The organism is Sphingobium xanthum, from assembly GCF_019737615.1.
In the GTDB taxonomy this organism is placed as follows: domain Bacteria; phylum Pseudomonadota; class Alphaproteobacteria; order Sphingomonadales; family Sphingomonadaceae; genus Sphingobium; species Sphingobium xanthum.
Window position 1 is genome coordinate 112,086 of record NZ_JAHKKS010000008.1, and the last position, 55,598, is coordinate 167,683.

The following is a 55,598-nucleotide window of genomic DNA, read 5'->3' on the forward strand; positions in this document are numbered from 1 at the left end:
CGCTTCGCAGAGCTGGTCGAGGCCAGCGCCCTCAGCGTGCTGCGCGAGCTCAAGCCGCATCGCCCCCTCCAGACCAATGTCGAGTTCTACACGTCTTTGCTGTTGGAAGCGGTCGGCTTTCCGCCCGACGCCTTCACCGGCGTGTTCGCCGCCGGGCGCATGACCGGATGGCTGGCCCATGCCCGCGAGCAGGCGCTGACCGGGCGGCTGATCCGTCCCAAATCGCGCTATGTCGGCCCGGATGTGGACATGGCGGCCTGAGACCCGTTGAAGCCCCGCGCAGCGGCGCCTACATGCCGAGGATCATGTTGCGCCGTCTCGCTGCCTTTCTCGCCCTGTTCGCCCTCGCACCGGCCACGACCGAGGCGCAGACGCGCGCGACCTATCCCTCGCTCACCAAGCGCCCCGCCGAATCGCGCGACCGTGAGGCGCCTGCGCCCAAGCCGGTCGAGGCCGCGCCCGCCGATCCGGCCCTGACGGCCGAAGTCGCCAAGCTCGGCCAGCAGGCCGACAGCGGCGAAGCGGCTTTCCGTCAGCAGATCGCACAGGGGCGCTCGACCGTCTCCGCCGCCTCCAGCGCCGCACCGAACAGCGAGGCCTGGGTCTCGGCGCAGATGGCGATCAGCATGCTGGACAGCGCGCGCTACGACAGCGTGGCGGCGATGGCGGGGCTGGATACGCTCTACATCAGCCGCCAGGACAGCACGGACGTCGCGCGCGTGACGGCCGACCTCGCGACGATCGAGCCGGTGCGCTCGCGCGCCCTCGCGGCGGTCGATGCCCAGAACGATGCACTGGACGCGCTGCGAAAGTCGCTGCGCCAGCCCTGAGGGATTGTTACGCCGAGCGCGCCGCGTGGAGCGCTTCGGTATGCTCGGCGCCTTCGCGCACATAGCCCTTCACGCCGCGCTGCATGCCGAAGATGTCGGCCTCGCTCAGCTCGCGCATGAACTTCGCCGGGCGGCCGCTCCAGAGCTGGCCGGAGGGCATCTTCTTGTTCGGCGTCAGCATCGCGCCCGCCGCCAGCATCGCATCGCCCTCGATCTCGCAGCCGTCCATGACGATGGCGCCCATGCCGACGAACGCACGGTCATGAAGGATGCAGCCGTGGACGAGCGCCATATGGCCGATCAGCACATCGTCACCGATGATCGCGGGATGGCCGCCGTCGCCATAGTCGGACTCGACATGGACGACGCTCAGGTCCTGGATGTTCGAGCGCGCGCCGACGCGGATGTGATTAATGTCCGCGCGCAGCACGCAATTATACCAGATGCTCGCCTGCGGGCCGATCTCGACATCGCCGATGATGCGGCATCCCGGGGCGATGAAGGCGCTCTCGTGGATCTTCGGCGTCTTGCCGCCGAGCGCAAGGATGGTGACGTCCGGCCAGCGGGCCGCAGCGTCGATGGGCGAGGTGATGACGGTCATGCGCGGGATATGAGGCCAAGCCCGGCGGCGATCAACGGAATATCTTCAGGATCCCGAGGATGGAGGCATGGTCGTCGCTCCAGCCGACAAAGCCCGGCTCGGCGGGCAACGGCTCCCAGGCGCGTGGATTTGCGGCCTCGAGCCGGGCGATGACGGCGGGGTCGCGCGCGAGGGCGATCCAGTCCGAGGACATTGCGCCCTGCTTCACGGCTTCCGGACCGGGCAAGTAAATCCGCCGGGCCACATGCCATCCGCCCTGCTTCCCTGCCGCCGCGAGCAGCGGCTGGAGATCGAGGAAGCGGTTGGAGATGTGGACGAGCAGCAGTCCCGAGGGCGCGAGGCGCTTGCCGTAAAGCGCGAAGGCCTCGCGCGTGAGCAGGTGCATCGGCACCGAATCGGACGAGAAGGCGTCGATGACGAGCACATCGAGCGGCGGCATGCGCCCGGCTTCCTGCGCCAGCACGAGCCGCGCGTCGCCGATGGCGATCGGCGCGTCCGGCGCGCAATCGGCGAGGAAGGTGAAAGCGTGCCTGTCCTTCGCGATCTGGGCGATGGCCGGGTCGATCTCGTAGAAGCGCCAGTCCTGCCCCGGCTTGCGGTAGCAAGCGAGCGTGCCCGCGCCGAGGCCGACAATGCCGATGCGGGCATGCGGGCCATAGAGATGCGGCGCGGCTTTCAGGCCCAGGCCGGCACCGCCGAGCGGGGCATAGTAGCTTGTCGCCTCATGCGACCGCCCCGGCTCCAGCCGCAGGATGCCATGGACCGTCGTGCCATGCACAAGCAGGCGCTGATTGTTCTGTGTGTGCACGGCATAGACGCCGAAATAGCTGCGCATCATCGCGCCCGGCGTGAGGGAGAGCCGCAGCTTCTCCCAGCCGCCCATGGAAAGGCCGAGGCAGGCGACAAGCGCTGCGAACAGCACCGGCCGTCCGATCGCGAACAAGGCCACGAAGTCGATGGCGAGCGCACCGGCAAGGCGCAGCATTTGACCTTGCGCCACCAACGAGATGACGAGGCAGGCCGAAACAGCGATCGCCATTGTCACCGGCGTCCAGAAGCGCGCGCCGACCGGGAAGAGCGGCTCGCGGCGCAGCAGGAGGGCGGCGGCAAGGATCAGCAGCGGATGCTCATAGGTCCAGTTGAACACCAGCGGCGCGATCAGCGCGCAGACGATACCGCCGATGACGCCGCCGACCGACATGCAGAGATAGAAGCGCGTGAGATGCGCGGGCACCGGGCGCAGATCGAACAAGCGGGCATGCAGCGCGCTCGCGACGACGAACAATGTGAGCAGCACGAGGCCCGCGATCAGCAGCGGCACCGGCGTCGAATCGGCAAACACGCCCATCGCCGAAACCAGCAGGAAGAAGGGCGCGAAGTCGCGCATCGCGTGCGCAAAACCGCGTTTCTGCGCGAAGGCGACGGTGAAGCTCAGCAGATAGAGGCCGAGTGGCAGCACCCAGAGCAGGGGCATGGCCACGATGTCGGTGGTGAGGTGCAGGCTGGTCGAGAGCATCAGGCCCGAGGGCACCGCGGCGAGCAGCGTCCACTGGCCCATAAGCCGCCAGCTTGGCGCCGGCTCGCTGCTTTCCGCGCGCTCGACGGTTGCAGCAGCCGATCGGCGCGGCAGGGCCAGCGCACACAGCCCGACGAGCACCAGCAGCAGCGCATAGCCGATGCTCCACAGCGCGCTCTGCTGCGCTACCGGCAGCAGCGGCTCGACCAGCAGCGGATAGGCGATCAGCCCGGCGAAGCTGCCGAGATTGGACGCGGCATAGAGCGGATAGGGATCGCCGCCGGTGCTCGCGACATACCAGCGCTGCATCAGCGGCGCCTGCGCGGAGGCGGCGAGGAATAGCGGACCGATCGAGCAGGCGAACAGCCAGGGCACCCAGAAAACGGGGCTGGCATCGCCCGGCGGATCGCCCGCGATCAGGCCGATCGGCAGGCTGAGCGCGGCGAGCAGCAGCAGCGCGACATGCACGCCGGCTTGGCGACGCGTCGGCAGGCGGCCAAGCAGATGCGCATAGGCATAGCCGCCCAGCAGCAGCGCCTGATAGACCAGCATCGCGCTGTTCCAGACGGCCGGCGCGCCGCCGAGCCGGGGCAGGGCCATGCGCGCGACCAAAGGCTGGACGAGGAAGAGCAGGAAGGACCCGGCACAGATCGTCACGATGAACAGCGCGCGGCGCATCGGCGCGGACGGCTGCGATAGTGGCGGTTCTGCGATGCTGGCCATGGCGTCCCGCGCCCCTTTCGCGCGTCGGTCTAGAGCAAGGGAGTTTAGAACAGGGTTAACGGGACGTGAGGGCTAACTTACCCTCTCGCGCATGCGGGAGAGGGTTAGCTTTGGTCCCAACTCTCCCGGCTGAGCTCATACACCATCGTCGGATTATCCTCCGGCGGATAGTCCGGATCGGGATAATCGAGGTCGGCGCGCCGCGTCATGCCGAGCCGCTCCATCAGCCCCCAGGAGCCGCGATTGCTTTCCGAGGTCTGCGCATAGACCATCTCCATGCCCAGCTCGCCGAATGCCAGCGCCAGCACGCCCTGTGCGGCCTCGCGGGCATAGCCCTGGCCCCAGGCGTCGGCGCGCAGCAGCCAGCCGATCTGCACTTGCCGCGCGAGGACCGGCGGCGCGCAGGCGGTCAGGATGCGCGAGAGGCCGCAATGGCCGATCAGCATGCCGTCGCTTGCCCGCTCCACCAGCATGAAGGAGAAGCCGTCCTCCGCCCAGCCGCCGGCCATGCGGGCGAACTTGGCGGCGACCTGCTCGGCCGATTGCGGCCCACCCAGATTGGCCATGACGTCGGGCACGTTCATATGCGCCAGCCAGACGGCCTGATCGCCCTCCGCCTCCGTGCGCAGCCGCAGGCGTGCGGTCTCGGCGATGATCCGGCTCATGACGGCCGCGCGATGCTGTAGGTGACGTGGCGTAGCAGCGGACTGTCGGCCGGCAGCGCGGGATGATCGAAATCGAGCTCTTCGTGCCGCGCCATGCCGAGCCGCAGCATCAGGCCCCAACTGCGCACATTGCCGGGCGTCGTGATCGCCCAGACCGAAGCGCTGGTCCTCTGCGCCCAGACATGATCGAGGGTCGCCTGCGCCGCCTCGCGCGCATAGCCTTTGCCCCAGGCGTCGGCGGCGAGACGCCAGCCGATTTCGAGCCGATCCTCGATCGGCGTCCCCGCCGGGCCGGGCTTCACGCCGCAAAAGCCCAGCATCGCGCCATCCTCCCGCCGCTCCACCGCCCAGAAGCAGCAGTCGAAATTGCGCTGGAAGGCGCGCTGACGGGCAATCGCCGCGTCGATCTCGGCCGCGCTCTGCAACGGCCCGAGATGTTCCATGACGCGCGGGTCGTTACATATCGCATGAAACGGCGAGGCATCCTCGTCGCGCCATGCGCGCAGGATCAGCCGCTCCGTCTCGATGCGGAACTCATCCATTCAGCAGCCGCGCGGCATGCAGGGCATGATAGGTCAGCACGCCCGAGCAGCCCGCGCGCTTGAAGGCCATCAGCGTTTCCAGAACCAGCGCGTCCCGGTCGCCCGCGCCCACGGCCGCCGCCGCCTCGATCATCGCATATTCGCCGCTCACCTGATAAGCGAAGACCGGCACGTCGAAGGCGTCCTTCACCCGCGCGACGATGTCGAGATAGGGCAGGCCCGGCTTCACCATCACGCTGTCGGCGCCCTCGGCTATGTCGAGCGCCACTTCGCGCAGCGCCTCGGCACCATTGGCCGGGTCCATCTGGTAGTTCTTCTTGTCGCCCTTGAGCAGCCCGCGCGAGCTGACCGCATCGCGGAACGGGCCATAGAAGGCCGAGGCATATTTGGCGGCATAGGCCATGATCTGGACATTGGCGTGGCCCTCGGCTTCCAGCGCCTCGCGGATCGCGCCGACGCGCCCGTCCATCATGTCGCTGGGCGCAATGATGTCCGCGCCCGCCGCTGCCTGATTGAGCGACTGGCCGATCAGCAGATCGACCGTGGCATCGTTGACCACATAGCCCATCTCGTCGAGCAGCCCGTCCTGCCCGTGGGCGGTATAAGGGTCGAGCGCGACGTCGGTCAGCAGGCCGATCTCCGGCACCGCGTCCTTGATGGCGCGGATCGCCTGACACATGAGGTTATCGGGATTCAGCGCTTCGATGCCATCGTCGCTGCGCTTGTCGGCCTCGGTATTGGGGAAGAGCGCGAGGCAGGGAATGCCCTGCGCCACCGCGTCCTTCGCGCGCGCCGCGGCCAGATCGACCGACCAGCGCGAGACCCCCGGAAGGCTGGCGATCGGCTCCTCGACGTTCTTGCCCGCAGTCACGAACAGCGGCCAGATGAAGTCCGAGGGCGCGAGTCGATGCTCGGCATGCAACGCACGGCTCCATGCCGAGGCGCGCAGACGGCGCATGCGGATGGCGGGATAGCTGGGGTTCGGGAAGGTGGGCATGGAGGCGCAATAAGGCGCCAACGCGCGGCATTCAACAGCGAGCGCAGCTTGCCAACGCATGTTGGCTAGCGAAGCTTGGAGAGGGGGAATGGCGCGAGGCCGCAGCCCCTCTCCAACGGCGCCTAACCGCTGAAGCGGCAAGGCTTCGTATCCTCTCCCGCAAGGGGAGAGGAGTAACGCGAGTTAAAGCGTGAAACTCACATTGCTGAACTGTGCCGCATCCGCCGGATTATAAGCCGCCCAGACCGGCAGCAGTCCCGCGCCCGCCGCTGTCAGGCCGATCAGCACATAGCCGACATAAAGCAGCACCCGAGGATGGGCCTGTCCCGCGCGATGATTGCGCGATGCGGACGACAGAACGAAACTCATGAGCGCACTGTAGGTCAGCGCCGCGATTGCCAGCATGTCTCACCCTCTTGTCTCGAAGCGACCAATGCCGTGCGCCCATATCTGCCCGGTGCGCGGCTCGATCCGATCGATACCCTCATATGGTTAATGGTCGGTGATTTGCTGCACTGCAACATCGATGCGACGGACGGATGATCGTCATCTTCGCTGTCCTACAGGGCGAAGATCATGGCACTCTTCTCTTGCGCTGGAGCCTTGCCTCCACGACCCGCGCTCTGTCTCATCGTTGAAAATCTGCCGAATTTTCGGGCCGTTCTGCGGCCGCGACCGAACTTTTGCGAAATCACCATGGCGCATATGCGCGAACATGGAGAAGTTATCTCGGCAAGTCGTTGAATCTAGGCCCTCGACGCCAACGCCCGTCGCAAGCGACTCCGCGCAAACCACGCAAGGAAGCGTCAATATCCCAGTGGGCAGGCCGCTTGCCGCTTGCTAGGGGAGTTTATGACCGACCTTCCCGATGTGCCCGAGGGCATCAAGGACCATCCTTTCGACAGTGCCCTGTCCGAGCGCTACCTCGTCTATGCGCTCTCGACGATCACGGCGCGCTCGCTGCCGGATCTGCGCGACGGCTTGAAGCCGGTCCATCGCCGCCTGCTCTGGGCGATGCGCCTGCTGCGACTGGAGCCGAGCGGCCCGGCGCCGGATGTGCTGGTCGCCAATCCCGAGCGCAACAACACTGCCTACAAGAAGTGCGCCCGCGTCGTCGGCGATGTCATCGGCAAGTACCACCCGCATGGCGACCAGTCGGTTTATGATGCGCTCGTCCGCCTCGCGCAGGATTTCTCGCTGCGCACCCCGCTGATCGACGGGCAGGGCAATTTCGGCAATATCGACGGCGATAACGCCGCGGCCATGCGCTACACCGAGGCGCGGCTGACCCAGGCTGCGGCCGATCTCATGGCCGGGCTCGATCAGGGCACGGTCGATTTCCGCCCCACCTACAATGGCGAAGAGGAAGAGCCGGACATCTTCCCCGGCCTCTTCCCCAATCTGCTCGCCAATGGCGCGAGCGGCATCGCGGTCGGCATGGCGACCAGCATCCCGCCGCACAATGTCGCCGAGATCATCGACGCGGCCAGCCTGCTCATCGACGAGCCGAAGGCCGAGCATGCCCAGCTCATGGAGCTGATGCGCGGGCCGGACTTCCCGACCGGCGGCCTGCTGGTCGATCCGCCACAGATCATTTCGGACGCTTATGCGACCGGTCGCGGCAGCCTGCGCACGCGGGCACGCTGGCACAAGGAGGACGAGGGGCGCGGCACCTGGATCGCGGTGGTCGATCAGATTCCCTATGGCGTCGCCAAGGGCAAGCTGATCGAGCAGATCGCCCAGCTCATCGCCGACAAGAAGCTGCCGATCCTCGCCGACGTCCGCGACGAATCGGACGAGACCTTGCGCATCGTGCTGGAACCGCGCGCCCGCACGGTCGATCCCGATGTGCTGATGGACAGCCTGTTCCGGCTGACCGATCTCGAAAACCGCTTCCCGCTCAACATGAACGTGCTGGGTGCGGACCGCACGCCGCGCGTCATGGGTCTCAAGGATCTGCTGCTCGCCTGGCTGGTCCACCAGATCGAGGTGCTGGTCCGCCGCGCAAACCACCGCATTGCCCAGATCGACAGCCGGCTGGAGCTGCTCGACGGCTATATCATCGCCTATCTGAACCTCGATCGGGTGATCCAGATCATCCGCACCGAGGACGAGCCCAAGCCGATCATGATGGCCGAGTTCCAGCTGACCGACCGACAGGCCGAGGCGATCCTCAACATGCGCCTGCGGTCGCTCCGCCGGCTGGAGGAAATGGAGCTGCGCCGCGAGCATACGGAGCTGACCAAGGAGCGCGAGGAGCTGCACAAGCTGGTCGCGGAGCCGGGCCGTCAGCGCCGCAAGCTCAAGAAGGACCTCGCCGAACTGCGCAAGCGCTACACGCCCGATCAAGGCATCGGCGCGCGGCGCACGGGGCTGGAGCAGGCCGGCCCGGCGCGCGAGATTCCGCTGGAAGCGATGATCGAGCGCGAGCCGATCACCGTCATCATGTCGCAGCGCGGCTGGATCCGCGCGATGAAGGGCCATGTCGATCTCAGCTCGACCGAGACGCTGAAGTTCAAGGAAGGCGATGGCCCGGCCTATGCCTTCCATGCGCAGACCACCGACAAGATCCTGCTGGCAGGATCGGACGGACGCTTTTTCACCCTCGGCGCGGACAAGCTGCCCGGCGGGCGCGGCTTCGGCGAGCCGGTGCGCCTGATGATCGACCTGCCCAACGAGACCAGCATCATCGCGCTGCTCCCGGCCAGGCTCGACGGACGGCTGCTGCTTGCCGCCAGCGACGGGCGCGGCTTCATCGCCCCGATCGGCGAGATCATCGCCGAGACGCGCAAGGGCAGGCAGGTGGTCAATCTCAAGGACAAGGCGAGCCTCAAGATCGTTCGGCCGATCATGCCGGGCGCCGATTCGGTCGCAACGATCGGCGACAACCGCAAGCTCGTCATCTTCTCGATCGCGGAATTGCCCGAAATGACGCGCGGACAGGGCGTCACGCTCCAGCGCTACAAGGATGGCGGCCTTGCCGATGCGACCACTCTCGTGCTGGCGCAGGGGCTGAGCTGGACGATGGGCGGGGAGACCGGTCGCACGCGCACCGAGACCGATCTGCTGCCCTGGCGCGCGGCCCGCGGCGCCGCCGGACGGATGCCGCCGACCGGCTTCCCGAGGGACAATCGTTTCGACTGACGAGGCACCGATGCCTGCCCGTTGGCATTGTCAACCAACGAGTCTCGAATCGTCATATGCTTTAGCCTTAATTTACCACGGGCGCCTATGCCGTGGGTCATGACTATCCGCGCAAAACACGATGCGGAAAATTCGGCGGCTGCGATGGCGACGCAGCCCGCCTCTCGTCGTGTCCAGCGGATCGGCGAGGAGCCGGGCGCGCCGGCCGGCGGCTATTCGGCGCTTTTGCGTGCTTTGCCCTATCCTGCGGCCATGCTCCGTCCCTCCGGCGAAACGGTCGAGGTCTTCGGAATCAACGAGGAGTTCACCCGGTTCGACAGCGAGATCGAATCGAGCAGTGCCATGGCCGAGCGGCGCACGGGCCGCGATTTCGACTGGCGCGAACGCGCGCTGGCCATGTTCACGTCGCGCCGCGCCTCCGACCGATTCGAGCTCGAGTTCCAGGGCCGGCTCGGCATCCGCGTGTTCAGCTGCTCGCTGACCTGGGTCGATGGCGACGAGGGCGACGAATCGGCGCTGCTCTTCACCGCGACCGACCGGACCAGCGAGCGCAAGGCGGAAAGCACCCTGCGCAAGGAGCTGCTGACCGATAGCCTGACGTCGCTGCCCAATCGCATCGGCTTCGTCGAGGAGATCGAGCTTCTTGTCGGCGACACGGGCGCCGAGACCGAGATGCCCGGGCGCCCGAACTACGCGATCATTGCGCTCGATCTCATTCGCTTCAGCCGCATCAACGAATCGCTGGGCGCGATGGCGGGCGACGAGCTGATCATCACGGTGGCCCGCCGCGTCAAATCGGTGCTGCGCGCGGGCGACGTGCTGGCGCGCATCGGCGGCAACGAGTTCGCGATCTTCGCGCATGTCACCCACGGCCTCTCCGAAGTGCTGCAGATCGCCGATCGCGTGCGCAAGGCCTTCGAGCAGCCGATCCGTCTCTCCTCCTATCTCATCAATGTCGAGGTCGCTCTGGGCTGCGCACTGGCGCAGGACGATGATGACGACGATGTCGAAAATCTGCTTCGCCAGGCCCAGGCCGCGGTCAAGCGCGCCAAGCAGTCGGGCACGCTCGAAGTCTATCGCGCGCATGTGTTGCGCGAGGCGCTGAAGCGCTTCACGCTGGAGAACCGCTTGCGCGAGGCGATCGAGCATGGTGCGCTCACCATGGTCTTCCAGCCGCTCATCAATCTGCAGACCGGCGAGGTCAAAGGCTTCGAGGCGCTGGCACGCTGGGAAGATTCGGTGCTCGGCCCGGTATCGCCAACCGAGTTCATCCCGGTAGCGGAGGAGTCCGGCCTGATCGTGCCGCTCGGCCGCTGGGCCATGTGCGAATGCGTGCAGACGCTGGCCGACTGGGACCGCCGCTATGGCGAGCTGCTGCCGATCACGATGAACGTCAATCTCTCGCCGGTGCAGATGGTGCGCGACAATGTGCCGCGCGCAGTCGAGGAAGCGCTGCGCTATGCCGGCGTCGATGGCAGCCGGCTCGTCATCGAGCTCACCGAGAGCGCGCTCATCACCGATCCCGACAAGACGCGCCAGCTGCTCGCCGCGCTGCGGGCAATGGACGTGACGGTCGCCATGGACGATTTCGGCACCGGCTTCTCGAACATCTCCGGGCTGCAATCGTTGCCCATCGATCTCCTCAAGATCGACCGCAGCTTCGTGACGGACATGATCGGCGATCCCAACAAGGTCGCGCTCGTCCGCGCCATCATCAGCCTCGCCGGCGCGCTTGGCATGAAGACCACGGCGGAAGGCATCGAGACCCGCGCCATGGCGGACGAGTTACGCAAGCTCGGCTGCGATTTCGGCCAGGGCTATTATTTTGCCAAGCCCCTGCCGCCGCTCGATGCCTATCGCTACTGGTCGGACCGCAGCGACGCGACGATCATTTGAGCCATCCCTTGATCATCTGAGCCGCCATTGCGCGCGCTTGCCCTTCCGGCGGGAAGCCGGCTTCCACCCATGATTGTTCCAGCGCCTGCAGCGTCTTGGCGACCTCCGGCCCCGCAACCAGCCCCATGGCAATCAGGTCGCCGCCGCTCAGCGGAAACTTGGGGACGGGCCAGGTCGCGATCTTCGGCGCGAGCATGGGCGAGAAGGCGCGACCGAGCAGAAGCTGGTCGACAGCGCTTTCCGGGCCGATGCGATAGGTGAGCGCCTCGGGCGACGTCGCATCGACGAGCGTTATTGCTTTCCGGAGCCGCTGCCGGGCCTTGTTCGAGAGGCGCAGCCGCGCGCCGATCTGTTCCGCGAGACCGCTGTCGAGGGGCAGCAGGGCGGCAAGGCGGCGTAGCGCGTCGGGGGCGATCCCTTGCTGATGCTCGGCCCGGATGAGCGTGGCCAGGACAGCGACGCCGAGGTCGTTCACTTCCGGCAGAACCGGTTTCAGCACATCGTCCTCGACCATCGCCGCGATCACTTCGCACGGGTCGGGCAAGCCGAGCAGCCGCAGCAATTCGTCGGCGATGCGCTCGCGCGAGAGGGCCATGAGACTCGTCGCGCTCTGGACGCAGGCGGCATAGTCGGGCGACGATCGGTCAAGCGCGCCGAAGCGCGCCGTGAAGCGGAAGTAGCGCAGGATGCGCAGATGATCCTCGGCGATGCGCGCCAGCGGATCGCCGATGAAGCGCACGCGCCGCGCGGCGAGATCGGCCCGGCCATCGAAATAGTCGAAGAGCGTTCCCGTCTGCGGATCGGCGAAGAGCGCATTCATCGTGAAGTCGCGTCGCGCCGCATCCTCGACCCAGTCCGTGCCGAAGGCGACGGTTGCGCGCCGCCCGTCGGTCGAGACGTCGCGGCGCAGGGTCGTGATCTCGACCGGCCAGCCATTGAGTACGGCGGTCACGGTGCCATGCGCAATGCCGGTCGGGACTGCCTTGAAACCGGCAGCCTTGATCCGCTCCACGACGTTCTCGGGCCGGTGCAGCGTCGCGATGTCGACATCCTTGACCGGCAGGCCAAGCAGCCCGTCACGCACTGCGCCGCCGACAAAACGGGCTTCGCCTTCCTGCGCGCCAAGCACCTCGCAAAGCCGGTCCAGATCCTTGCGACCGCGCCAGTCGGCATCCGGCAGGACGTCCGGCAAGGCGTCGATCACAGGCCCTCCCGCAGGGCGCCGGCATCCGCCGCCTCGATTCGCCGTGCGAGATTGACCAGCATGGCCGCCGTCACGCCCCAGATGCGCCTGTCTTCCCAGACGAACTCATAATAGCTGCGCAGCCCCCCTTGCCACTCGACGGTCTTGTAGTCGCGATTGGCGGGATCGAGCAGGAAGTCGAGCGGCACTTCGAAGATGGCGTCCACTTCCGCCTCGGCCGGATGCAGCGGCAGATCGGGCGGCACGATGCCGACGATCGGCTCGATCGAAAAGCCGGTGCCGGTGCGGAACAGGTCCGAGCGGCCCAGCACCTCGACGACGTCGCGGGGAAGGGCGATTTCCTCCTCCGCTTCGCGCAGGGCGGCGGCGATGGCGTCCGCATCCTCCGGGTCGAGCCTGCCGCCGGGAAAGGCGACCTGCCCGGCATGGGCGCGCAGGCCGGCATGGCGCTGCGTCAGGATCATGCCGGGCTGTGCGCGGTCGGTGATGGCGATCAGCACGGCAGCCGGCGTGAAAGAGCCGTCCGGCATCGGCCGGTTTTGGTAAAGGAAGACATCCTGCGCCTGGGGCTGGTCGAGCCCGCGGTCGAGCGCGGAGGACAGGCGCTTGCGCAAGGTCATGCCGCGCTCTCCAGCGGATGAAAGGCGCCGCTGCTCCAGAGACCCGGTGGATCGTGGCCTTCCTCGATGGCGAGATCGGCCAGAGCATAATAGACCGGCCGCGCAATGCGAGCGCGCAGTCCGGCGTCGAGCCCGAGATAGGGGCGCGGCCCGGCATCCGTCTGCTCGACATGGATCGGATGTCGCGCGTCGGCGTCGCTCCACAGCCCCGTGGCGCCGATGCGGAACCGCAGCGTCCGTGCTTCGCCTTCGCCCTCGCTGGCCATATCGACCGCGACGAGCGGCGCATCATCCACATCGATGTCGAGCATCTCGACCGGCGTCACCAGCACATGCCGCCCGTCCGGCTCGCGGCGCAGCAGCCGCGCGAACAGGCTCACCAGTTCCGGCCGGCGAATCTCGCGGCCCTCGTGAAACCAGCGGCCTTCGCCGTCGATGCGCATCGCGCTGTGGCCGCAGCGGGTCGGATGCCATTGCTCGACCGGATAGCGCGTGCCGCGATCGTCGGGCACGCCGGCGATCGGCAGCTCAAGTCGGGGATCGGTCGGCGCGCTCATGGCTGAGCAGATAAGCGCGCGGACCGGGCTTGGCAAAGGGATGTCGGACCGGGCGTGCAGATCCGTGTCTCCGCCGTCTTGCGGACAAGGGGAAGAAGAGGCACGCTTGGTCATCGGACTTAGGGGAGAGCAGCCATGATCACGCGCAACACGATTCTCACGATCCTGTGCGGCGCGGCTTTGCTGGGCATCGGCTATGCGGCGGGTGCGGCCGATGCGCCGACGCCCAAAGGCTATGTCATCGCCCAGATCACCGTGACCGATCCCGCGACCTACAAGACCTATGCCGACCAGACGGCGCCGATCGTCGCCAAATATGGCGGGCGCTATCTCGTGCGCGGCGGCAATCCGGTTGCGGCGGAAGGGGCAGCGCCGGTGCCGCGAGTCGCCATTGTCGAGTATCCGAGCCTGGCTGCGGCAAAGGCCCAATATTATTCGCCGGAATATCAGGCGCTCATTCCGATCCGCCAGCGCGCTTCGACGGCGCAGCTCTTCTTCGCGGAAGGCATGCCGCCCGCGCCCTGAGCGATCGTCACGCGCCTTGTCGGGTCTGCTGCGCCTCGGTGGCAAGCGGGAAAGGGGCGCCGCGCGGACCGAGCATACCAGTCGCTGGCAAGGCCGTCTGCGCGGCGGCGCGGGTCAGCAGCCGGTGCCGCTCGACCGGGCCGGGTGCGGTCCATCCGCCGGTAGCTTCCGCGGTGAAGCCCCAGAAGCGACCATAATATTCCGGATCGCCGATCATCACGAGCGGGTCGCCGGGATGCGCATCGACTGTCTCGATCAGCCGGTCCATGAGCGCGCGGCCGATGCCGTGGCGCTGTGCGTCCGGCCGAACCGCGACCGGGCCGACCATGACGAGCGGCGCCTGCGTGCCGTCCGGCTCGTGCAGCGCGACCGGCCAGCTCTGCAGCGATCCGATCAGTCGGCCATCGGCATCGAAGGCGCCGAAGGAGAGATCGGTGAACCAGGCCATGCCGAGTCGAATCCGGTAGGCCGTGCGGCCGTGACGATTCGGGCCGAAGGCTGCATCGAGCAGCCCGGCGACCGCCGCGTCTCCCGCGCCTACCAGTTCCCTGATTCCCGTCACCGCTTGCGTTCGTCCTTCAGGCGGGCAATAGGCGCCCGAGGCGGCGCCTTTAGCGGCTCGCGCCCAAATGAAAAGGACTATCTGAGGCAGGTCATGGGACAATGGGGGCCGCAGGGCGCGCCAGGCGCGATGGACGACATGCTGGTGCTGGAGATCGACGATCTCGAGGTCGATGTGCTGACCGGCATCTATTCCGAAGAGACGCATCTTCCCCAGCCGCTGCGTATCGGCGTGCGCGCGCTGCTCAAGCATGCTGACCATTACGAGCCGAACGGATCGCTGAGTCTCTCGAAGAACTACATGGACCTCAAGCATGCGGCGACCACGGCGCTGACCCGTGGCCAGCATTTCACCCTGATCGAGGCCGTGGCCGACCATATCATCGACACTGTCTTCCTTCAGGACAAGAAGGCGCTCCACGTCACGGTCAAGATCGTCAAGCTGGCGCTCTCGGAGCGGAGCGAGAAGATCGGCATCACGCTGGCGCGCTGGCGGAAATGATCCGCAACTAGCCCTTCTTGAGGCCGATCTCCCGAAGCCGCTCGTGCAGATAATCGTGCGCGCTGATCGGCGGTTCGCGCAGCGGATTGTCGCTCGTCACGCATTGCGGCAACGCCTCGATCATCACGTCCGGCCGCAGATGCAGGAAGAAGGGCATGGAATAGCGCGGGATGTGGCGGCGCTCGGCCGGCGGATTGACCACGCGGTGGCTGGTCGAAGGCAGCACATGATTGGTGAGGCGCTGGAGCATGTCGCCGACATTGATGGCGAGGCCGCCCGGCGGCGGCGTGACGGGGATCCACTCGCCCGCGCGCGTCTTGAGCTGCAGTCCGCCTTCTTCGGCGCCGGCGAGCAGCGTAATAAGATTGATGTCCTCATGCGCGCCGGCGCGCACGCCCGGCGCCTCCGCCGAGACCGGCGGATAATGTAGCAGGCGCAGGATCGAGTTGCCGCGCTCGATGCGCGCATCGAACCAGTCGGCGGGGAGGCCGAGATAGAGCGCGACGCCGGAGAGAATCCGCGATCCGGCGACGTCGAACGCCTTGTAGAGTGCGGCGAAGGTCTCGTGGAAGCCGTCGATCTCGCTCGGCCAGACATTGGGCGCCATGTCGGCGGCGAGCGCATCGCCTTCGGGCAAATCGCGGCCGACATGCCAGAATTCCTTGAGGTCATTCTCGCTCGCGCCCTTGGCGATCTCGGTGCCGAACGCGGTGTAGCCGCGCTGGCCGCCGCCGCCGGGCACGAGATAGGCGCGCTTGGCTTCCTCGGGCAGGGCGAAGAACGCCTTGGCGAGCGCCCAGCCGCGCGCGATCAGATCCTGATCGATGCCGTGATCGACCACGATGGCAAAGCCGAATTCGCGGAAGCTGCCGCCGATCGCATCGGCAAAGGCCGGCGCGTCGAGCTTGGAGAGGGAGAGAACAGGGACCTGTTCGAGAACATTGGAGGAGGTCATGGCCGGACTCGCGGACAGAAGGGAATGATTGCCGCCAAACTAGGGCGTCGCAGTCCGCCTGTCACCTGCGCCTGTCAACTGTGGGCGTCGCCGCAACAGGGCTTGCGTCGGCGCGTGGCGCATGGAATTGCCGGTCCGCCGCACGGAGGAACCGAACGAACATGCGCTACTGGCTGATGAAATCAGAGCCCGATGCCTTCTCCTGGGACGATCTGGTGAAGAAGGGTCGCGCCGAATGGGACGGGGTGCGCAATCACACGGCGCAGCTCAACATGAAGGCGATGGAACTGGGCGACCGCGCCTTCTTCTATCACAGCAATATCGGCCTCGAATGCGTGGGCATCATGGAGATCGTGCGCAAGGCGGAGCAGGACAGCACGGACCCGACCGGCAAGTGGATGGCGGTCGAGGTGTCTCCCGTGAAGAAGCTCGCCAACCCGGTGACGCTCAAGGCAATCAAGGCCGAGCCCGCACTTGCGAAGATGGAACTCATCCGCCAGTCCCGCCTTTCCGTGGCCCCGGTGCGCGACGATGAATGGACCAAAATCCTCGAAATGGCTGGCGAAAAGGCATGATTGCCCGTTCCGTCTGAAAACCGGACAGATGCATTTTTTGCAATCTACTAGATAGCTTTGCAATTGAATTTGTTGCGACGCAACATATATGCGCCATCGGAAGCAAGGGGAGGCCATGTCTGGCCTACCGATGGAGAACATCATGCGTTTCTGGAAGAAGATCTGGGCCGCTTACATCGCGACTGCCGCGGTGACCGGTCCGTTCGTGATCGGCCACTTCTGATGTGACCGGTCGGGGTCAGCCGCTCGGCAGCGACCCGGACGAGAAAAAGATCAAAAGGACGGCATCGTCATGGTGCCGTCTTTTTTCTTGGGCAAAGCGCCCGCAAGTCGCGGAATATCGCCCGTTCGTGCCCGGTCCGCACAAATCACCCCCAAACTTATCCACATTCGTCCACAGATTTGCGTGGCGGAGCGCATTTGCAGCAACAGATTCCGCTTTGTGCGACTCGAAACTCGTGACACCATCCTAGTCACAGAGCGAAGGAAAGTCCGAGAGAAATCAAAGACTTGAGAGCAATCTGGACAAGCTGAAAGGCGAGCGCGGCAACGCGAATGTTCTCAAGCTTGGCCCAAAGCCGGACGCACGGGTCTCGCTTCCTCGTGAAGCGGACCTCGCGAGGCAGAGGGACGGAGTTTTCGAGACCGCCGTCTAGGCGGAGGAGATACTCCGGCAAAGGCCAGGCTTCGTCGTCTTCGGACGATGAAACTCGGCCGATCCGGAAGCGGCCTTCAGGCCAGGGACGGATCAAAGGCTTTCAATCAGCCGCGAGGCGATGGAAAGTCGGCGCACATGGGACCTCCAGGTTTGATTGCGCGCCATGCCGCCGGTGGATGTTCGGCAACGGACTGGAAAGCGGTGGTACAGTGGGGGTCGGCAGCAATGCCGACCCCCATTTAGCATGTGCGGGAACCGTGCTCCTCCAAGTTGATCCGTTCGCTCTCAGCCTGTCGAAGCCTGTCCTGAGCGCCTGCCTTGGCAGGCAGTCGAAGGGGGCTGCACTTCATGTCGGCCGCGCGTGATGCCGAGAGAAGGACAGCCCTTCGACAAGCTCAGGGCGAACGGCGATTTGGCCATATTGGCGCGGACGCGCCGTCGTCAGTGAGGCATCCTGGACACACAAAAAGGCCGGCGACTCGCGTCGCCGGCCTTTCTTGTCTGTGACGGGATGCCGGCCGGAGCCGGCATCGCCCGAGCGCGGACTTAGAAGTCCATGCCGCCCATGCCGCCCATGCCGCCGGGCATGCCGGCCGGAGCAGCCTTGTCTTCCGGCAGCTCGGCAATGGTCGCCTCGGTGGTGATCAGCAGGCCGGCGACCGAAGCCGCGTCCTGCAGGGCAGCGCGGACGACCTTGGTCGGGTCGACGACGCCAGCCGCCTTGAGGTTCTCATAGGTGTCGGTCGCGGCGTTGAAGCCCTGATCGACATTGCCTTCGCGCAGCAGGTTGCCAGCGACGACGGCGCCATCGACGCCCGCATTCTGGGCGATCTGACGAAGCGGAGCCTCGATCGCCTTGCGGATGATGTCGACGCCGCGCGTCTGGTCGTCATTGGCGCCCTTCAGGCCGTCAAGCGCCTTGGTCGCGTAGAGGAGAGCCGTGCCGCCGCCAGGGACGATGCCCTCTTCGACAGCAGCGCGAGTCGCATGGAGAGCGTCATCGACGCGGTCCTTGCGCTCCTTGACTTCCACTTCCGACGCGCCGCCGACCTTGATGACGGCCACGCCGCCAGCGAGCTTGGCAAGACGCTCCTGCAGCTTCTCGCGGTCATAGTCCGACGTGGTCGACTCGATCTGCGAGCGGATCTGCTCGACACGGCCCTTGATGGCATCAGCTTCGCCCGAACCGTCGACGATGGTCGTGTTGTCCTTGTCGATGGTGACGCGCTTGGCCTGGCCGAGCATGCCGAGGGTGACGGTCTCGAGCTTGATGCCGAGATCTTCCGAGATCATCTGACCGTTGGTCAGGATCGCGATGTCCTCGAGCATCGCCTTGCGACGATCGCCGAAGCCCGGCGCCTTGACGGCAGCGATCTTCAGGCCGCCACGCAGCTTGTTGACGACGAGCGTGGCCAGAGCCTCGCCCTCGATGTCCTCGGCGATGATGAGGAGCGGACGGCCCGACTGCACCACGGCCTCGAGGATCGGCAGCATCGACTGGAGCGACGACAGCTTCTTCTCGTGGATGAGGATGTAGGGGTCGTTCAACTCGACCTGCATCTTCTCGGGGTTGGTGATGAAGTAGGGCGAGAGATAGCCACGATCGAACTGCATACCCTCGACGACGTCGAGCTCGAAGTCGAGACCCTTGGCCTCTTCGACGGTGATCACGCCTTCCTTGCCGACCTTCTCCATGGCTTCAGCGATCTTTTCGCCGACTTCCACGTCGCCATTGGCCGAGATGATACCGACCTGGGCGATTTCCTGCGTACCGGAGACCGGGGTCGAACGGGCCTTGAGGTCCTCGACGACCTTGATCACGGCGAGATCGATGCCGCGCTTGAGGTCCATCGGGTTCATGCCGGCGGCAACCGACTTCATGCCCTCGCGCACGATCGCCTGGGCGAGAACGGTCGCGGTGGTGGTGCCGTCGCCGGCGATGTCGTTGGTCTTCGAGGCCACTTCGCGCACCATCTGCGCGCCCATATTCTCGAACTTGTCCTTGAGTTCGATTTCCTTGGCGACGCTGACGCCGTCCTTGGTGATGCGCGGAGCGCCGAAGCTCTTGTCGATGACGACGTTACGGCCCTTCGGGCCCAGCGTGACCTTCACCGCGTCGGCGAGGATATCGACGCCGCGCAGGATGCGCTCACGAGCGTCGCGCGAAAATTTGACGTCCTTGGCTGCCATAATGCTAACCTCTTCTTTCTGAGAAACTTTTGAGTGAAATTGTCAGCGACGGGTTCGGCTCAGCCGATGATGCCCAGAATGTCGCTTTCCTTCATGATGAGCAGGTCTTCACCGTCGACCTTGACTTCGGTGCCAGACCACTTGCCGAACAGGACGCGGTCACCGGCCTTGACGTCCAGCGGCGTCACCTTGCCGTCGTCGGACTTGGCGCCCGAACCCACGGAGACGATCTCGCCTTCCTGCGGCTTCTCCTTGGCGGTGTCGGGGATGATGATGCCGCCGGCAGTCTTCTCATCAGCTTCGATGCGGCGAACGAGCACGCGATCGTGCAGCGGACGAAATCCCATATGATATCCTTTCCTTTAGGGCGTGGGCCGCCCCGGCTCCCCGGAAGGATGAAACTGGCATCGGCATCTTGCCGATCGGACCAGCGATCCCCAGATACCGGCTTGTCCCCCGCTCGTGAATCAGCCTGTTAGCACTGTCACTCGATGAGTGCTAACGAGCGCCATATGGGCGCTGTCCCGGGCTGGTCAAGGCGCAGTGCAGCAAAAATTCGGCCATTGATATGAATCGTTTGGCGACAGCGTCGGATCGTGACCTCTGTCTGATGACGAGTCCCGTGCATCGCCGGGCCAGATGCGCTAGCGATGCCGCACGAAGGAGACCTGCCCCGTGCTGAGTTTTGTCAAAGGTGCCTGGAAACTGCTCGTCGCGCTCAAGGACGGGATGGTGCTTCTGTTTCTGCTGCTGTTCTTCGGCTTGCTGTATATGGGCCTCAAGGCCGCGCGCACCGAAGACGGCACGCCGGGCAGCGGCGCGCTCTATCTCGCGCTGAACGGCCCGATTGTCGAGCAACCGCGCGAGATCGATCAGGTCTCGACGCTCGTCGGCAATGACGGTCCGGCCGAATATCGCCTGCGCGATGTGGTGCGGGCGATCGAGCTGGCCGCTGACGACTCCAACATCAAGGCCGTCGTACTCGATCTCGATGGATTCGGTGGCGGCGGTCAGGTGGCCATGGAGCGGGTCGGGGCGGCGCTGGACAAGGTGCGCGCCGCGGGCAAGCCGGTTTTGGCGCATGCGAGCTTCTACGACGACGATGCCTATCTGCTGGCCGCGCATGCGAGCGAAGTCTGGCTGGCGCCGCTCGGCATGGTCGGGGTGACAGGCCCGGGCGGAAGCAATCTCTATTACAAGGGCCTGATCGACAAGCTCGGCGCCAGGACCCATGTCTATCGCGTCGGCACCTACAAGAGCGCAGTCGAGCCCTACATCCGCACGGATCAATCGGACGAGGCGCGGGCCGCCAATCAGGCGCTGGTGACGGCGGTGTGGAACGGCTGGCTCGCCAATGTCGCCAAGTCACGGCCCAAGGCGAAGATCACTGATTATCTGGCCGATCCCGTCGCGTTGCTCCGCGCTCAGTCCGGCGACACGGCCAAGGCGGCACAAGCGGCCGGCCTCGTCGACAAGCTCGGTGACGAGATCGCCTTCGGCACGCGGGTCGCCGATCTTGCGGGTGAAGGGCGCGATGGCGGTCCCGGCGATTTCGCGGCGATTCCGGTCACGAGCTATGTGCGAAAGCATCCCGCGCGGAAGGTCGGGCAGGTCGGCGTCATCACCGTCGCTGGCGAAATCGTCGATGGCGAGGCCCCGGCCGGGATGGCGGGCGGCTCCACCATTTCCAATCTGATCCGCGACGCGCTGAGCGACGACAGCGTGAAGGCGCTGGTTCTGCGCGTGGATTCACCGGGCGGTTCGGCAGCGGCATCGGAGGACATACGCTCGGCGCTGACCGAAGCGCGCAAGCGCGGCCTGCCGATCGTCGTCTCCATGGGCAATGTGGCGGCGAGCGGCGGCTATTGGGTCAGCACGGCGGGCGATGTCGTGTTCGCCGAGCCGTCGACCATCACCGGCTCGATCGGCGTGTTCGGCATCCTGCCGAGCTTCGAGGACACGCTCGCACGGATCGGCGTCACCAGCGACGGCGTGAAGGCGACGGCGCTTTCCGGCGAGCCGGATGTGATCGGCGGCGTCAGCCCGGAATTCGATGCCCTCGCCCAGGCCAGCGTGGAGGACATCTACGGCAAGTTCATCGGCCTCGTCGCCACCGCCCGCAAGCTGACGCCGCAGCGCGTCGATGAGATCGGCCAGGGCCGCGTCTGGGATGGCGGGACGGCGCATCAACTGAAACTGATCGACCGGTTCGGCGGCCTCGACGACGCCATCGCCGAGGCGGCCCGACGCGCGAATCTCTCCGGCGAGGCGGCGGGCGCGCGCTATTTCGATCCGGAGCCGGATGACATCTCCAAGTTCCTCGCCTTGTTCGGCGGGGAGCAGACGAGCGTGCGGGCTGGACCACGCGACTGGCTGAGCCACGCCGCGCGCCGGCAGGAGCAGCTTGCGGCGCGGGTGTTCACCGATCTGCGCGGCCTCATCGAGGGCCCCGCGATCCGCGCCGATTGCCTGGAGTGCCGCATTTACACGCCCGCCCCGCCGATGCGGCAGGCGGAGAAGGCGAGCTGGTTCGCCTTGCTCGCCAAGTGGGCGACGGGCGCCTGATGGTGGCCGAAGCCATTGCCGGCGGCTGCCTGTGTGGCGCTTGCCGTTACGAGGCGCATGGTGAGCCGGTCGATGTGCGCATCTGCCATTGCCGCAAGTGCCAGAAGGCGACCGGGGCGCCGCTTTATGCCCGCGTGCGGATGCCCGGCGACGCCGTGACGATCTCCGGCCCTGTAGGCTGGTATCCGAGTTCGGAGCACGTCCTGCGCGGCTTCTGCCCGAACTGCGGCACCAGCCTCTTCGCCAGGCGCGCCGATGGCGTGACCATCAGCCTGATGATGGGGAGCCTCGACGACCCGGATCGTTTCACCCCCACCGGACAAATCTGGATGTCGAGCAAGCAGGCCTGGGTCGATCTGGGCGGCGATCTGCCGGGCTATGAAGAGGGGCCGCCCGCCTGATCCTGTCCGTGACCATAATGCGGCAGGGCTAATCCCCGGGCGATCGCGATAGCGCGCAAGGCAAAGCCCGCCAGCGCGGCGAACATGCCGGCAGGCGTAGCCGGCGCGCCGAGGCTCAGCAGCAGCGCATACAGACCCGCCGAGAGCGCCGCGGCGGTCACGTAGATTTCCGGTCGCAGCAGGATCGAGGGTTCGCCGGCCAGCAGATCGCGGATGATGCCGCCGACGCAGGCCGTCGAAATCCCCATCATCGCGGCGATCAGCGGATGCACGCCGAAGCTCATCGCCTTGGCAGTGCCGAACACTGCGAAGGCGGCAAGGCCCACCGCGTCCAGCCAGTCAAGCGCCCGCTCGCTCCACCAGTGGCGCGGCGTCGCGAAGATGATGATCGCGGCGGCGAGGCAGATCAACGTGTGGCTGACGTCATGCACCCAGAAGACCGGCGCACCGATCAGCAGATCGCGCACCGTGCCGCCGCCAACGCCGGTCACCAGCGCGAAGAAGGCGAACGTCACCAGCGTCTGCCTGAGCCGTGCGGCTGCCAGGGCACCGGAGGCGGCGAAGACGAACGTGCCGACGAAGCTCAGTGCCGAGAGGATCGGTTCGATGGGTACGTTGATCGCGGGCGGCGTCATCGCGCGGACTTACTGCCGGGCTGGGGGACTGTCGAGGCCGCTTCCTTGCCGGGCGGCGGCAAGGGCGGATATGGTCCGACGCCCGACCCCACTCAATCAACGGAGCCAAGCCCATGTCTCTCTCGATCCTCGTCTTCTACGGCTCCTATCGCGAAGCCCGCGCCGGCATCCGCCTCGCCGACTATACGGTCTCCCAGCTCGCGGGGCGCGGCCACGCCGTCGAACTGATCGATGCCAAAGAGGTCGGCCTGCCGATGCTCGACAAGCGCTACATGGATTATGCCCCGGGCACGGCCCCGGCCAACATGGTCGCGCTCGCCGAAAGGCTGGTCGCGGCCGATGCTTTCGTCTTCGTCGCCGGCGAGTATAATTGGGGCATCCAGCCCGGCCTCAAGAATCTGGTCGATCATTATGGCAATGCCGAGTGGGCGCGGCGGCCGGCAGGGATCGTCAGTTACTCGGCCGGGCGCATGGCGGGCGCGCGGTCCAATTCCGCCTGGCACCCGACGCTTACCAGCCTCGGCATCACGATCGTCCACAGCACGGTAGCGGTCGGCGGCATCACCAGCAGCCTGGACGAGAGCGCCACGCCGATCGGCGAAGGCGGCGCCGCACTCGACCGCGCATTCCCGGCCTTCATGGAGGAGCTGGAATGGTGGGGTGCGGCAGTGAAAGCGGCGAAGGGGCAATAAGAATCACCCCTCCCTTTCAAGGGAGGGGAAGGGGGTGGGTGTCGCGCAGCGATCTGCGACGCTGCAAGCACCACCCCAACCCCTCCTCTGAAAAGGAGGGGCCATCAAGCGGATCAGATATGGATCGGCTTGCCCTGCACTGCCATCGCCGCTTCCTTCACCGCCTCGTTGTGCGTCGGATGCGCGTGGCAGGTATAGGCGATGTCCTCGGAGGTCGCGCCGAATTCCATGGCCTGCGCGGCCTGCGCGATCATCGTGCCGGCCGGTGCCGCGATGATCCAGACGCCGAGCACCTTGTCGCTGGCCGCATCGGCGATGATCTTCACGAAGCCTTCGGTCTCGGCGATCGCCTTGGCGCGGCTGTTCGCGAGCATCGGGAACTTGCCGATCTTGACCTCGCCGCGCTCCTTCGCCTGCTCCTCGGTGAGGCCGACGCCGGCAATCTCCGGATGCGTATAGACGACGCTCGGGATCACATCGTGATTCACGAGGCCGGTGAGGCCGGCGATATTCTCGGCGACGGCAATGCCCTCGTCCTCTGACTTGTGCGCCAGCATCGGGCCGGGGATGACGTCGCCGACCGCCCAGATACCGGGCACCTTGGTGGCGAATTCGTGGTCGGTCTCGATCTGACCGCGCTTGTTGAGCTCCAGGCCGATCTTGTCGAGGCCGAGGCCTTCCGTGTTCGGCCGGCGGCCAATGGCGACCAGCACGGCATCGGCCTCGATCGTCTCGACCGCGCCGCCCGCGGCCGGCTCGACGGTGACGGTGGCCTTCTTGCCCTTGACGGAGACGCCGGTGACCTTGGTCGAGGTCTTGATCTCGAAGCCCTGCTTCGCGAAGAGCTTGGCCGCTTCCTTGCGGACTTCGCCGTCCATTCCCGGCAGAATCTGGTCGAGAAACTCGACGACGGTCACTTTCGCGCCGAGGCGCTGCCAGACCGATCCGAGCTCCAGCCCGATGACGCCGCCGCCAATGACGACGAGATGGCCGGGCACCTTCTTGAACGAGAGTGCGCCGGTCGAATCGACCACGATGCCCTTGTCGTTATCGACCGCGACGCCCGGCAGCGGCGTGACGCTCGATCCGGTCGCGATGATGATATTCTTCGCGGTGACGCTCTTGCCGGCGACCTCCACCGTGTGCGCGTCCTTGAAGGTCGCGTGCGCCTTCAGCCAGTCGATCTTGTTCTTCTTGAACAGATACTCGATGCCGCCGGTGAGACCGGTGACGGCCTTGTCCTTGTCCGCCAGCATCGTCGGCAGGTCCAGTTCGACATTGCCGAGCTTCACGCCATGCTTGGCGAGCGCACCGCTCTTGGCCTCGTGAAACAGCTCGGAGGCGTTCAGCAGCGCCTTGGACGGGATGCAGCCGACATTGAGGCAGGTGCCGCCCAGCGTCTCGCGACTCTCGGCGCAGGCCGTCTTGAGACCGAGCTGCGCCGCCCGGATCGCCGCGACATAACCGCCCGGCCCGGAACCGATCACGAGGACGTCATAGTCGTAGTCAGCCATTGCGTACTCCATCGAACGTTCCGGTGTTCCTGCGAAGGCAGGAACCCATCGCTACGCTGCAATATCGGGCCACAGATCGATCCATTCGCGATTGCACTCGTGGATCAATCTTATTTTCCAGGCCCGCTTCCATTTCTTGATCTGCAATTCGCGCAATCGCGCTTCCTGCAGGTCATCATGCGCTTCGTACCAGACCAGCATCCGACAGCCATATTGCTTGCTGAAACCGTCGATCAGACCTTCGCGATGCTGATAGCAGCGCTGCAGCAGCTCACTTGTCACGCCCAGATAGAGTGTGCCGTTGCGCTTGCTAGCCATCATGTAAACGAAGCCGCGTTTCGTTACCGCCCCCGTCGCTTGGGCTCCTGCCTTCGCAGGAGTACTGTTACATCAAAGATCGATCAGCAGTCGCGTCGGGTCCTCGATCGCATTCTTGATCGCGACGAGGAAGGTGACGGCCTCGCGCCCATCAACCAGGCGATGATCGTAGCTCAGCGCCAGATACATCATCGGGCGGACCACGACCTGGCCGTTCACGACGACGGCGCGGTCCTCGATGCGGTGGAGGCCCAGCACGCCGGACTGCGGCGGATTGATGATCGGCGTCGACATCAGGCTGCCGAACACGCCGCCGTTGGAGATGGTGAAGGTGCCACCGGCCATGTCGGCCATGGTGAGCGTGCCATCCTTCGCCTTCTTGCCGAATTCGCCGATGGTCTTCTCGATCTCGGCGATGCTCAGGCTCTCGGCGTTGCGGATCACGGGCACGACCAGGCCGTTGGGCGCGGAGACGGCGACCGAGATGTCGCAGAAATCATTGTAGATGATCTCGTCGCCCTCGATCTGGCCGTTGACGCCCGGAATGTCCTTGAGCGCCATGCAGGCGGCCTTCACGAAGAAGCCCATGAAGCCCAGGCGCACGCCGTGCTTCTTCTCGAACAGGTCCTTGTACTTGGTGCGCGCCGCGATGACGGCGGTCATGTCGACATCGTTGAAGGTGGTCAGGATCGCGGCATTGTTCTGCGCTTCCTTGAGCCGCTTGGCGACGGTCTGGCGCAGGCGCGTCATCTTGACGCGCTCCTGATGGCGCGACGGGTCACCGGCGGCGGCAGGCGCAGCGGCGGCAGGTGCCGCGCTGGGCACAGCAGCGGCAACCGCCGTGCCGGCCGATATGGCGGCCATCACATCGTCCTTGGTCAGGCGGCCGTCCTTGCCGGTGCCCGGGATGCGGCTCGGATCGAGGCCATGCTCCAGCACCAGACGGCGCACGGCCGGAGACAAGGTGATCGACCCGCCATCGGCCTCGACCGCCGGAGCGGCAGCGGGTGCAGCCACGGGAGCCGGCGCAGGTGCCGGAGCGGGCGCAGGCGCCGCCTCGGTCTTGACCGGCGCAGGTGCAGCGCTTTCCGCCTTGGCAGCAGGTGCGCCACCGGCTTCGACGGTCGCGATCACCGCGCCGACATTCACCGTGTCGCCTTCCTTGACGAGTTGTTCGCCCATCACGCCGGCAACCGGCGAGGGCACTTCCACGGCGACCTTGTCGGTCTCCAGGCTGGCGATCGGCTCGTCGATCTTCACGGCATCGCCGGGCTTCTTCAGCCACTGGCCGACGGTCGCTTCGGTGACGGATTCGCCCAGCGTTGGCACTTTGACTTCGGTGGCCATGTCTTTCCTCCTGAACCCGACTGAGGGCCCTTAAGCTTTCTTCTGACGCCGGATCTCGGTGCGCACGCTGTGGCCGAGAGCATCGGCCACGAGCGCGCCCTGCTCGGCGAGGTGGCGCTTGGCGAGACCGGTCGCGGGCGAGGCGGCGGCCTTGCGTCCGGCATAGCGGGCGCGCATCGGCGCCTTGCCGGCGGCTTTCAGCGCTTCCTCGATGAATGGCTCGGCGAAGAACCATGCGCCGTTGTTGCGTGGCTCTTCCTGGCACCAGACGACATCTTCGAGGCTGGTCATCCGTTCGATGCGCTTGGCGAGCGCCTCGGTCGGGAAGGGATAGAGTTGCTCGATGCGGACGATCTGGGTGCCCTTGTCCTGCGCCGCGTCGCGCGCCTCGATCAGGTCATAAGCCACCTTGCCCGAGCAGAGCACCAGCCGCTTCGTCTCCGCGTCCGCTGCCCCATTGGTGTCGGAGAGGATGCGCATGAAGTGCTTGTCGCCCATGAAGTCCTCGGCCTTCGAGACCGCGAGCTTGTGGCGCAGCAGCGACTTGGGCGTGAAGACGATCAGCGGCTTGCGGAAGCTGCGCAGCATCTGGCGGCGCAGCAGGTGGAAATAATTGGCCGGCGTGGTGCAATTGGCGACCTGGATATTGCCCTCGGCACAGAGCTGGAGGAAGCGCTCGACGCGCGCCGAGCTATGCTCCGGGCCCTGGCCCTCATAGCCATGCGGCAGCAGCAGCACGAGGCCGTTGGCGCGCAGCCACTTGGACTCCGACGAGGCGATATACTGATCGATCAGGATCTGCGCGCCATTGGCGAAATCGCCGAACTGCGCTTCCCAGAGCACGAGGCTCTTGGGGTCAGCCATGGCGTAGCCATATTCGAAGCCGAGCACGCCATATTCGGAGAGCGGGCTGTCATAGACCTCGAAATGGCCATGCGGCACATTGAGGAGCGGGATGTACTTCTTTTCCGTGTCCTGATCGACCCAGACGGCATGACGCTGGCTGAACGTCCCGCGGCCCGAATCCTGGCCCGAGAGGCGCACGCCATAGCCTTCCGACAGCAGCGAGCCGAACGCCAGTGCCTCGCCGGTCGCCCAGTCGAAATTGGTGCCGGACTTGAACATCTCCGCCTTGGCATCGAGGATACGGCGCAGCGTCCTGTGGACGTTGAGGTCGGCGGGCACGGTCGTCAGCGTGCGGCCCAGGCTCTCGAACAGCTTGGGCGAGAGCGCCGTCTCGACATTCTTGCGCGAGGTCTCGACGTCGGCGGGCTGATGCAGGCCGGACCAGCGACCGGCGAACCAGTCGGCATGGTTGGACTTGTAGGTCTTGGCCGCCTCGAACTCTTCCTCGAGCAGGTCGACGAACGCCTCGGTGGTGACGTTCATGAACGCATCGTCGATCACGCCCTCTTCGCGCAGGCGGGCGGCATAGACCTCGCTCACCGGCGGATGGTTCTTGATCTGCGCATACATGAGCGGCTGGGTGAAGCTCGGCTCGTCGCCTTCATTGTGGCCGAAGCGGCGATAGCACCACATGTCGATCACGATGTCGCGGTGGAAGGTCTGGCGATATTCGATCGCGACCTTGCACGCGAAGGTCACGGCTTCCGGATCGTCGCCGTTGACGTGAATGATCGGCGCCTGCACGCCCTTGGCGACATCGCTCGGATAGGGCGAGCCGCGCGAGAATTGCGGGCTGGTCGTGAAGCCGATCTGGTTGTTGACGACGAAGTGGATGCAGCCGCCGGTATTATAGCCGCGCACGCCGGAGAAGCCGAGGCATTCCCAGACGATGCCCTGGCCCGCGAACGCCGCGTCGCCATGGATCAGCACGGGGAGGACCTGGCGATGCTTGCCGGGGCCGATATCGTCGCGGAAGAGCTGCTGCGCGCGCACCTTGCCGAGTACGACCGGATCGACCGTCTCGAGATGCGAGGGATTGGGGACCAGCGACATATGGACGCTGATGCCGTCGAACTCGCGGTCGGTGCTGGTGCCGAGGTGATATTTCACGTCGCCCGATCCGCCGACATCCTCGGGATTGGCGGTGCCGCCCGAAAATTCGTGGAAGATGACGCGGAAGCCCTTGGCGAGTACATTGGCGAGTACGTTGAGGCGGCCGCGATGGGCCATGCCATAGACGATCTCGCGCACGCCATATTGGCCGCCATATTTGATCACGGCTTCGAGCGCCGGGATCATGGACTCGCCGCCATCGAGGCCGAAGCGCTTGGTGCCGACATATTTGCGGCCCAGGAACTTCTCGTACTGCTCGGCCTGGAGGACCTTGGAGAGGATCGCCTTCTTGCCCTCGGGCGTGAACTGGATTTCCTTGTCCTTGCCTTCCATGCGGTCCTGCAGGAAGCGGCGCTCCTCCACATCGGAGATGTGCATATATTCGAGGCCGACATTGCCGCAGTAATTGCGACGCAGCACCTGGACGATCTCGCGGATCGTACTCCATTCCATCCCGAGCGCGCCGCCCGTGTAGATGCGGCGGTCGAGATCGGCGCCGGAGAAGCCGTGATATTCCGGGGTGAGGTCAGCCGGCAGATCGCGCGCGGAAAGGCCGAGCGGATCGAGATTGGCCGCGAGGTGCCCGCGCACGCGATAGGTGCGGATCAGCATCATGGCGCGGATGCTGTCGCCCGCCGCACGCGCGATGTCGGCGTCGGAGAGGATCGCTGTGCCCGCCTTCGCGGCCGCGGCCTTGATCGCGACCTGCATCTGCGTCGGGTCGAGCGCGGCGGTCAGATCGTCCGTCGTATCGACCGGCCAGCCCTTGCGTGCCCAGCTCGGGCCTTGCTCGACTTCGGTTTCGCCCGCGAAATCCTGGTTCTCTAGTCCCATGGCTTCAATCCTTGCTCCGCCACGTTTCGTCCGGCGTCATCCGGACGGGTCTTCACCCGATCTGCCCGCCCTAGCGGCAATGGGTGAAGCGCGCGTTAACCATCGTCAGCCCTTCAAAACCTCGAGCAGCGTCGTGCCGAGCTCCGAGGGGCTCGCCGCCACCTTGATGCCGGCCGCTTCCATCGCCGCGATCTTGCTCTCCGCATCGCCCTTGCCGCCCGAGACGATCGCCCCGGCATGCCCCATCCTGCGGCCCGGAGGCGCCGTGCGACCTGCGATGAAGCCGGCCATCGGCTTCTTGCGGCCCTTCTTGGCCTCGTCGATCAGGAACTGCGCGGCCTGCTCCTCGGCATCGCCGCCGATCTCGCCGATCATGATGATCGACTCGGTCGCGTCGTCTGCCAGGAACAGTTCCAGCACGTCGATGAAGTTGGTGCCGTTGACCGGGTCGCCGCCAATGCCGACCGCCGTGGTCTGGCCGAGGCCGGCGTTCGAGGTCTGAAACACCGCTTCATAGGTAAGCGTGCCCGAGCGGGATACAACGCCCACGCTGCCCTTCTTGAAGATGGAACCGGGCATGATGCCGATCTTGCACTCGCCGGGCGTCAGCACGCCGGGACAGTTCGGGCCGATCAGCCGCGACTTGCTGCCCGAGAGCGCGCGCTTGACGCGCACCATGTCGAGCACCGGAATGCCTTCCGTGATCGTCACGATCAGCGGCACCTGCGCATCGATCGCCTCGAGAATGGAGTCGGCTGCGAATGGCGGCGGCACGTAGATGACGCTGGCCGTGGCGCCGGTCCTGGCGACCGCTTCCTCGACCGTGTCGAAGACGGGCAAGCCGATATGCTCGCTGCCGCCCTTGCCCGGAGTCACGCCGCCGACCATCTGCGTGCCATAAGCCAGCGCCTGCTCGGTATGGAAGGTGCCGGTCGCGCCGGTCATGCCCTGCGTGATCACCTTGGTATTCTTGTCGACGAGGATGCTCATGGTTCAGCGCTTTCAGCTTGATAAGGTTTGAGAGACCACATGGTCTTCCACTCATTCGTTTCGTATTTGCTCATCGCTGAGACTTGCACAGCAATGAAACGGCCGCCGAAGATGCGGTCGAGCGAAAGCTTGCTGCCCTCTTCAGGCAACGGAAACTCGATAAGGCCCGTAGTCCTGTAGACTTCCCGAAGCTGCATTTCTTCACGGGACGTAAATTCAGTTTTCAGCACTTTTTCCCAAGTGCGCATGAACGGGAGGCCGGATGCGGCGACGGCGCACCCTCGCGTGTAATATGTGCCACTTGGCTTGCGTTCCCAATTGATCAGATAGCTCACCCGGCTCAACCGCATCTCATAGAAGCGGGCGTTGCGAATACGACCATAGGACCGCCGAAGGTCTGATGGCAGTTCTGAGGCCTCGAGTGCCCTGATCTCTCCCGGCGCGAACTTCGCCCGCCCCTGCATGCAGGCTTCGCGAAACTTGGCGATGACGGCATCGATCTCGCTCTTCTTCCAGTCCGAAGTGTCCGCCGCAAGACTCGAGGAGAGGGGCACCAACATCGTGGAAAGCGTGATCGCGACGACAAGAGCGGACATGGCGGGACGGCAGCTCATCGCGAATAGCCATCCCGCTTCCGGACCGACAGCAGGACTGTCGTTCCCCGTTCCTTGGTGTACCATTCGATATCAAACTGCCGGCTGCCGTCGGCCCAAATACCACGGTAATAATCAGTTTTCGCGACCTTCTTGTGCGGCCGCTTTCCAAAACGCGCTTCGATCGCTGCGAGATATTGGGAGAGCTCGAAGCTTGGCTCGAAATCGCGCGCAACGGCGCAGAGGCCCGCCCCGCGATAGCCGAACACGGACATCTCCATGCCCGGAAGCTTATACCTCGCGCCAGGGATCACGGGCTTACGATCTTTGAAACCCGACACGACCTCCTTGGTGACACCCGGCAGCGAGGAAGCTGCGGCATGCTGGCCAGCGAGGTCGGCAGGGGCAAGGCAGACGGTCGAAAACGTCGTCATCATCCCATCCAGCGCATCGGCCACCGACGCATCGGTGGCGCCCGCTAGCAGCATCGAGGCAAGGCCGAGCGACATCACGCCAGGCTCGGATCAATACCCTTGCACGCCACCAGCAGTTCCTTGACCGCATCGACGCTGACCTGGAGATAGCCCTTGGCTTCGTCGTCCAGCTCGATCTCGACGATCTGCTCGACGCCGCCGGCGCCGATGATCACCGGCACACCGACATAAAGATTGTCCACGCCATACTGGCCCGTGAGGTTCACGGCGCAGGGCAGGAGGCGCTTCTGGTCGAAGAGATAGGCTTCGGCCATCGCGATACCGCTGGTCGCGGGCGCATAGAAGGCGGAGCCGGTCTTGAGCAGGCCGACAATCTCGCCGCCGCCCGAGCGCGTGCGGGTGACGATCGCGTCGATGCGCTCCTTGGTCGAGCGGCCTTGCTTGATGAGGTCGGGGATGGGGATGCCGGCGACGGTGGAATATTGCACGACCGGGACCATCGTGTCGCCATGGCCGCCGAGGACGAAGCTGTTCACGTCCTTGACCGAGACCTGGAATTCCTCGGCGAGGAAGTGGCTGAAGCGCGCCGAGTCCAGCACGCCGGCCATGCCGACCACCTTGTTGTGCGGCAGGCCGGAGAATTCGCGCAGCGCCCAGACCATCGCGTCGAGCGGGTTGGTGATGCAGATGACGAAGGCGTCGGGCGCGTTGGCCTTGATGCCTTCGCCGACGGCCTTCATGACCTTGAGGTTGATGCCGAGCAGGTCATCGCGGCTCATGCCGGGCTTGCGGGCGACACCGGCGGTCACGATGATGACGTCGGCGCCGGCAATGTCGGCATAGTCGTTGGAACCGGTGATCCTGGCGTCGAAGCCTTCGACAGGCCCGCACTGGGAGAGATCGAGCGCCTTGCCCTGGGGGACGCCTTCCACGACGTCGAACAGGACGATGTCGCCGAGGCCCTTGAGTGCGGCGAGATGGGCGAGCGTGCCGCCGATATTGCCTGCACCGATGAGCGCGATCTTCTTGCGAGCCATAGGCGGTCAACTCCCTTGCGCCGTATGAAATGATGGGCGTGCCCTTAGGCCCATTTTCCTAACGGTTCAATGAAGATTCCCCCGGAAATCCGCTTTTCTTTGCAATTCGTTCGCAATAGCAATAAAGGATGTTTCAGTTGGGCAAGAGCGAGGTCGGCCGGCGCAGTATCTGGGTCGTCAGCCAATATTCGCCCGGCGCCGCCTGCGCCGGCTCGGCTTGCCAATAGCTCGGAAATGCATCCAGCGCGGCGGGCGGCATTGCGCCGATGGCTTCGCTGTTGCGGACGGCGTGAAGGTCTCGCCAGCCGCGCCGGTCGATGCGGGTGACGACCAGCGCCTCATAGCCGTCGAGCGCGCTTAGCGGCTGCGGCTCGCCCGGCTGGCCGCCTGGCGCGATGCGTTGCACGCTCGTGCCGTCGAGCGAGAGCAGCCATTGCTCATTGTCGGTCGGGCTGAGCCAGCTGTGCGGGAAATAGGTGCGGCCCCAGTCCGCTCCGGAATAGACGATCGCGCGATCGGGGCCGGCCGCTTCGAGCGCGCGCATCAGCCCCGCTTCCGGCCCGGCCGCGAACCAGTCCGCGCGATAATGATAGGCGATGGTGCCGGAAAGCGCGCCGGCCAGCGTGACGGCGGCTGCGGCGCGGCGGATGCGGCGCAGGCTTTCGGTCGTCGGCACGAGCCGCGGCGTGAAGCAAGCCGCGGCGAGCAGCACGACGAGCAGGCCGAGCCAGGCGTGGGCGGGCGGCTCCGTCCAGAGATAGAGCCGCAGGACCGGCCCCGCGATGACGACCAGCAGCGCGCCGGTCACGGTCGCGAACAGCAGCAGGGCGAACGGATGCGTCCGCTCGGAAGGCCCGTTGCGCGTCAGTCGGCCGACATAGCAATGCAGGCCAAGCGCGATCAGGACCGCTGTCCCGCCGATCAGCAGGACCGCGCCGGGCAGCAGCACATAGTCGGCATTATGCGCGACCAGCTTGGCGCCGATGGCGACGAGGCCGTGCGGCGTGAGCCCGTCGGCTTGCGGCCCGTCGAGCAGACGCAGCGCGACCGGCAGCGCCCAGAACAGGATGGCGACGAGCAGGAACCGCGCCCGCTGGCGCGCATGGGCTGCGTCCGAGGCAGCGAACAGCAGCAGCGCGAACAGCGTGGCGGCCGCCACCATGCCGGACAGGCCGCTCAGGCCCGAACAGATGCCGAGCGCGGTGAACAGGACCAGCGGCTCCGGCCCGCCGATCTTGCCGCGTGTCAGCAGGATGGCGAGCTGCCAGCAGAACAGGATGAAGACGATCGGTTCCGGCCCGAGATTGGTGACCGGCTCGATGAAGCGCGGCGAGAGCGCGATGATGGCGCCCGCGATCACGGCGGTGCGCAGGTCCATCCGCATGGCGAGCGCGCGCAGCAGCTGCCACAGGGCGGCGGTGGCGAGCAGCACATGCGCGATCTTGAGGCCGGCGACCCCGATCGGGCTGATCCGCCAGAGCAGCCAGTCGATGAGCAGCGGGAAGGGGGCGGTTTGCAGCGGCGCCGGAACGAGATCTGGCTCGGGCGCACCGGCGATCCAGGCGATCAGCCGGCCGAACGGCAGCGTGATCGCCTTGAGATGTGCGACGTCCGTGACGCCGGGCGCGCCGGTGACGGCGAAAAGCAAGGCGTTCAGCGCGAAGACGAGCAGGACGACCGGGATCAATCGACGCAGAATCAGGTCGAGATTGCCCTGCGTTTCCGCCCCTCCGCCCGATCGTCGCCCCATGGCGCGATCATAGCGGATAAATGCGCTGCTGCTACGCCTTGTTCAGCGCTTCTTCTTCCAGGTGAAGAAGGCCGACATCGCATAGTTCCAGACCACGCTGACCGTGATGCCCGCCAGGGCCGAGATCGCCCAGTAGGTCTTGTTGATGAACAGCCAGTCGGCGACGCCGACATTGGCCGCAGCACCGAAGGCGCAGACCAGGTTGAAGGTGATCCAGCCGCGCAGCAGGCCCCAGCCCTTCAGGCGCTGGTCGCGATAGGTGAACATGTTGTTCAAGAAGAAGTTGCTCGAGATGGCGACCAATGTGGCCGCCGCCTGCGAGACGCCGAACGGCTGGCCGAGGCCCTTGAGCACGAAGGTCAGCACGGCGAAGTGGACGAACACGCCCAGGCCGCCGACCATGGCGAAGCTCAGGAACCGGACCGGGATCAGATGGCCGATCATCTTGTCCAGCAGCAGCTGGACATATTCCCACAGTACCAGGCTATCGAGCTTGCTCTCGCCATGCTGGCGCGTGCGGAAGGTGTAGGGCACTTCCGCGACGCGCAGCGGCGTCGGCGCGCTGGCCGCGATGTCGAGCAGGATCTTGAAGCCGACCGTCGAGAGATGCGGCAGCGAGCGCATGAAGGCGTCGCGACGCATCATCATGAAGCCGCTCATCGGATCGGAAATCGGTGTTTGCGTCAGGCGCAGCGCGAGCTTGGTCGCGAACTGGCTCATCCTGATGCGGCTCTCGCTCCACTCGCCCATGCCACCGCCTTCGACATAGCGGCTGCCGACGACCAGATCGACGTCGCCCTGCCCGATCCGTTCGAACATCGCCTTGAGGATGGTCTCGTCATGCTGGAGGTCGGCGTCCATGATCGCCACGACCGGCGCGGCGGTGGCGAGAATGCCCTCGACACAGGCGCTGGAAAGGCCACGCCGCCCGACCCGCTGGATCACGCGCACCCGCGCATCGGCCAGCGCCAGATTGCGCACCGCTTCGGAGGTGCCGTCCGGCGAATTGTCGTCCACGAACACCAGTTCCCACGGGATGCCGGGCAGCGCCTTGTCGACGAGGTCGACAAGCAGGCCGACATTCTGGGACTCGTTGAACGTCGGCACGACGATGGCAAGCTGTGCAGGGAGCATGGAGCCGGTCACTCTTTTCCGTCCGTTGATCTGGGCGCAGGCGGCCTCTGATAGAGCTGCGCGGTGAAGGCATAGTTACCGGGCCTGTAAACAGGCGCTGTCGATTGCCAGCCGCCGAGCGTCAGCGCGGGCATGAGATCGCCGACCGGCGGCGCTGCCGCATCGATCGTGCGCAGTTCGCGATAGCCGAGCAGGTCGATCCGTCCGGCAAGGACGGTCCGGTAGCCGTTCAGCGCCGATAAGGGCGCGTGCGGACTGTCGGCTAGCTTCGTGTCGGGCAGGATGCGGGTGAGCGACTGGCCATCGGGCGCGAGCAGCCATTGCGACACATCGCCCCGGTGCAACCGGTAGAGCGGGAAATAGCCCCAGGGCCAGCCGCTGCCGACATGGACGACGGCGACCGACGGCCCGGCCTCGCGCACCATCGCGTCGAATGATTGCGAAGGCCCATGGATGAACCATTCCGCGCGCTTGAGGAACAGGCCGCAACCGATGACCGCGCCCAGCGCGAAGATTGCCAGCGCCCCCAGCCGCACGGCGCGCCAGAGCTTTCCGGCGGGCGCGAGCGAGCCGTCTGCTGCCAGTGCGATCAGCAGCGCGACCGGCGGCATCATCCAGACATTGTAGCGCGGCGAGAGCGAATTGAAGCCCTTCATCGCGAAGGCGGAGAGGATGGTGACGACGATGCCCGCCGCCAGCACGAGCGCAAGGCTCATCGCCGGATCGTGCCGCGCGCCGATGCCCTTGCGCGCTACCAGCAGAAGCAGCCCGGCCGCGCCCAGCGCGACGAGCAGCCCGACGCCCGCGAAATAGAGCAGCGCCACCCACGGATCGACCAGGATGGCGCCGTTGCTGAGCAATTGCGCGAAGAAGGCGGCGAGGCTGCCGATGCCGGTCTCGGCTGCCTGACTGACGACGCTGAGCGATGCCGCTCCGAAGATGAAGGGCGCGAGGCCCGTCCAGGCGGCGAGGAGGAGGGCATAGCCGATAACGACGCGCAGGGCCGATCGGACGTCCCGCGCGTCCAGAAACACCGCCACGACATAGGCGCTGCTCGCCACCACGCCGAAGAAATGCGTGTAGCCGCTGAGCAGCCCCAGCAGCAGGAACAGCACCAGCCGCCCGGTCCTGCCCGCCACGTCGCCGCGCACGACCATCGCCGCCTGCGCGCAGCTGAGCGCGAAGAAGATCGGATAGGCGCGGATCTCCACGGCCATTTCGATGAGCTTGGGCGAAAGCGCGAGGATCAGCCCGGCAATGAGCGCGACGCGCGTCCCGAGCCGCCGCGCCGCTGTGACGATGAGCAGCACGAGGCCGCCGGCCGTGATCGCGGCATGGTAGAGCCGGAACGCAAGCTCATTGTCGCCCCAGATCCGCCAGCCGATCATGTCGATGAAATAGCTGACCGGCGGCATGCGGTCGGCGGGCACGCCGAACGGGATCTTCAGATCGCCGGTGAGCCAGGCGATCAGCGGCCCGGGCGTCAGCGTCGCGCCCGAAAGCTGCGTCGTCTCGTCGATCCAGACATTCTGCAGGCGCGCGAACAGGATGACGGCGACGGCAAAGATCAGCAGGGCGGGCGCCAGCGCCAGCCATGGTCTGCCTCCATCCGTGTCGCCCCGCGTCACCGAATCCCCCACACGTCGTCCCACTCGTCGATGCCGGGCCAGATCGGTCGATGCGGCCGGAAATATATCAAAGCTATGGCGCGGCCTTATCAGCTCCGCGTCAAGATTGCGTCAAGACGAATGCGCGCCGTGACCAAGTGCCAGATAATCCTCGGATTGCATTTCCATGAGCCGCGAAACCGTGCGTTCGAACTCGAAACTGCCGTCACCTTGCGGATACAGCGCGGCGGGTTGTGCCTCCGCGCCGGCGATGAGCTTGACCTTGTGCTCGTACAGCGCGTCGATCAGCGTCACGAAACGCGCCGCCTCGTTGCGGTTCTCCGGCCCCAGGATCGGGATGCCGACGATGATCACCGTATGGAAGCGCCGCGCGATCGCGAGATAGTCCGCCGCACCGCGCGCTTCGCCACACAGCCGCTTGAACGAGAAGACCGCGACGCCTTTCAGCGATTTGGGGACATGGAGCATCCGCCCGCCGCCCACGACAAGTTCCTCGCTCGGCACGTTCGCGCTGTCCTCGGGCGGATAGTCCGTCAGGCGGAAGAAGATTTCGCGCAGCTTGGCGGTCGTCGCTTCGCCATTGGGCACATGCCATGTGTCCATCCCGCCGAGGCGGTCGAGCCGGTAGTCGGTCGGCCCATTGAGCGGCAGGACATCCAGCCGCTCCTTGAGCAGGCCGATGAACGGCAGGAACAGCTCGCGATTGAGCCCGTCCTTGTAGAGATCGTCCGGCGCGCGATTGGATGTCGCGACCAATGTGACGCCATGCTCGAACAGAGCGGCGAACAGGCGGGACATGATCGCCGCGTCCGCCATATTGTTGACGACCATCTCGTCGAACAGCAGCACTTTGACTTCCGCGGCGATGGCGGCGGCGACCGGCGGGATCGGGTCGCCCGTCTCGCTCTCGCGCGCCACGCGCAGCCGGGCATGCACGTCCAGCATGAATTCGTGGAAATGGATGCGACGCTTGGATGGCCCGTCGAGGCAATCGCGCAGCAGGTCCATCAGCATCGACTTGCCGCGCCCGACGCCGCCCCAGAGATAGACGCCGCGCACCGGCTCGGGCGCTTTGCGGAGCATCCGCCAGAGCACCGATCCTCGCTTGGGCGTCGCTTCCAGCTCCTGCTCGAGCGCCGCCAGCCGCACGGCAGCCGCGCGCTGATCGGGATCGGGCTTGAGTTCGGCGGAGGTGACCAGCTCCTCGTAACGGGAGAGGAGATCGCTCATTGGGTCTTCGGCTGCGCCTCGGCGAGGGGGCGTGTGTGATGCGCGCGCGGACGCATCGCCTCATGCTTGGGGAGCGCCGGGTCGAAATAGTCCCAGGCCGGCGCATCCTTCGCGTAGATCACGCTGTCGGGATAGACCTGGTTCGGATCATCCAGCGATCCGGCCTGGATCATGATGATTTCGCCTGGCAGATCGCCGGAAGTGTAGAGCCGGCCGCCGCAGGTGCCGCAGAAATGCCGCGTCACCTTGCCGCCCGTGTCGCCCTCATTGGTATAGGTCGCGGGCGTGCCGGTCAGCGCGAGCTGGCTCTTGTGGATGCCGATGATCGTGGTGTGGCCGGTGCCGGTCGCCTTCTGGCAATCCTTGCAGGCGCATTGCGAGACGAACAGGCTGGGGCCGCTGAGCTTGTAGCGCATCGCGCCGCACAGGCAGCCACCGTCGAGCACCGTGCCGTCGCTGACCATTTTTGCGCCCCCGCTCATCTCTCGCGGCTCAGAGCGCGCGTTCCACCATCATCTTCTTGGTCTCGGCAATAGCCTTGGCGGGCGAGAGGCCCTTGGGGCACACATTGGCGCAGTTCATGATCGTGTGGCAGCGATAGAGGCGGAAGGGATCTTCCAGCTCGTCGAGGCGCTCGCCGGTATATTCGTCGCGGCTGTCCGCCAGCCAGCGATAGGCTTGCAGCAGGATCGCCGGGCCCAGGAACTTGTCGCTGTTCCACCAGTAGCTCGGGCAGCTCGTCGAGCAGCAGGCGCACAGGATGCACTCGTAGAGGCCGTCGAGCTTCTCGCGGTCCTCGGGCGATTGCAGTCGCTCCTTGCCGCTCGGCGGCGGCGTCACGGTTTGCAGCCAGGGCTTGATCGACGAATATTGCGCATAGAAATGCGTGAAATCGGGGACGAGGTCCTTGATGACGTCCATATGCGGCAGCGGCGTGATCTGGACGGTGCCCTTGCAGTCCTCGATCGCCGTGGTGCAGGCGAGGCCGTTCTTGCCGTTGATGTTCATCGAGCAGCTGCCGCAAATGCCTTCGCGGCAGGAGCGGCGGAAGGTGAGCGATGAGTCCTGCTCGCCCTTCATCTTGATGAGCGCATCGAGCACCATCGGGCCGCAATCGTCGAGATCGATCTCGAAATTGTCGTAGCGCGGATTCTCGCCGCTGTCGGGATCGTAGCGGTAAACCTTGAAATTCTTGACGTTGCTGGCGCCCTCGGGGGCCTTGTGGACCGTGCCCTTCTTGCGCACGACACTGTTGGCGGGGAGGGTGAATTCGGCCATCGCTCAGGTCCCTGGAGAGGCGCGCGGATCCGACGCCGCGTCGCAAATATGCGGGCCTCCTAGCGTGTCGGCCTCTCCGGCTCAAGGGGCAGGGCGGTAGCATGGCTTGACCGGCTCCGTTTGCGGCACCCCTGTATCCTTCTGCGCCTCCTTCTGCGCATCCTTCTGAAGGGTGGCGCGTTGCGGCGGCATGACCAGAAGCCTTCTCATCTACAACGAACGCAGCGGCAGCTATGATCCGGCCCTGATTGCACAGATCGACGCGCTGTTTGCCGATGCCGGCCGGCCGATCGGCCGCAGGCTCGCGCTCGGCGACGAGGAACTGCCCGATGCCGCGTCCGCGCGGGCCGACGAGCTGGACCTCATCGTGACGCTGAGCGGCGACGGATCGATGAGCGCGGTGGCGGATCGGCTGGCGGGCTGGGACGGCACCTTGCTGGTGCTGCCCGGCGGCACGATGAACCTGCTTTCGCGCGCCCTGCATGGTGAGCGCATGCCGCCGCGGATCGTCGAGGCGTATCTGGGAGGCGAAGGCGCCGAGCTCAACGTGCCGATCCTGCGCGCCGGGCCGCTCATCGCCTATACCGGCATGATCCTCGGCCCGACGGCTGCCTGGGGCGACGTGCGCGAGGATCTGCGCAATCTCGACGTCGCGGCGCTCGCCAGCAACGTGCCGCGCGCGCTCTCGGCGACGCTCAACGAGCCGGGCGTCGCACTCGAAGGCCGCGACATCGACTATCCTGCGATCTTCGTCGAGCCGAGCCTTGCCGGCATTCGCGCCTATGGCGTGCTGGCGGGCAGCGCTGGCGAGCTGTTCGGGCATGGCTGGGCCTGGCTTACCGGGGATTTTCGCAATGGTCCGTCGGAATCGCTCGGCACCGCGCCGGTCATGCGTTTCCGCAGTGCAGGGGCGCGGCTCGACATATTGGTCGATGGCGAGAAGGAATCCGCCGCCTCGCCGATCGAGATCAGCGCCGGTCAGTCGGACGTGCTTTTCTATGCGGCGCAGGGTGAGGTCGGATGGCGCTGATCTTCCATGTGAGCGATCTGCATTTCGGCGCGGAAGACAGGGCAGCGCTGGACTGGTTCGCGGGCGAGGTGGAGGCGCACCGGCCCCATGCCGTGGTCGTCACCGGGGATCTCACGATGCGCGCGCGGCGGCGGGAGTTCGCCGCGGCGCGTGCCTGGCTCGCCACCTTGCCGGCCATGGTTTCGGTCGAGGTCGGCAATCATGACCTGCCCTATTTCAATCCCTTTGCGCGCTTCGCCGACCCGTACAAGCGCTTCAAGGGGCTGGAAAAGCAGATCGAGCGCCCGCTCGACCTGCCCGGCGTGGACATCATCCCGCTGCGCACGACCGCGCGCATCCAGTGGCGATTCAACTGGTCCAAGGGGCATCTGACCTCGCGCCGTATCGCGCGGGCCAGCGTCGCGCTGGCCGAGGCGCGCGGCCCGCTGCGGCTCATCGCCTGTCATCACCCGCTCGTCGATCCGGCGACGCGCGGCTCGGCGCGCACCCGTGGCGGCGCACGGGCGCTCTCCGCGCTGGCGCGCGCGGGCGCCGATGCCGTGCTCTCCGGCCATGTGCATGATCCCTATGACGAGACCGTCCTGGTCGAGGGGCGACCGATCCGCCTGATCGGTGCCGGTACCCTGTCCGAGCGCGTCCGCGACAGCCTGCCGAGCTACAACGCCATCTGCGCAGAAGCCGACGGTCTCGCTGTCGATATCCGCTATGCGGCATAGGGCCCAAATCCCCCCATCACGGATGGGGAGGATTTGGGTCTACGTCTCTGTCCTACACACCCCGTTCAATGCCATGACAACTGCACGGCCCGCATCCGGGCCCACCGCTCTTTGAGTTTGTGAAACCATTATAAAACAACGACTTGCTGCATCCGGCAACAAGGCGCCTGCGTCTCACCATGCGCGATATGAGGGAAGTTAGTGAAATTGCCGGTCGAAACCCGCGGAAATGCGCGGTTTTTCCGTTTGCTGGCGCGTCAGGCAAAGGCAATTAGCTGCGAACTTTGCCATCTTCGCGGCCGGAACGCGCTCAGACCGGCATATTTGCGGCCAATTGGCGTCCTGCCCTCTGCGCTCGGCCCGAGTCGAAAACAGGGGCTGCGGCAGGCGGCTCAGTCCGTATGTGCCAGCACCATCGGCGCGCCCAGATCCTGCACGAGGCGCAGTTTGAAGACAGTCATGAGATCGGTGGTCTCGCCGGAATAGCGACTGCGCTCCGCACCGATCTGCGCCGCGCTCCAGTGCGCTACATAGCTGACCCAATGGTCGCCGAGCTCGGCGAGCTCGGCCTGGAGCGTCTCGATCCGGCCCATGAACGGCAAGGCGGCGCTCAGGTCCGGTGCCCCGTTGGCGGTGCTTGCGGCCGTTGGCAGCAGACGTTCCAGGACCGAGGAAAGCTCCGCCATCAGGGTCAGGCAGGCGTCGGCGCTTGCCTGTCCGGGACGCGCCGACGCGATGAGCCGATCCGCGAGCGCATCGACGGCGTCATGGTCCTCGAACAGGCTGACAATATCACGCACCGCGCACCCCCACATACAGAGCCGGACTTACCGCGCGCCACCCAAACAAATCCCTGCCGGAGATGATTAGGGTTCTGGAAAGCATGGCCAGAAAACATCGTCGCGGGGGCTTTCCAGCGCGGTCGAGTTCTGCTCAAATGCTGCTATGCACAAAACCCGCTCCACGCTCGCCTCCGCCCTTTTCGGCGTCCTTCTCGCAACCGCCACGGTCGCTTCGGCGGCCCCGGCCGATCCCAATGATCCGCTGCTGCCGCGCCTCAAGAAAATTCTGAAGGCGACGCCGCTGATCGACGGGCACAACGACTGGCCGGGCGCGCTCGCCAGCGAAGGCAAGGACCAGCGCTGGACGATGGACCTGAACAAACTCGATCCGGTCAAGTACGACACCGACATCGAGCGGCTTAAGCAGGGCATGGTCGGCGGCCAGTTCTGGTCGGTCTATGTGTCGGCCAATCTTTCCCCGCTCGAGCAGGTCAAGAAGACGCTGGAGCAGATCGACATCGTGAAGTCGTTCGTCGCGCGCTACCCGCAGGACTTCCAGCTTGTGCGCACGGCGGCGGAAGTGCGCGCGGCGCACAAGGCGGGCAAGATCGCCTCGCTCATGGGCGCGGAAGGCGGCGGCCAGATCGACGAGAGCTTCTCGGTCCTGCGCGCCTATCACGAACTCGGCGTCGGCTATCTGACGCTTACGCACAGCAAGACGATCAGCTGGGCGGACAGCGCCACCGATGCCCCCAGGCATGACGGCCTCACCAAATTCGGCGTCGAGGTCGTGCGCGAGATGAACCGGCTCGGCATGCTGGTGGACCTCAGCCATGTGAGCGAGGCGACGATGCTGGACGCGATCGCCGCCAGCAAGGCGCCGGTCATTTTCTCGCACTCCAGCGCCCGCGCGCCGGCCGATCATCCGCGCAACGTGCCCGATCTGGTGCTGAAGGAAGTCGCGAAGAACGGCGGCGTCGTCATGGTCAATTTCGCGCCGGGCTTCATTTCCGAGCCGTTGCGGCAATGGAACGCGCAGCAGGCCGCGCAGGCCGCGCTCAACGCCTCGCTCTATCTTGGCCAGCCCGACCGTGCGAAGGCCGCCAACGACGCCTGGCTCCAGGCCAATCCCCAGCCCAAGGTGACGCTCTCCGTCGTCGCCGATCATGTCGATCACATCGCGAAAGTCGCGGGTCATGACTTTGTCGGCCTCGGCGGCGATTATGACGGCCTGCCCTTCCTGCCCGAGGGGATGGACGGCGTGGAGGCCTATCCGCCGCTGCTGCTGGAGCTGATGCGGCGCGGCTGGAGCGACGAGAACATCGCCAAGCTCGCAGGCGGCAACATCCTGCGCGTCATGGCGGCGGCCGAGAAGGTCGCGGCGAGCATGGCGAACGATCCGCCCGCGACGGCGACGGTGCAGGCGCTCGACGGTCCGGCGAAATAGGCGCGCGCCCTACGGTAGCGAGTGAAGCCATGACCGACGCAACGCTCGCCGCCGATCTCGCGGCCATCGCCACCCTGCGCGGCAGCTTCCTGCTGCGCTCCGGCACCATCGCCGACATCTATTTCGACAAATATCGCTTCGAGGGCGATCCAGCGCTGCTCCGCCGCCTTGCCGACGCGATGCTCTCGCTCGTGCCGGGCGAGACGCAGGTCCTGGCCGGGCTGGAGCTGGGCGGCGTACCGATCGCGACCGCCATGTCGCTGGCTTCGGGGGTGCCCGCCGTCTTCGTGCGCAAGCAGGCCAAGGATTATGGCACCTGTCTCGCGGTGGAGGGCGGCGACGTCAGCGGCAAGCGCATGCTGCTCGTCGAGGATGTGATCTCGACCGGCGGCGCGATCGCCGATGCCGTGCCCTTGGTGCGGGCAGCGGGCGCGCAGATCATCGGCGTCGTCTGCGCCATCTGGCGCGGGGAAGGCGAGCCACGCATCGCCGGCGTGCCGGAGCTGCCCGTCTATCCCGCCTTCACCCGCGCCGATCTGGAAGGCGCGGCCGCCTGACCGGCTTTAGAACGCGCTATGATAGGCCGCATTGCCCGGCAGGCCGAGCTTCGTGACGCCCGCCCGCTTGATGGCAGCCAATATGGCATCGACCAGCGCATAGCGCGCCTCGGCATCGGGCTGCAGGTCCAGCGCCGGTTCCACCGCCAGGGCCATGCTCTGGCGCAGCAGCACGCGCAGCTGCGCCTCGCTGACCGCCGCGCCGTTCCAGCGGATGACGTCGCTGCCGTCGATGGTGACGCGGTTGCGCACCGGATCGGGCTGGAGCGTCTTGGGCGGGACCATGGTCGGCAGATCGATCGCAACCTGATGCGTCTGCAGCGGAATGGTCAGGATCAGCATGACGAGGAGCACGAGCAGCACGTCGATCAGCGGCGTCGTGTTGAGATCGGACATCGGGCGGGGCGCATCGAACGCGGTATTGGCCATAGTCGCTCTCCATTTCCATCATGGTATAACATTACATATCGGATAGATATGCGCTCGGCAATGGCTTTCGACGCTTTGCAGGGAACGGCGGAAGGGGATGGGAAGCGCACTTAGCCCTCTCCCGCTTACGGGAGAGGGCGATTGGCGATGTTCCCAATCGCTTGCAGCCAGTCGTCCCCGCCATGCCCACGCACCCCAAGCCTTCCCTTTCCGGCAGCAGATCGAAGAAGGGCCCATCGGAGAAAGCCGCTGTCCTACGCCTTTCGATTCATGTCACGGCACTTGCACCGGGCACACGACCCGCCGCTCTTTGACCTCGTTAAAATCCCGGAAGTTAGCGCTCTCCCCTCGCCCCGAAGCCAATTTCACACGCCGACGGTGTGACCTTCGTGTGACCTTAGACGGCACGGCCATGGGCGATAACGACCATCGTTCGAGCGCCCCGAAATAAAATGTCCATCCGCTGGCCCGGTTTCCCCGGAAATCCCGCTAAATCTCATGCGCGGCAACGCGCGGATCGCATTTGGAGCATGGCGCCCTGGCGCCGGCGGCCCGGGCATTGCCGGACGGGTTGATCGCGGCGGCAGTCCGGGGCCGCACCCCGCCGGCTTGGTTGGCCCGGTCGCAGGACCAGGCGGGGGATGGTCAGCCGTGAGGGTGGTGTGACAGCGCCTCGATGACATCGTCGAGCCGCGCCGGGTCGCCGATCGCGACCACATTGCCGTCGCTCGCATCGGTCAGCGGGTCACCCGCCCAGTCGCACATGCGCCCGCCCGCCCCCTCGACGATGGGGACCAGCGCGGCGAGATCGTGCAGCTTGAGGCCGGCTTCCACAACGATGTCGATATGGCCGTTCGCGACCAGCGCATAGTTGTAGCAGTCGCCGCCCCAGATGGTGTCGCGGCACTGCCCGCCGAGGATGGAAAAATGCTCCGCCGTGTGGCCGGGAAAGAATTGCGGGCCGGTGGTTGCGAGGATCGCCTGATCCAGCGCCCGGCAGGATCGGGTGCGCACTGCCTTGCCGTTGTAGGTCGTCGGCATGCCCATCGCGCCCGCCCAGCGCTCGCCGCTGATCGGCTGGTCGATGATGCCAAGGATCGGCCAGCCATCCTGCATCAGTGCGATCAGCGTGCCGAAGATCGGTCGCCCGGCGATGAAGCTGCGCGTGCCGTCGATCGGATCGAGCACCCATTGCCGGGCCGCTTCGCTGCGCGTCGCGCCATATTCCTCGCCGACGATCCCGTCGCCCGGTCGCTCCTTCTCCAGCAGGTCGCGGATCGCGATCTCGGCGGCGCGGTCCGCCTCGGTCACCGGCGAGGCGTCGTCCTTGTCCTCGATCTCGTATCGCGCGCGGAAGAACGGGCGGATCGCCGCGCCGGCGGCATCGGCAAGGCGCTGGGCAAGCGCGAGATCGTCGGTAAGGGCCATGCCGCCCTGCTAGCGCGGGATGGCGGGGGTGGCCAGTGTTTCCCAAATCATCCACCACCCTAAATCCCGGCCTCGTCAATCCGTCCTCTGGGACATGCGCCTCATCATGTGGCTCTTCACCATCGCCTTCGCGCTCACGGGCCTCAGCCTGTGGGTCGATGGCGGCTTCGTGGGCGCCAGGGATGTCGCGCGCGGCCTTGGCTTCCTCGCGCTCATCTCCTGCCCGTTCCTCTGGGCGCGGCCGACCGGTCTCGTGCCGGATGCGCTCGCCGTCGGCGGCAAGCGGCGTTTCATGCTCGGCCTCGCGCTCATCCTCGCGACGCCCTTGCTCCTCCCCTGGCAACTCTGGCTTTGAGAGCATCGGACGCCTAGATAGGCGCGATGCCCGAGCTTCCCGAAGTAGAGACCACCGTCGCCGGTCTGCGCACCGTGCTGGATGGCGCGCGCCTGACCCTCGTCGAGACCCGCCGCGCCGACATGCGCTTTCCCTTCCCGCCGGACCTGCGCCAGCGTCTTACGGGCGCCACCGTCACCGGCCTTGGCCGCCGCGCCAAATATGGGCTGGTCGAGACCGATCGCGGCGACACGATGATCTTCCATCTCGGCATGTCCGGCCGATGGCGCATCGATCCGGCCGAGATCGGCAAGCATGATCATCTCCTGGTCGAGACGGCGGGCCATCGGCTCGCGTTGCACGATCCGCGCCGTTTCGGCTTCGTCCATCTGGTCGAGAGCGCGGCGCTCTCCGGCTACAGGCATTTCGCTGGGCTCGGCCCGGAGCCGCTCGGCGATGAGCTGACCGTGGACTATCTGGCAAAGGCGCTCGAAAACCGCATTGCGCCAATCAAGGCCATGCTGCTCGATCAGCGCATCATCGCCGGCCTCGGCAACATCTATGTCTGCGAGGCGCTGAACATCGCCGGCGTCGCGCCGACGCGCGAGGCGGGGCGCATCTCGAAGGCGCGGCTGGTGAAGCTGGTCGAGGCGATCAGGGAAGTGCTCCGCGCCGCCATCGCCGCGGGCGGCTCTACCCTGCGCGATTATGCCCGGCCGGATGGCGAGCTCGGCTATTTCGCCAAGGACTGGCGCGTCTACGGGCGCGAGGGAGAGGTCTGCCCGTGCGGCGGGATCGTGCGGCGACGGGTCGATTCCGGCCGCTCGACCTTCTATTGTCCAAGCTGCCAGAAATAGCCGGCCGGACAAGACAGGAGTGCCGCTTATGTCTCTCTCCCCGATCGCGCGCTGTGCGGCGGGACTGGTGGCGCTTGTCGGCATTGCCGGTCTCGCCTTCCAGTTCACCGTGTCGCTGGAGAAGAGCGGCACCGCCCCGGATGCGCTCTGGGCGATGCTGCGTTTCTTCACGATCATCGGCAACGCACTGACGGCCCTGGTGCTGCTTTCTGCGGCGCTCGGCTTACGGCGGATCGCCACGCCCAGCCGCCTCGGCGGCGTCACGCTCGTCATGGGGCTGATCGGCGTCATATACACGACCCTGCTGCGCAACATCGAGCATCTGACCGGCAATGCCCAGATCGCCAATTATCTGCTGCATTATGCCGTGCCGCTGCTGATCGCCTTGTTCTGGCTCGTCTTCGTGCCGAGAGGCGGCCTTACCCGGCTCGATCCGTTGCGCTGGGCGATCCTGCCGCTGCTCTATCTGCCTTATGCGATCGCCCGCGCCGATGCGGATGGCAAATATGCCTATCCGTTCATCAATGTCGCTCAGCTCGGCTGGGGGCAGGTCGCGTTCAACGTCGCGGTGATCGCGCTCGGCTTTCTCATCGTCGGCCTGCTGCTGGTCTGGTTCGACCGGAAAATGGCGCCAACAAACCACACCGTTCGCCCTGAGTAAGGGCTGAGCTTGTCGAAGCCCTGTATCGAAGGGCCGCGCTATCCTTCGATACGCCGCTTCGACTTCGCTCAGCAGCTACTCAGGACGAACGAAGGAAGGTCAAAGCCGCAGCCCCATGAACACTGTGCCTTCGGGCGTCGGCGAATAATAGGGCGCGATCCGAACGAATCCCATGCGCTCGTAAAGCCCGATCGCCCCGTTCATGCTTTCCAGCGTATCGAGCCGCATCTCGGTATAACCTCGCTCCCGCGCCGCCTCCACGATCGCCTCGGCCAGCGCCTTGCCCAGACCCGTCCCGCGCGCCTGGGGCTTGAGGTACAGCCGCTTCATCTCGCAGACGCCCGGTTCGTCCAGTGCCCGCAGCCCCACGCAGCCGATCACTCCGCCGCCCACATCCCGCGCGATCAGCAGCGCACCCTGCGGCGGCGCATATTTGCCCGGCAGCCCGGCCAGCTCCGCCTCGAAGTCCTGATAGCCAAGGTCGATCGGCAGCCAGGCCGCATAATCGGCGAACAGGGCGGCGACGCTGCGCAGATCGTCGTCGGTCTGTGCAGCCTCGATCCGGTGCTTGGGTTTCACCCCGTCAGAGCGGCGCGCAGGCCGCTTCCAGCCAGGCCTTGGCCTCGCCGTCGAGCTGCGGGCCGACGATCTCCAGCGTCCTGGCGTGATAGGCATCGACCCAGTCGCGCTCGGCAGGCGAGAGCAGGCTCGTCTCGATGAGGTTGCGGTCGATCGGCGCATGGCTCAGCGTCTCGAAGCCGAGAAAGGCCTTGTCCTCACCCTCGCCGCGTTCGACCACCAGCACCAGATTCTCGATGCGGATGCCATAGGCGCCGGTCTTGTAATAGCCCGGCTCGTTGGAGAGGATCATGCCCGCCTGCAGCGGCTCGTCGCCGCCGCCGAAGGTCGCGATGCGCTGCGGCCCCTCATGCACCGAGAGGAAGCTGCCGACGCCATGGCCGGTGCCATGCGCATAATCGAGGCCCTCGGCCCAGAGGAACTGGCGCGCGAGAATGTCGAGCTGCCCGCCGCGTGTGCCGACCGGGAATTGCGCGCAGGCGAGCGCGATATGGCCCTTCAGCACCAGCGTGAAGCGATGGCGCATCTCGTCGGTCGGCGTACCCATCGCCATGGTGCGGGTGATGTCGGTCGTACCGTCGCGATATTGCCCGCCCGAATCGACCAGCAGCAGCGTGCCCGTCTCGACCGGGCGGCAGGTCTCCTCGCTCGCCTTGTAATGCACCACCGCGCCATTCGGGCCGGAGCCCGCGATCGTGTCGAAGCTCAGGTCCACGAGCGCGCCGGTCTCCTCGCGGAATTTCTGCAGCCGGTCGGCCACACTGATCTCGGTCTGCCCGCCCTTGGGCCCTTCGATCGAGAGCCAGTGCAGGAACCGGGAGAGCGCCGCGCCGTCGCGGGCCTGCGCGCTCTTGTGGCCGGTGACTTCGGTGGCGTTCTTGATCGCCTTGGGCAGCACGGCCGGGTCGCGCAGCGGCTTGATCGTGGCGCCGGCCTTGTCCAGCGTCTCGAAGATCGCGGCGACGGCCCGCTCCGGGTCGACCGCGACGGTCTTGCCGGCGAGATCGCTGAGCGCCCCGGTGAACTCCGCCCGGTCGCGGATGGTGATCGCATTGCCGAGATGCGCGCGCACGCTCGCGTCCACCTTCTCGGGGTCGACGAACAGCTCCGCCTTCCCGTCGGCATGGAGCAGCGCATAAGCCAGCGCCACCGGCGTGCGCGAGACGTCCGCGCCGCGGATGTTGAACGTCCAGGCGATCGAATCGAGCGCGGTCAGCACCGTCGCGTCGATCCCCTCGGCCCTCATCCAGTCGCCCATCTCGTCGCGCTTCTGCGCGCTGGTCTTGCCGGCGTGGCGCTCCTCATGCGGCACCAGCTTGGCCTTGCTCGGCTCCGGCCGGTCGTCCCACACGGCATCGACCGGATTGCTCTCGACCGGCACGAGAGTCGCGCCCTTCTTGCCGAGCGCGCGCGTCGCTTCCTCGACCCAGCGCTTGGTGTGCAGCCAGGGATCATAGCCGATGCGCGCGCCGCCCACGGCATGATCGCCCAGCCACGCGGCGACACTGGTCTGCGGCACGCCGACATAGTCCCAATGCTTGCCGTCCACCTGATCGCGCACCTGCAGCGTGTAGCGCCCGTCGGTGAAGATCGCCGCTTCCTCCGGCAGCACGACCGCGCTGCCCGCCGATCCCAGAAACCCGGTCAGCCAGGCGAGGCGCTGCGCATAGGCGCCGACATATTCGGAGAGATGCTCGTCGGTGAGCGGAACGACGAAGCCGTCGAGCGACTGGCGCTTGAGCTGCGCGCGCAGGGCCTTGAGGCGATCTTCATGAGTGGACATACAGGGTTCCTGGTCGGAAGAATGTTTTGGTTATCGCCAACATAAGCCTTTTGTCGCAGCACGCTAGCGCCGAGAGATTCAGCGCGGCATGATGGGGCGCTAACCTCGCGGTAAGAGAGCAGTTCTTAAGAATAGAAAAAACGAAGGATCGATTTCGTGGTTGCCGTTTCGCCCCTGCCGCTCACGCACAGCTGGCCGCTTTACGAGGCCACATTGCGCCTTCCCCTCGGCAATCTGGTTGCCGCGCTGGATGATGTGCAGCCGCCGCCATTCTATCCCGATCCCTTCGCGCAGATGGGCATCGGCATCTGGCAATGCGACCTCAAGGATAACAGCCTCAATTGGACGGCGCCGGTCTATGAATTGTTCGGCTTTCCCGAGGGCGAACCGATCGAGCGCCCGCTGGCAGCCTCGCTCTATCTGCCCGATTCGCGCATCGCGATGGAGGAACTGCGCGCCTATGCGATCCGTCACCGCCGTGGTTTCACGCTGGACGCGCAGATTCGCCGGCCCGATGGCGATGTCCGCTGGATGCGCCTCTCCGCCATTCCCGTGATCGAGGGTCGTCAGGTCGTCCGCCTGTGCGGCACCAAGCAGGACGTGACGCAAGAGTATGACGGCCCTGGCGCCTGAACGCCGCCCGACACGACTCGTCCCGAGGAACTCACCGCCGGTCGCTGCGTTTGTCCGGTGATGCAGGCCGAAAACACGACAGAACTGCCTGCGCCGCCCGCGAGCGCGCGATGGCGCAACCCGCGCCCCTGGCGGATCGTCGGCCTCGTCACCCTCGCGCTTCTGCTCCTGATCGTGCTGCTCGCGGCAACCTTCCCGGTCGGCTGGGCACGGGACCGGATCGAACGGCGCATGTCGGACCGGATCGGCGCGCCCGTCACCATCGGCCGCCTCTCCCGAGAACCCGCCTTCTCCTTCACGCCGATCATCGTCGCGCATGATCTGCGGATCGCGCAGCCCGGCTGGGCAGGGAAAGGCGATCTGCTCCGCGTCGCGCAATTGCGCCTGCGCGTGCCCGTCCTGCCGATCCTGCTCGGGCACGGGCTCCGGCCGGACGGGATCGAGGCGCGCGGCCTCGCCGCCAATCTCGTGCGCGATGCACAGGGGCGCTCCAACTGGAGCAGCGATCGTCCGGCGCGCAGCGACACCGGTCGCGGCTTTTCGCAACTCCTCATCCCCGATGGCCGCTTCACCCTGCGCGACGAGAAACGGCATCTCTCGCTCGTTGGCGGCCTGCGCGCGGACGGTCGGGGTGTCGCGCTCGCCGGCAATGGCCGCTTCCACGATGCGCCGGCGCGCCTGACGCTCGCAGGCCCCGCCATCCTCGATCGCGATCGCAAGCAGCCTTATCCCTTCACCCTCGCCATCGCGTCGCCCCTGCTCGATCTGCGCGCCAGCGGCCGCATGATGGGTGCGCTCAACATCCGCGACATGACGCTCGACATGAATGCTCGCGCGCCCTCGCTCAAATATCTGGACGACATCATCCAGGCAGGCCTGTTCGGTACGCAGCCGATCGATCTGCGCGCCAGTGTCCGCCATAGCGGGCGCGACTGGTTCGTCGATCGGCTGGCCGGCCGCATCGGCCGCTCGCCGCTCATCGGTCGCGCCGACATATTGAAGCGCGACGGCCGCACGAAGATCGACGCCACGATCGATTTCGCGGCTTTCGATTTCGACGATCTGGCGGATGCGCAAGGCAAGGCCGAGCAGGCCGCGCTGGAAGCCCGCATCGGCGAGCGCGTCCTTCCCAACACCCGCATCAATCTCTCGAAAGTCGGGCCGACCGATGGCCAGATCCGCTTCACCGCGCGCAAGCTCCTGTTCCGCACGCCCTCGGTCTTTCGTTCGCTCAAGGGAACCGTTCGGCTTGAAGGCAAGGTGCTGACGCTCGATACTATCGAGGCTGGCCTCACCAATGGCCGCATGACCGGGCGTCTCGTGGTGGACCATCGCCAGGGCGCCAGGCCCTTGCTGGATGTGGATCTGCGCTTCAGCGACGGACGGCTTGGGCCGTTGCTGAACGCGCAGGACAAGATCGACGCGCCCTACCGCGCGCGGCTCCGATTGCGTGGCCGGGGCGATACCATCCGCGAGGCGCTTGGCCACGCCGACGGGCGGATCGGCCTCGCCGCCGCCAATGGCTATGTCGTCCGCCTCGCCGCCGCCGTGCTGGCGCAGGACATGGGCAAGACGATCGGCGCGGCGCTTGGCGACGGCGAGAGCCGGGTGCCGCTAGCCTGCGTCGTCGTCGGGTTCGAGGCGCGGCAAGGCCGGCTCACCGCAGCGCCCTTCCTGCTCGATACGTCCGTCGCGCGCAGCCGCGGCACCGGCACGATCGATCTCGCGAGCGAGCGCATCGCGTTGACCATCGGCGGCCAGTCGCGCAAGTCGAGCGGCCTCCCCATGATCGATCCGATCGTGATCGGCGGCACGCTCTCCGCGCCGCAGGTCCAGCTTTCCGGCCTCGGCAGCGGCAAACGGGATGCCGGGACGATCCTCGGCGCCGTCGCAAAGTCGATCGGTGGCGCGCTTGGCCTCAACGAGAAGAAAGGTCCTGCCGTCATCGGCACCGGCCCGATCGATTGCCCTGCGCTAAGCCGTCATGTGCTGGGCGAGGGCGGCTGAGGGTGCAGAGATGATAGTGCCCTCTCCCTCCAGGGAGAAGGCCAAAAACGCTGTCCTACAGCCACCGACCCATGGCATGGCGACTAATCGATTCCCTCGATCAAAAAGCCGCCAAATGCACAAATCTCCCGCGCGAATAAGTGCCGACCCCGTAACCTTCGTAACCTTCGAAAGAAAGTTGCGCGGCTGTGATCCTATTTCACCCGGCGGCGCGGGCCTCGGCCAGCAACTCGGCCGAAAGCTCGCAGCCCATCGTCGGGCCGACGAACAGCATCAGTCCGCGTCCTGGCGCGATGCTGCGCACCAGCCACGCGCCATCCATGTCGAGCGCATAGCGCGCCCGGCCGCTGACTTCGCGGTCGATATGGCTGCTGTCATCGAACGCGACGATCATCGGCGTCCCGAAGCGGCGGCTCTGGAGGGTGAGCGGCGTCATCGCGTCGCCTTCGCTCTGCACGTCCGTCGTCGAGGGCACGCAAATCCGCGCCGTCATCAGTTCGGCCAGCACGTCCCGCTCGGATCCGATGCCGGCCATGGCATCGCGCACCAGCGCTTCGAGGCGGGTCAGTGGCACATAGTTGGTCTCGGTCATCGCCGTCTTTTCGCGCGCTGCGTTCGAAAGCGCAATGTTTGGCAATCGCCAGTCGGTCCTGCGCCCATGCCGCTTCGCCGGTCTATCCGCGCCGGCTTGTGCGCTTCCGGGAAACTTCATAAGATACGAAATATACAGGAAAATGCGGCCTCGATCGGGATCTGGCCGTTTTTGCGCAGAGACGGATGCGAGGGATCGAACGGGAGGAGTGGGACATGAAGGGGGACATTCTCGGCTATAGCGATGTCGATGGCGGCGCGATCACCGGGGAGGACGGCGCACGCTATCGGTTCGGCAAATCCGACTGGCGCGGCGCGGACTCGCCCGTCGCCGGTGGCCGTGTCGATTTCGACATAGCGGACGGGCGCGCGATCGACATCTATCCGCTCGCCGGGACGGGGCAGCCGACGGCGAGCCCGGCCGTGACTCCCGCGCCAGCGCCCGCCGCGCCTGCCGCGGCAGCGCCCGCTTCCGCGACGCCGCTGTGGCGGACGCCCTTGTTCGGCCTCGGCGTGACGGCGGTCATCCTGATCTATGTGTTCCTAATTCCGCCGAGCCTGTTCCATCCGATGGGGGGAAACTTAAAGCCGCTGTTGCTGATCGGCCTGTCGATCGCGGCCATAGTCTGGCGCAACAAGCGCAGCTTTGATCGGACCAACCAATATGGCGTCGAGTCCTTCCGGGGCTTCGGCCACGTCGTCGGGTCGGGCGCGATCGATCTGGTAGCGGGTCTCGGGGCCATCGTGGGCCTGATCGTCGGCGGTTTCGCGCTCATCCTTTGAGCCGGGGCAATTGGTTGCAGCGCGCAACGCCATTGAGCCGCCGCGCCGCTGCGCCTATCTCCCGTCGATGACCGAAACGCCTCAGCCGCCAATCGCGGCGCAACGCCCGCACCAGACCCTCCATCATAATCGCACCCTCAGCGATCCCTGGGCCTGGCTGCGCGATCCCGGCTATCCGGACGTCACGGACCCGGACGTGCTCGATTATCTCAAGGCCGAGAATGCATTTTTCGAAGCGCATATGGCGGCGCACAAGCCGCTGACCGATGCGCTGTTCGAGGAGATGAAGGCGCGCATCAAGGAGGAGGACAAGTCCGTCCCGCAGAAGGATGGCGCCTATGTCTACTGGAGCACCTTCGAGACGGGCGAGCAATATCGCCGCCACTGGCGCCGCCGCGCCGATGCGCCCGCAGACGGATCGGCCGACGAGCTGATCGTCGACGAACCGGCGCTGGCGGACGGGAAGGATTATTTCCGCCTCGGCGCCGTTGCCATTTCCAATGACGATCGCCTGCTGGCCTATGCCATCGATGATAATGGCTCGGAGCGTTACACCGTCCGCATCAAGGATCTGACGACCGGCGAACTGTTGAGCGACGTCATCCCGGACGTGCTCTCCGCTCTCGTCTGGACCAGCGACGACAGCGGCATCGTCTATGCCCCGGCCAATGCCCAATGGCGCACCGATCGCGCGATGCTGCACAGGATCGGCACGGAGGCGAGCGCCGACATCGAGCTATTCAAGGAAGAGGATGAGGGCTTCCGCGTCTCGGTCGGCCTCACCTCGGCGGAGAACTGGATCGTGCTCGCCACCGGAGATCATGTGACCAGCGAAGTCCGCCTCGTGCCCGCCAACAACCCGACCGCCACGCCGATCCTCGTCTCGGCCCGCGTCGCCGAGCGCGAATATGATGCGGACGAGCATGACGGCTGGCTCTACATCCGCACCAACGACACCCATCCCAATTTCCGCCTCGCCCGCGCACGGGTCGAGACGCCGGACCACTGGGACGAAGTGCTGCCTGCCTCGGACCAGTTCTACCTCACCGACGTCAGCTTGTTCAAAACCTTCTATGTGACCGAAGGACGCGAGAACGGCCTAGATCAGATCGAGATCCGCGACTATGCGACGCACGCGGCGCAGCGCCTCGATTTCCCGGAAGCGAGCTACGTCGCCGGGCTCGACGACAATCCCGAATATGATGTCACCAAGCTGCGCATCAGCTATGAGTCGATGGTCTCGCCCGAGACCGTGCTGGATTATTATCTGGCAGACGGCCGCCGCGAGGTCCTGAAGGTCCAGGAGATCCCCTCGGGCTTC

At 66.0% G+C, this 55,598-nt stretch carries 55 protein-coding genes (2 of these 55 cut by a window edge); 21 read left to right on the top strand and 34 right to left on the bottom strand.

Annotated features, from left to right (window positions below; translation table 11 throughout):
• On the top strand, positions 1-261 hold the final stretch of the coding sequence (locus KM135_RS13765; protein ID WP_221714591.1) for a citrate synthase/methylcitrate synthase. It extends 879 nt beyond the left edge of the window; 261 of the gene's 1,140 nt are visible here — the last part of the coding sequence; its start codon lies beyond the left edge, outside the window; it ends in the stop codon at positions 259-261.
• A gap of 44 nt (positions 262-305) precedes the next feature.
• Positions 306-830, top strand: coding sequence for a hypothetical protein (locus KM135_RS13770; RefSeq protein WP_221714592.1), 525 nt, complete (start codon positions 306-308; stop codon positions 828-830).
• 7 nt (positions 831-837) lie between these two features.
• On the opposite strand, the gene KM135_RS13775 is transcribed toward KM135_RS13770, so the two are convergent.
• From KM135_RS13775 to KM135_RS13800, 6 genes are all read right to left on the bottom strand, one after another.
• The gene (locus tag KM135_RS13775; protein WP_221714593.1) at positions 838-1,431 is read right to left on the bottom strand and encodes a gamma carbonic anhydrase family protein; all 594 of its coding nucleotides are present in this window, start codon (positions 1,429-1,431) and stop codon (positions 838-840) included.
• 31 nt (positions 1,432-1,462) lie between these two features.
• The gene (locus KM135_RS13780) at positions 1,463-3,670 is read right to left on the bottom strand and encodes a spermidine synthase (protein WP_246606105.1); all 2,208 of its coding nucleotides are present in this window, start codon (positions 3,668-3,670) and stop codon (positions 1,463-1,465) included.
• Between the two features lie 104 nt (positions 3,671-3,774).
• A complete protein-coding gene (locus KM135_RS13785; protein WP_221714594.1) occupies positions 3,775-4,335 on the bottom strand; it encodes a GNAT family N-acetyltransferase in 561 nt (186 codons plus the stop codon).
• Entirely contained in the window at positions 4,332-4,877 is a 546-nt protein-coding gene (locus KM135_RS13790; protein WP_221714595.1) for a GNAT family N-acetyltransferase, read from the bottom strand. The genes KM135_RS13785 and KM135_RS13790 overlap by 4 nt, the downstream gene beginning before the upstream one ends.
• On the bottom strand, positions 4,870-5,874 hold the full coding sequence (gene hemB / locus KM135_RS13795) for a porphobilinogen synthase (protein ID WP_221714596.1): 1,005 nt from the start codon (positions 5,872-5,874) through the stop codon (positions 4,870-4,872). The genes KM135_RS13790 and hemB overlap by 8 nt, the downstream gene beginning before the upstream one ends.
• Before the next feature lie 183 nt (positions 5,875-6,057).
• Entirely contained in the window at positions 6,058-6,279 is a 222-nt protein-coding gene (locus KM135_RS13800; RefSeq protein ID WP_221714713.1) for a hypothetical protein, read from the bottom strand.
• Between the two features lie 447 nt (positions 6,280-6,726).
• On the opposite strand from KM135_RS13800, the gene parC reads away from it, so the two are divergent.
• Both parC and KM135_RS13810 read left to right on the top strand, forming a co-directional pair.
• Complete coding sequence (gene parC / locus KM135_RS13805) at positions 6,727-9,018, top strand: DNA topoisomerase IV subunit A (protein ID WP_221714597.1); 2,292 nt, start codon at positions 6,727-6,729, stop codon at positions 9,016-9,018.
• 144 nt (positions 9,019-9,162) lie between these two features.
• Complete coding sequence (locus tag KM135_RS13810) at positions 9,163-10,914, top strand: putative bifunctional diguanylate cyclase/phosphodiesterase (protein WP_246606107.1); 1,752 nt, start codon at positions 9,163-9,165, stop codon at positions 10,912-10,914.
• On the opposite strand, the gene KM135_RS13815 is transcribed toward KM135_RS13810, so the two are convergent.
• From KM135_RS13815 to KM135_RS13825, 3 genes are read right to left on the bottom strand one after another with little or no spacing between them, the layout of a single operon-like run.
• Positions 10,907-12,106, bottom strand: coding sequence for a CCA tRNA nucleotidyltransferase (locus tag KM135_RS13815; protein ID WP_221714702.1), 1,200 nt, complete (start codon positions 12,104-12,106; stop codon positions 10,907-10,909). The genes KM135_RS13810 and KM135_RS13815 overlap by 8 nt on opposite strands.
• Positions 12,107-12,114: 8 nt before the next feature.
• Entirely contained in the window at positions 12,115-12,738 is a 624-nt protein-coding gene (locus KM135_RS13820; protein WP_221714599.1) for a CoA pyrophosphatase, read from the bottom strand.
• Positions 12,735-13,295: a DUF1285 domain-containing protein gene (locus KM135_RS13825; RefSeq protein ID WP_221714600.1), complete on the bottom strand. Its 561-nt coding sequence runs from the start codon at positions 13,293-13,295 to the stop codon at positions 12,735-12,737. The genes KM135_RS13820 and KM135_RS13825 overlap by 4 nt, the downstream gene beginning before the upstream one ends.
• Positions 13,296-13,430: 135 nt before the next feature.
• Between KM135_RS13825 and KM135_RS13830 the strand changes: the two genes are divergently transcribed.
• Positions 13,431-13,820, top strand: a complete 390-nt coding sequence (locus KM135_RS13830) for a DUF1330 domain-containing protein (RefSeq protein ID WP_221714601.1) — start codon at positions 13,431-13,433, stop codon at positions 13,818-13,820.
• Positions 13,821-13,827: 7 nt separating this feature from the next.
• Here the strand turns inward: KM135_RS13830 and KM135_RS13835 are convergent, their stop codons facing one another.
• Positions 13,828-14,382: a GNAT family N-acetyltransferase gene (locus KM135_RS13835; RefSeq protein ID WP_221714602.1), complete on the bottom strand. Its 555-nt coding sequence runs from the start codon at positions 14,380-14,382 to the stop codon at positions 13,828-13,830.
• Positions 14,383-14,511: 129 nt separating this feature from the next.
• On the opposite strand from KM135_RS13835, the gene KM135_RS13840 reads away from it, so the two are divergent.
• Positions 14,512-14,883, top strand: a complete 372-nt coding sequence (locus KM135_RS13840) for a dihydroneopterin aldolase (RefSeq protein WP_221714703.1) — start codon at positions 14,512-14,514, stop codon at positions 14,881-14,883.
• A 7-nt stretch (positions 14,884-14,890) separates the two neighbouring features.
• Here KM135_RS13840 and KM135_RS13845 read toward each other — a convergent pair whose 3' ends face one another.
• Positions 14,891-15,838 (bottom strand): isopenicillin N synthase family dioxygenase, encoded by a 948-nt coding sequence (locus KM135_RS13845; RefSeq protein WP_221714603.1) that lies wholly within the window; start codon positions 15,836-15,838, stop codon positions 14,891-14,893.
• A 161-nt stretch (positions 15,839-15,999) separates the two neighbouring features.
• Here KM135_RS13845 and KM135_RS13850 point away from each other — a divergent pair, with 161 nt between their 5' ends.
• Positions 16,000-16,413, top strand: coding sequence for an EVE domain-containing protein (locus KM135_RS13850; RefSeq protein ID WP_221714604.1), 414 nt, complete (start codon positions 16,000-16,002; stop codon positions 16,411-16,413).
• A gap of 1,204 nt (positions 16,414-17,617) precedes the next feature.
• Here KM135_RS13850 and groL read toward each other — a convergent pair.
• Together groL and groES are read right to left on the bottom strand one after the other, a co-directional pair.
• Entirely contained in the window at positions 17,618-19,261 is a 1,644-nt protein-coding gene (groL, locus tag KM135_RS13855) for a chaperonin GroEL (RefSeq protein WP_221714605.1), read from the bottom strand.
• A gap of 59 nt (positions 19,262-19,320) precedes the next feature.
• Positions 19,321-19,608 carry a co-chaperone GroES gene (gene groES / locus KM135_RS13860; RefSeq protein ID WP_221714606.1) on the bottom strand — a complete coding sequence of 96 codons (288 nt, stop codon included), beginning with the start codon at positions 19,606-19,608 and terminating at the stop codon, positions 19,321-19,323.
• Between the two features lie 331 nt (positions 19,609-19,939).
• On the opposite strand from groES, the gene sppA reads away from it, so the two are divergent.
• Positions 19,940-21,826 (top strand): signal peptide peptidase SppA, encoded by a 1,887-nt coding sequence (gene sppA, locus KM135_RS13865; protein WP_425517045.1) that lies wholly within the window; start codon positions 19,940-19,942, stop codon positions 21,824-21,826.
• On the top strand, positions 21,826-22,227 hold the full coding sequence (locus tag KM135_RS13870; protein ID WP_221714607.1) for a GFA family protein: 402 nt from the start codon (positions 21,826-21,828) through the stop codon (positions 22,225-22,227). Before sppA ends, KM135_RS13870 begins: the two co-directional genes overlap by 1 nt.
• On the opposite strand, the gene KM135_RS13875 is transcribed toward KM135_RS13870, so the two are convergent.
• On the bottom strand, positions 22,203-22,862 hold the full coding sequence (locus KM135_RS13875) for a trimeric intracellular cation channel family protein (protein WP_221714608.1): 660 nt from the start codon (positions 22,860-22,862) through the stop codon (positions 22,203-22,205). The genes KM135_RS13870 and KM135_RS13875 overlap by 25 nt on opposite strands.
• A gap of 113 nt (positions 22,863-22,975) precedes the next feature.
• On the opposite strand from KM135_RS13875, the gene KM135_RS13880 reads away from it, so the two are divergent.
• Entirely contained in the window at positions 22,976-23,554 is a 579-nt protein-coding gene (locus KM135_RS13880; RefSeq protein ID WP_221714609.1) for an NADPH-dependent FMN reductase, read from the top strand.
• Between the two features lie 113 nt (positions 23,555-23,667).
• Here KM135_RS13880 and lpdA read toward each other — a convergent pair whose 3' ends face one another.
• The 14 genes from lpdA to KM135_RS13950 form a co-directional block, all read right to left on the bottom strand.
• Entirely contained in the window at positions 23,668-25,068 is a 1,401-nt protein-coding gene (gene lpdA / locus KM135_RS13885) for a dihydrolipoyl dehydrogenase (RefSeq protein ID WP_221714610.1), read from the bottom strand.
• 51 nt (positions 25,069-25,119) lie between these two features.
• Complete coding sequence (locus tag KM135_RS13890) at positions 25,120-25,389, bottom strand: GIY-YIG nuclease family protein (protein ID WP_281422180.1); 270 nt, start codon at positions 25,387-25,389, stop codon at positions 25,120-25,122.
• A gap of 69 nt (positions 25,390-25,458) precedes the next feature.
• Positions 25,459-26,733, bottom strand: a complete 1,275-nt coding sequence (gene odhB, locus KM135_RS13895) for a 2-oxoglutarate dehydrogenase complex dihydrolipoyllysine-residue succinyltransferase (RefSeq protein ID WP_221714611.1) — start codon at positions 26,731-26,733, stop codon at positions 25,459-25,461.
• 30 nt (positions 26,734-26,763) lie between these two features.
• The gene (locus KM135_RS13900) at positions 26,764-29,586 is read right to left on the bottom strand and encodes a 2-oxoglutarate dehydrogenase E1 component (protein WP_221714612.1); all 2,823 of its coding nucleotides are present in this window, start codon (positions 29,584-29,586) and stop codon (positions 26,764-26,766) included.
• A gap of 105 nt (positions 29,587-29,691) precedes the next feature.
• Positions 29,692-30,576, bottom strand: a complete 885-nt coding sequence (sucD, locus tag KM135_RS13905; protein WP_221714613.1) for a succinate--CoA ligase subunit alpha — start codon at positions 30,574-30,576, stop codon at positions 29,692-29,694.
• Complete coding sequence (locus KM135_RS13910) at positions 30,573-31,172, bottom strand: hypothetical protein (protein WP_221714614.1); 600 nt, start codon at positions 31,170-31,172, stop codon at positions 30,573-30,575. Before KM135_RS13910 ends, sucD begins: the two co-directional genes overlap by 4 nt.
• 14 nt (positions 31,173-31,186) lie before the next feature.
• Entirely contained in the window at positions 31,187-31,681 is a 495-nt protein-coding gene (locus tag KM135_RS13915) for a hypothetical protein (RefSeq protein ID WP_221714615.1), read from the bottom strand.
• A complete protein-coding gene (mdh, locus tag KM135_RS13920) occupies positions 31,678-32,640 on the bottom strand; it encodes a malate dehydrogenase (RefSeq protein WP_221714616.1) in 963 nt (320 codons plus the stop codon). The genes KM135_RS13915 and mdh overlap by 4 nt, the downstream gene beginning before the upstream one ends.
• Positions 32,641-32,773: 133 nt before the next feature.
• The gene (locus KM135_RS13925) at positions 32,774-34,390 is read right to left on the bottom strand and encodes a hypothetical protein (protein ID WP_221714617.1); all 1,617 of its coding nucleotides are present in this window, start codon (positions 34,388-34,390) and stop codon (positions 32,774-32,776) included.
• Between the two features lie 42 nt (positions 34,391-34,432).
• Entirely contained in the window at positions 34,433-35,524 is a 1,092-nt protein-coding gene (locus KM135_RS13930; protein ID WP_221714706.1) for a glycosyltransferase, read from the bottom strand.
• 8 nt (positions 35,525-35,532) lie between these two features.
• Positions 35,533-37,152, bottom strand: coding sequence for a glycosyltransferase family 39 protein (locus KM135_RS13935; RefSeq protein ID WP_221714618.1), 1,620 nt, complete (start codon positions 37,150-37,152; stop codon positions 35,533-35,535).
• 111 nt (positions 37,153-37,263) lie between these two features.
• Positions 37,264-38,382 carry a cell division protein ZapE gene (gene zapE, locus KM135_RS13940; protein ID WP_221714619.1) on the bottom strand — a complete coding sequence of 373 codons (1,119 nt, stop codon included), beginning with the start codon at positions 38,380-38,382 and terminating at the stop codon, positions 37,264-37,266.
• A complete protein-coding gene (locus tag KM135_RS13945; protein WP_221714620.1) occupies positions 38,379-38,864 on the bottom strand; it encodes a GFA family protein in 486 nt (161 codons plus the stop codon). Before KM135_RS13945 ends, zapE begins: the two co-directional genes overlap by 4 nt.
• A 10-nt stretch (positions 38,865-38,874) precedes the next feature.
• Complete coding sequence (locus tag KM135_RS13950) at positions 38,875-39,660, bottom strand: succinate dehydrogenase iron-sulfur subunit (protein ID WP_221714621.1); 786 nt, start codon at positions 39,658-39,660, stop codon at positions 38,875-38,877.
• Positions 39,661-39,850: 190 nt separating this feature from the next.
• Between KM135_RS13950 and KM135_RS13955 the strand changes: the two genes are divergently transcribed.
• Both KM135_RS13955 and KM135_RS13960 read left to right on the top strand, forming a co-directional pair.
• Positions 39,851-40,690 carry a diacylglycerol/lipid kinase family protein gene (locus KM135_RS13955; protein WP_221714622.1) on the top strand — a complete coding sequence of 280 codons (840 nt, stop codon included), beginning with the start codon at positions 39,851-39,853 and terminating at the stop codon, positions 40,688-40,690.
• Positions 40,681-41,406, top strand: coding sequence for a metallophosphoesterase family protein (locus KM135_RS13960; RefSeq protein WP_221714623.1), 726 nt, complete (start codon positions 40,681-40,683; stop codon positions 41,404-41,406). The genes KM135_RS13955 and KM135_RS13960 overlap by 10 nt, the downstream gene beginning before the upstream one ends.
• A 392-nt stretch (positions 41,407-41,798) precedes the next feature.
• Here the strand turns inward: KM135_RS13960 and KM135_RS13965 are convergent, their stop codons facing one another.
• Positions 41,799-42,206, bottom strand: a complete 408-nt coding sequence (locus tag KM135_RS13965) for a hypothetical protein (RefSeq protein WP_221714624.1) — start codon at positions 42,204-42,206, stop codon at positions 41,799-41,801.
• Positions 42,207-42,351: 145 nt separating this feature from the next.
• On the opposite strand from KM135_RS13965, the gene KM135_RS13970 reads away from it, so the two are divergent.
• Both KM135_RS13970 and pyrE read left to right on the top strand, forming a co-directional pair.
• Complete coding sequence (locus KM135_RS13970) at positions 42,352-43,635, top strand: dipeptidase (RefSeq protein ID WP_221714625.1); 1,284 nt, start codon at positions 42,352-42,354, stop codon at positions 43,633-43,635.
• A gap of 29 nt (positions 43,636-43,664) precedes the next feature.
• Positions 43,665-44,192: an orotate phosphoribosyltransferase gene (gene pyrE / locus KM135_RS13975; protein WP_221714626.1), complete on the top strand. Its 528-nt coding sequence runs from the start codon at positions 43,665-43,667 to the stop codon at positions 44,190-44,192.
• 6 nt (positions 44,193-44,198) lie between these two features.
• Here the strand turns inward: pyrE and KM135_RS13980 are convergent, their stop codons facing one another.
• Together KM135_RS13980 and hisN are read right to left on the bottom strand one after the other, a co-directional pair.
• The gene (locus KM135_RS13980; RefSeq protein ID WP_221714627.1) at positions 44,199-44,621 is read right to left on the bottom strand and encodes an ExbD/TolR family protein; all 423 of its coding nucleotides are present in this window, start codon (positions 44,619-44,621) and stop codon (positions 44,199-44,201) included.
• A gap of 645 nt (positions 44,622-45,266) precedes the next feature.
• The gene (gene hisN / locus KM135_RS13985; RefSeq protein WP_221714628.1) at positions 45,267-46,049 is read right to left on the bottom strand and encodes a histidinol-phosphatase; all 783 of its coding nucleotides are present in this window, start codon (positions 46,047-46,049) and stop codon (positions 45,267-45,269) included.
• Between the two features lie 94 nt (positions 46,050-46,143).
• Here hisN and KM135_RS13990 point away from each other — a divergent pair, with 94 nt between their 5' ends.
• Genes KM135_RS13990 through KM135_RS14000 form a run of 3 tightly spaced genes read left to right on the top strand, consistent with a single transcriptional unit; the run spans position 46,144 to position 47,901 of the window.
• Positions 46,144-46,404: a hypothetical protein gene (locus KM135_RS13990; protein ID WP_221714629.1), complete on the top strand. Its 261-nt coding sequence runs from the start codon at positions 46,144-46,146 to the stop codon at positions 46,402-46,404.
• A gap of 26 nt (positions 46,405-46,430) precedes the next feature.
• The gene (mutM, locus tag KM135_RS13995) at positions 46,431-47,240 is read left to right on the top strand and encodes a bifunctional DNA-formamidopyrimidine glycosylase/DNA-(apurinic or apyrimidinic site) lyase (protein WP_221714630.1); all 810 of its coding nucleotides are present in this window, start codon (positions 46,431-46,433) and stop codon (positions 47,238-47,240) included.
• Positions 47,241-47,268: 28 nt separating this feature from the next.
• Positions 47,269-47,901, top strand: a complete 633-nt coding sequence (locus KM135_RS14000) for a Pr6Pr family membrane protein (protein WP_221714631.1) — start codon at positions 47,269-47,271, stop codon at positions 47,899-47,901.
• 99 nt (positions 47,902-48,000) lie between these two features.
• Here KM135_RS14000 and KM135_RS14005 read toward each other — a convergent pair whose 3' ends face one another.
• Positions 48,001-48,480: a GNAT family N-acetyltransferase gene (locus tag KM135_RS14005; protein ID WP_221714632.1), complete on the bottom strand. Its 480-nt coding sequence runs from the start codon at positions 48,478-48,480 to the stop codon at positions 48,001-48,003.
• Between the two features lie 4 nt (positions 48,481-48,484).
• Positions 48,485-50,263, bottom strand: coding sequence for an aminopeptidase P family protein (locus KM135_RS14010; protein ID WP_221714633.1), 1,779 nt, complete (start codon positions 50,261-50,263; stop codon positions 48,485-48,487).
• Positions 50,264-50,419: 156 nt separating this feature from the next.
• Between KM135_RS14010 and KM135_RS14015 the strand changes: the two genes are divergently transcribed.
• Both KM135_RS14015 and KM135_RS14020 read left to right on the top strand, forming a co-directional pair.
• Positions 50,420-50,896, top strand: coding sequence for a PAS domain-containing protein (locus tag KM135_RS14015; RefSeq protein WP_343228197.1), 477 nt, complete (start codon positions 50,420-50,422; stop codon positions 50,894-50,896).
• Between the two features lie 60 nt (positions 50,897-50,956).
• Entirely contained in the window at positions 50,957-52,903 is a 1,947-nt protein-coding gene (locus tag KM135_RS14020; protein WP_221714634.1) for an AsmA family protein, read from the top strand.
• 199 nt (positions 52,904-53,102) lie between these two features.
• Here KM135_RS14020 and KM135_RS14025 read toward each other — a convergent pair whose 3' ends face one another.
• Positions 53,103-53,495, bottom strand: a complete 393-nt coding sequence (locus KM135_RS14025; RefSeq protein WP_221714635.1) for an SseB family protein — start codon at positions 53,493-53,495, stop codon at positions 53,103-53,105.
• Positions 53,496-53,710: 215 nt separating this feature from the next.
• Between KM135_RS14025 and KM135_RS14030 the strand changes: the two genes are divergently transcribed.
• On the top strand, positions 53,711-54,277 hold the full coding sequence (locus KM135_RS14030; protein WP_221714636.1) for a hypothetical protein: 567 nt from the start codon (positions 53,711-53,713) through the stop codon (positions 54,275-54,277).
• A 67-nt stretch (positions 54,278-54,344) separates the two neighbouring features.
• Positions 54,345-55,598, top strand: the 5' portion of a protein-coding gene (locus KM135_RS14035) for a S9 family peptidase (protein WP_221714637.1). Its footprint extends 819 nt past the window's final position; 1,254 of the gene's 2,073 nt are visible here — the first part of the coding sequence; it begins with the start codon at positions 54,345-54,347; the stop codon falls past the right edge of the window.

What these genes read in the sequence shown, in the direction of transcription:
- KM135_RS13770 (WP_221714592.1), top strand. Translation starts at nt 306, where the DNA reads ATGTTGCGCCGTCTCGCTGCCTTTCTCGCCCTGTTCGCCCTCGCACCG.
- KM135_RS13775 (WP_221714593.1), bottom strand. Translation starts at nt 1,431, where the DNA reads ATGACCGTCATCACCTCGCCCATCGACGCTGCGGCCCGCTGGCCGGAC.
- KM135_RS13780 (WP_246606105.1), bottom strand. Translation starts at nt 3,670, where the DNA reads ATGGCCAGCATCGCAGAACCGCCACTATCGCAGCCGTCCGCGCCGATG.
- KM135_RS13785 (WP_221714594.1), bottom strand. Translation starts at nt 4,335, where the DNA reads ATGAGCCGGATCATCGCCGAGACCGCACGCCTGCGGCTGCGCACGGAG.
- KM135_RS13790 (WP_221714595.1), bottom strand. Translation starts at nt 4,877, where the DNA reads ATGGATGAGTTCCGCATCGAGACGGAGCGGCTGATCCTGCGCGCATGG.
- hemB (WP_221714596.1), bottom strand. Translation starts at nt 5,874, where the DNA reads ATGCCCACCTTCCCGAACCCCAGCTATCCCGCCATCCGCATGCGCCGT.
- KM135_RS13800 (WP_221714713.1), bottom strand. Translation starts at nt 6,279, where the DNA reads ATGCTGGCAATCGCGGCGCTGACCTACAGTGCGCTCATGAGTTTCGTT.
- parC (WP_221714597.1), top strand. Translation starts at nt 6,727, where the DNA reads ATGACCGACCTTCCCGATGTGCCCGAGGGCATCAAGGACCATCCTTTC.
- KM135_RS13810 (WP_246606107.1), top strand. Translation starts at nt 9,163, where the DNA reads ATGGCGACGCAGCCCGCCTCTCGTCGTGTCCAGCGGATCGGCGAGGAG.
- KM135_RS13820 (WP_221714599.1), bottom strand. Translation starts at nt 12,738, where the DNA reads ATGACCTTGCGCAAGCGCCTGTCCTCCGCGCTCGACCGCGGGCTCGAC.
- KM135_RS13825 (WP_221714600.1), bottom strand. Translation starts at nt 13,295, where the DNA reads ATGAGCGCGCCGACCGATCCCCGACTTGAGCTGCCGATCGCCGGCGTG.
- KM135_RS13830 (WP_221714601.1), top strand. Translation starts at nt 13,431, where the DNA reads ATGATCACGCGCAACACGATTCTCACGATCCTGTGCGGCGCGGCTTTG.
- KM135_RS13840 (WP_221714703.1), top strand. Translation starts at nt 14,512, where the DNA reads ATGGACGACATGCTGGTGCTGGAGATCGACGATCTCGAGGTCGATGTG.
- KM135_RS13845 (WP_221714603.1), bottom strand. Translation starts at nt 15,838, where the DNA reads ATGACCTCCTCCAATGTTCTCGAACAGGTCCCTGTTCTCTCCCTCTCC.
- KM135_RS13850 (WP_221714604.1), top strand. Translation starts at nt 16,000, where the DNA reads ATGCGCTACTGGCTGATGAAATCAGAGCCCGATGCCTTCTCCTGGGAC.
- groL (WP_221714605.1), bottom strand. Translation starts at nt 19,261, where the DNA reads ATGGCAGCCAAGGACGTCAAATTTTCGCGCGACGCTCGTGAGCGCATC.
- groES (WP_221714606.1), bottom strand. Translation starts at nt 19,608, where the DNA reads ATGGGATTTCGTCCGCTGCACGATCGCGTGCTCGTTCGCCGCATCGAA.
- KM135_RS13870 (WP_221714607.1), top strand. Translation starts at nt 21,826, where the DNA reads ATGGTGGCCGAAGCCATTGCCGGCGGCTGCCTGTGTGGCGCTTGCCGT.
- KM135_RS13875 (WP_221714608.1), bottom strand. Translation starts at nt 22,862, where the DNA reads ATGACGCCGCCCGCGATCAACGTACCCATCGAACCGATCCTCTCGGCA.
- KM135_RS13880 (WP_221714609.1), top strand. Translation starts at nt 22,976, where the DNA reads ATGTCTCTCTCGATCCTCGTCTTCTACGGCTCCTATCGCGAAGCCCGC.
- lpdA (WP_221714610.1), bottom strand. Translation starts at nt 25,068, where the DNA reads ATGGCTGACTACGACTATGACGTCCTCGTGATCGGTTCCGGGCCGGGC.
- KM135_RS13890 (WP_281422180.1), bottom strand. Translation starts at nt 25,389, where the DNA reads ATGATGGCTAGCAAGCGCAACGGCACACTCTATCTGGGCGTGACAAGT.
- odhB (WP_221714611.1), bottom strand. Translation starts at nt 26,733, where the DNA reads ATGGCCACCGAAGTCAAAGTGCCAACGCTGGGCGAATCCGTCACCGAA.
- KM135_RS13900 (WP_221714612.1), bottom strand. Translation starts at nt 29,586, where the DNA reads ATGGGACTAGAGAACCAGGATTTCGCGGGCGAAACCGAAGTCGAGCAA.
- sucD (WP_221714613.1), bottom strand. Translation starts at nt 30,576, where the DNA reads ATGAGCATCCTCGTCGACAAGAATACCAAGGTGATCACGCAGGGCATG.
- KM135_RS13910 (WP_221714614.1), bottom strand. Translation starts at nt 31,172, where the DNA reads ATGTCCGCTCTTGTCGTCGCGATCACGCTTTCCACGATGTTGGTGCCC.
- mdh (WP_221714616.1), bottom strand. Translation starts at nt 32,640, where the DNA reads ATGGCTCGCAAGAAGATCGCGCTCATCGGTGCAGGCAATATCGGCGGC.
- KM135_RS13925 (WP_221714617.1), bottom strand. Translation starts at nt 34,390, where the DNA reads ATGGGGCGACGATCGGGCGGAGGGGCGGAAACGCAGGGCAATCTCGAC.
- KM135_RS13930 (WP_221714706.1), bottom strand. Translation starts at nt 35,524, where the DNA reads ATGCTCCCTGCACAGCTTGCCATCGTCGTGCCGACGTTCAACGAGTCC.
- zapE (WP_221714619.1), bottom strand. Translation starts at nt 38,382, where the DNA reads ATGAGCGATCTCCTCTCCCGTTACGAGGAGCTGGTCACCTCCGCCGAA.
- KM135_RS13945 (WP_221714620.1), bottom strand. Translation starts at nt 38,864, where the DNA reads ATGAGCGGGGGCGCAAAAATGGTCAGCGACGGCACGGTGCTCGACGGT.
- KM135_RS13950 (WP_221714621.1), bottom strand. Translation starts at nt 39,660, where the DNA reads ATGGCCGAATTCACCCTCCCCGCCAACAGTGTCGTGCGCAAGAAGGGC.
- KM135_RS13955 (WP_221714622.1), top strand. Translation starts at nt 39,851, where the DNA reads ATGACCAGAAGCCTTCTCATCTACAACGAACGCAGCGGCAGCTATGAT.
- KM135_RS13960 (WP_221714623.1), top strand. Translation starts at nt 40,681, where the DNA reads ATGGCGCTGATCTTCCATGTGAGCGATCTGCATTTCGGCGCGGAAGAC.
- KM135_RS13970 (WP_221714625.1), top strand. Translation starts at nt 42,352, where the DNA reads ATGCACAAAACCCGCTCCACGCTCGCCTCCGCCCTTTTCGGCGTCCTT.
- pyrE (WP_221714626.1), top strand. Translation starts at nt 43,665, where the DNA reads ATGACCGACGCAACGCTCGCCGCCGATCTCGCGGCCATCGCCACCCTG.
- KM135_RS13980 (WP_221714627.1), bottom strand. Translation starts at nt 44,621, where the DNA reads ATGGCCAATACCGCGTTCGATGCGCCCCGCCCGATGTCCGATCTCAAC.
- hisN (WP_221714628.1), bottom strand. Translation starts at nt 46,049, where the DNA reads ATGGCCCTTACCGACGATCTCGCGCTTGCCCAGCGCCTTGCCGATGCC.
- KM135_RS13990 (WP_221714629.1), top strand. Translation starts at nt 46,144, where the DNA reads ATGCGCCTCATCATGTGGCTCTTCACCATCGCCTTCGCGCTCACGGGC.
- mutM (WP_221714630.1), top strand. Translation starts at nt 46,431, where the DNA reads ATGCCCGAGCTTCCCGAAGTAGAGACCACCGTCGCCGGTCTGCGCACC.
- KM135_RS14000 (WP_221714631.1), top strand. Translation starts at nt 47,269, where the DNA reads ATGTCTCTCTCCCCGATCGCGCGCTGTGCGGCGGGACTGGTGGCGCTT.
- KM135_RS14010 (WP_221714633.1), bottom strand. Translation starts at nt 50,263, where the DNA reads ATGTCCACTCATGAAGATCGCCTCAAGGCCCTGCGCGCGCAGCTCAAG.
- KM135_RS14020 (WP_221714634.1), top strand. Translation starts at nt 50,957, where the DNA reads ATGCAGGCCGAAAACACGACAGAACTGCCTGCGCCGCCCGCGAGCGCG.
- KM135_RS14025 (WP_221714635.1), bottom strand. Translation starts at nt 53,495, where the DNA reads ATGACCGAGACCAACTATGTGCCACTGACCCGCCTCGAAGCGCTGGTG.
- KM135_RS14030 (WP_221714636.1), top strand. Translation starts at nt 53,711, where the DNA reads ATGAAGGGGGACATTCTCGGCTATAGCGATGTCGATGGCGGCGCGATC.